The 56667-nt window shown below is 72.7% G+C and carries 53 protein-coding genes and 1 tRNA gene (2 of these 54 running past the window's edge); 34 read left to right on the top strand and 20 right to left on the bottom strand.

The genetic code is table 11. The annotated features are described in order from the left end of the window. From Ae717Ps2_RS07625 to Ae717Ps2_RS07635, 3 genes are all read right to left on the bottom strand, one after another. Positions 1-614, bottom strand: the 5' portion of a protein-coding gene (locus Ae717Ps2_RS07625; protein WP_075333165.1) for a glycoside hydrolase family 3 C-terminal domain-containing protein. The gene continues 1825 nt to the left of window position 1, outside the view; only the first 614 of its 2439 coding nucleotides appear in the window; the start codon lies at positions 612-614; its stop codon lies beyond the left edge, outside the window. 29 nt (positions 615-643) lie between these two features. Next, complete coding sequence (locus tag Ae717Ps2_RS07630) at positions 644-1426, bottom strand: helical backbone metal receptor (RefSeq protein WP_075311455.1); 783 nt, start codon at positions 1424-1426, stop codon at positions 644-646. A 90-nt stretch (positions 1427-1516) separates the two neighbouring features. Further along, positions 1517-2416: a LysR substrate-binding domain-containing protein gene (locus Ae717Ps2_RS07635; RefSeq protein WP_020624740.1), complete on the bottom strand. Its 900-nt coding sequence runs from the start codon at positions 2414-2416 to the stop codon at positions 1517-1519. Between the two features lie 67 nt (positions 2417-2483). Between Ae717Ps2_RS07635 and Ae717Ps2_RS07640 the strand changes: the two genes are divergently transcribed. Both Ae717Ps2_RS07640 and Ae717Ps2_RS07645 read left to right on the top strand, forming a co-directional pair. Then, complete coding sequence (locus Ae717Ps2_RS07640) at positions 2484-3731, top strand: MFS transporter (RefSeq protein ID WP_075311459.1); 1248 nt, start codon at positions 2484-2486, stop codon at positions 3729-3731. A 462-nt stretch (positions 3732-4193) separates the two neighbouring features. Continuing rightward, positions 4194-5609 carry an MFS transporter gene (locus Ae717Ps2_RS07645; protein WP_083695082.1) on the top strand — a complete coding sequence of 472 codons (1416 nt, stop codon included), beginning with the start codon at positions 4194-4196 and terminating at the stop codon, positions 5607-5609. Positions 5610-5683: 74 nt separating this feature from the next. Here the strand turns inward: Ae717Ps2_RS07645 and icmF are convergent, their stop codons facing one another. Then, the gene (gene icmF, locus Ae717Ps2_RS07650) at positions 5684-8950 is read right to left on the bottom strand and encodes a fused isobutyryl-CoA mutase/GTPase IcmF (RefSeq protein ID WP_075334197.1); all 3267 of its coding nucleotides are present in this window, start codon (positions 8948-8950) and stop codon (positions 5684-5686) included. Between the two features lie 127 nt (positions 8951-9077). Continuing rightward, complete coding sequence (locus Ae717Ps2_RS36000; RefSeq protein WP_139320181.1) at positions 9078-9461, bottom strand: hypothetical protein; 384 nt, start codon at positions 9459-9461, stop codon at positions 9078-9080. Between the two features lie 85 nt (positions 9462-9546). Between Ae717Ps2_RS36000 and Ae717Ps2_RS07660 the strand changes: the two genes are divergently transcribed. Beyond that, positions 9547-10329, top strand: coding sequence for a maleylpyruvate isomerase family mycothiol-dependent enzyme (locus tag Ae717Ps2_RS07660; RefSeq protein ID WP_075313068.1), 783 nt, complete (start codon positions 9547-9549; stop codon positions 10327-10329). Between the two features lie 58 nt (positions 10330-10387). Here Ae717Ps2_RS07660 and Ae717Ps2_RS07665 read toward each other — a convergent pair whose 3' ends face one another. Further along, positions 10388-12109 carry an alkaline phosphatase D family protein gene (locus tag Ae717Ps2_RS07665; RefSeq protein WP_075553776.1) on the bottom strand — a complete coding sequence of 574 codons (1722 nt, stop codon included), beginning with the start codon at positions 12107-12109 and terminating at the stop codon, positions 10388-10390. Between the two features lie 43 nt (positions 12110-12152). Beyond that, entirely contained in the window at positions 12153-13115 is a 963-nt protein-coding gene (locus tag Ae717Ps2_RS07670) for an ROK family protein (protein ID WP_083702292.1), read from the bottom strand. Positions 13116-13205: 90 nt separating this feature from the next. On the opposite strand from Ae717Ps2_RS07670, the gene Ae717Ps2_RS07675 reads away from it, so the two are divergent. Further along, positions 13206-14327 carry a DoxX family protein gene (locus Ae717Ps2_RS07675; RefSeq protein WP_158071469.1) on the top strand — a complete coding sequence of 374 codons (1122 nt, stop codon included), beginning with the start codon at positions 13206-13208 and terminating at the stop codon, positions 14325-14327. Between the two features lie 73 nt (positions 14328-14400). On the opposite strand, the gene Ae717Ps2_RS07680 is transcribed toward Ae717Ps2_RS07675, so the two are convergent. Beyond that, on the bottom strand, positions 14401-15597 hold the full coding sequence (locus Ae717Ps2_RS07680; RefSeq protein WP_075311463.1) for a hypothetical protein: 1197 nt from the start codon (positions 15595-15597) through the stop codon (positions 14401-14403). A 312-nt stretch (positions 15598-15909) separates the two neighbouring features. On the opposite strand from Ae717Ps2_RS07680, the gene Ae717Ps2_RS07685 reads away from it, so the two are divergent. Then, positions 15910-16347, top strand: coding sequence for an SRPBCC family protein (locus tag Ae717Ps2_RS07685; RefSeq protein ID WP_075311465.1), 438 nt, complete (start codon positions 15910-15912; stop codon positions 16345-16347). A 22-nt stretch (positions 16348-16369) separates the two neighbouring features. Here the strand turns inward: Ae717Ps2_RS07685 and Ae717Ps2_RS07690 are convergent, their stop codons facing one another. Beyond that, positions 16370-17071, bottom strand: a complete 702-nt coding sequence (locus Ae717Ps2_RS07690) for a TetR/AcrR family transcriptional regulator (RefSeq protein ID WP_075311467.1) — start codon at positions 17069-17071, stop codon at positions 16370-16372. An 89-nt stretch (positions 17072-17160) separates the two neighbouring features. On the opposite strand from Ae717Ps2_RS07690, the gene Ae717Ps2_RS07695 reads away from it, so the two are divergent. Both Ae717Ps2_RS07695 and Ae717Ps2_RS07700 read left to right on the top strand, forming a co-directional pair. Next, complete coding sequence (locus tag Ae717Ps2_RS07695) at positions 17161-18570, top strand: NAD(P)/FAD-dependent oxidoreductase (protein ID WP_075333168.1); 1410 nt, start codon at positions 17161-17163, stop codon at positions 18568-18570. Beyond that, positions 18567-20285: a long-chain fatty acid--CoA ligase gene (locus Ae717Ps2_RS07700; RefSeq protein WP_075333169.1), complete on the top strand. Its 1719-nt coding sequence runs from the start codon at positions 18567-18569 to the stop codon at positions 20283-20285. The genes Ae717Ps2_RS07695 and Ae717Ps2_RS07700 overlap by 4 nt, the downstream gene beginning before the upstream one ends. 2 nt (positions 20286-20287) lie before the next feature. On the opposite strand, the gene Ae717Ps2_RS07705 is transcribed toward Ae717Ps2_RS07700, so the two are convergent. Both Ae717Ps2_RS07705 and Ae717Ps2_RS07710 read right to left on the bottom strand, forming a co-directional pair. Further along, a complete protein-coding gene (locus Ae717Ps2_RS07705) occupies positions 20288-21298 on the bottom strand; it encodes an alanine racemase (protein WP_075333170.1) in 1011 nt (336 codons plus the stop codon). Further along, positions 21280-22590, bottom strand: a complete 1311-nt coding sequence (locus tag Ae717Ps2_RS07710) for a D-arabinono-1,4-lactone oxidase (protein ID WP_020627459.1) — start codon at positions 22588-22590, stop codon at positions 21280-21282. Before Ae717Ps2_RS07710 ends, Ae717Ps2_RS07705 begins: the two co-directional genes overlap by 19 nt. Positions 22591-22709: 119 nt before the next feature. Between Ae717Ps2_RS07710 and Ae717Ps2_RS07715 the strand changes: the two genes are divergently transcribed. From Ae717Ps2_RS07715 to Ae717Ps2_RS07725, 3 genes are all read left to right on the top strand, one after another. Beyond that, positions 22710-23249, top strand: a complete 540-nt coding sequence (locus Ae717Ps2_RS07715) for a metal-dependent hydrolase (RefSeq protein WP_139318978.1) — start codon at positions 22710-22712, stop codon at positions 23247-23249. A 76-nt stretch (positions 23250-23325) separates the two neighbouring features. Beyond that, positions 23326-24081, top strand: coding sequence for an SDR family oxidoreductase (locus Ae717Ps2_RS07720; RefSeq protein WP_020627460.1), 756 nt, complete (start codon positions 23326-23328; stop codon positions 24079-24081). An 88-nt stretch (positions 24082-24169) separates the two neighbouring features. Next, a complete protein-coding gene (locus Ae717Ps2_RS07725; protein ID WP_075333171.1) occupies positions 24170-24871 on the top strand; it encodes a TetR/AcrR family transcriptional regulator in 702 nt (233 codons plus the stop codon). A 246-nt stretch (positions 24872-25117) separates the two neighbouring features. Here Ae717Ps2_RS07725 and Ae717Ps2_RS07730 read toward each other — a convergent pair whose 3' ends face one another. Next, positions 25118-25960 carry an IS5 family transposase gene (locus Ae717Ps2_RS07730; RefSeq protein WP_075329730.1) on the bottom strand — a complete coding sequence of 281 codons (843 nt, stop codon included), beginning with the start codon at positions 25958-25960 and terminating at the stop codon, positions 25118-25120. Between the two features lie 112 nt (positions 25961-26072). Further along, complete coding sequence (locus Ae717Ps2_RS07735) at positions 26073-26828, bottom strand: IclR family transcriptional regulator (RefSeq protein ID WP_075311479.1); 756 nt, start codon at positions 26826-26828, stop codon at positions 26073-26075. A gap of 169 nt (positions 26829-26997) precedes the next feature. On the opposite strand from Ae717Ps2_RS07735, the gene Ae717Ps2_RS07740 reads away from it, so the two are divergent. The 7 genes from Ae717Ps2_RS07740 (at position 26998) to Ae717Ps2_RS40270 (ending at position 32543) form a co-directional block, all read left to right on the top strand. Beyond that, the gene (locus Ae717Ps2_RS07740; protein ID WP_158071470.1) at positions 26998-27555 is read left to right on the top strand and encodes a tripartite tricarboxylate transporter TctB family protein; all 558 of its coding nucleotides are present in this window, start codon (positions 26998-27000) and stop codon (positions 27553-27555) included. Between the two features lie 10 nt (positions 27556-27565). After that, the gene (locus Ae717Ps2_RS07745) at positions 27566-29071 is read left to right on the top strand and encodes a tripartite tricarboxylate transporter permease (protein ID WP_020625892.1); all 1506 of its coding nucleotides are present in this window, start codon (positions 27566-27568) and stop codon (positions 29069-29071) included. A gap of 56 nt (positions 29072-29127) precedes the next feature. Then, positions 29128-30117 (top strand): tripartite tricarboxylate transporter substrate binding protein, encoded by a 990-nt coding sequence (locus Ae717Ps2_RS07750; RefSeq protein ID WP_043280325.1) that lies wholly within the window; start codon positions 29128-29130, stop codon positions 30115-30117. Positions 30118-30120: 3 nt separating this feature from the next. Next, a complete protein-coding gene (locus Ae717Ps2_RS07755; RefSeq protein ID WP_075311483.1) occupies positions 30121-30546 on the top strand; it encodes a universal stress protein in 426 nt (141 codons plus the stop codon). A 47-nt stretch (positions 30547-30593) separates the two neighbouring features. Further along, positions 30594-31205: an RraA family protein gene (locus Ae717Ps2_RS07760; protein ID WP_075311485.1), complete on the top strand. Its 612-nt coding sequence runs from the start codon at positions 30594-30596 to the stop codon at positions 31203-31205. Further along, on the top strand, positions 31198-32217 hold the full coding sequence (locus Ae717Ps2_RS07765) for a hydroxyacid dehydrogenase (RefSeq protein ID WP_063718746.1): 1020 nt from the start codon (positions 31198-31200) through the stop codon (positions 32215-32217). Before Ae717Ps2_RS07760 ends, Ae717Ps2_RS07765 begins: the two co-directional genes overlap by 8 nt. Before the next feature lie 116 nt (positions 32218-32333). Further along, on the top strand, positions 32334-32543 hold the full coding sequence (locus tag Ae717Ps2_RS40270; RefSeq protein WP_369804870.1) for a transposase: 210 nt from the start codon (positions 32334-32336) through the stop codon (positions 32541-32543). 15 nt (positions 32544-32558) lie between these two features. Here the strand turns inward: Ae717Ps2_RS40270 and Ae717Ps2_RS07775 are convergent, their stop codons facing one another. Further along, on the bottom strand, positions 32559-33431 hold the full coding sequence (locus Ae717Ps2_RS07775) for an LLM class flavin-dependent oxidoreductase (protein ID WP_075333172.1): 873 nt from the start codon (positions 33429-33431) through the stop codon (positions 32559-32561). Between the two features lie 96 nt (positions 33432-33527). Between Ae717Ps2_RS07775 and Ae717Ps2_RS07780 the strand changes: the two genes are divergently transcribed. Then, positions 33528-33602, top strand: a tRNA-Ile gene (locus Ae717Ps2_RS07780). Positions 33603-34447: 845 nt separating this feature from the next. On the opposite strand, the gene Ae717Ps2_RS07785 is transcribed toward Ae717Ps2_RS07780, so the two are convergent. Continuing rightward, positions 34448-35149, bottom strand: a complete 702-nt coding sequence (locus tag Ae717Ps2_RS07785) for an IclR family transcriptional regulator (protein ID WP_139318980.1) — start codon at positions 35147-35149, stop codon at positions 34448-34450. Positions 35150-35339: 190 nt separating this feature from the next. On the opposite strand from Ae717Ps2_RS07785, the gene Ae717Ps2_RS07790 reads away from it, so the two are divergent. The 15 genes from Ae717Ps2_RS07790 (at position 35340) to Ae717Ps2_RS07860 (ending at position 50589) form a co-directional block, all read left to right on the top strand. Beyond that, complete coding sequence (locus Ae717Ps2_RS07790; protein WP_020625884.1) at positions 35340-36305, top strand: hydroxymethylglutaryl-CoA lyase; 966 nt, start codon at positions 35340-35342, stop codon at positions 36303-36305. Next, entirely contained in the window at positions 36302-37531 is a 1230-nt protein-coding gene (locus Ae717Ps2_RS07795) for a CaiB/BaiF CoA-transferase family protein (RefSeq protein ID WP_020625883.1), read from the top strand. The genes Ae717Ps2_RS07790 and Ae717Ps2_RS07795 overlap by 4 nt, the downstream gene beginning before the upstream one ends. 22 nt (positions 37532-37553) lie before the next feature. Further along, the gene (locus Ae717Ps2_RS07800) at positions 37554-38483 is read left to right on the top strand and encodes an SMP-30/gluconolactonase/LRE family protein (RefSeq protein WP_198932148.1); all 930 of its coding nucleotides are present in this window, start codon (positions 37554-37556) and stop codon (positions 38481-38483) included. A 109-nt stretch (positions 38484-38592) separates the two neighbouring features. Further along, positions 38593-39378, top strand: coding sequence for an amino acid ABC transporter ATP-binding protein (locus tag Ae717Ps2_RS07805; RefSeq protein ID WP_075311493.1), 786 nt, complete (start codon positions 38593-38595; stop codon positions 39376-39378). A 40-nt stretch (positions 39379-39418) separates the two neighbouring features. Next, the gene (locus Ae717Ps2_RS07810) at positions 39419-40306 is read left to right on the top strand and encodes a glutamate ABC transporter substrate-binding protein (protein ID WP_020625880.1); all 888 of its coding nucleotides are present in this window, start codon (positions 39419-39421) and stop codon (positions 40304-40306) included. A 52-nt stretch (positions 40307-40358) separates the two neighbouring features. Then, on the top strand, positions 40359-41006 hold the full coding sequence (locus tag Ae717Ps2_RS07815) for an amino acid ABC transporter permease (protein ID WP_020625879.1): 648 nt from the start codon (positions 40359-40361) through the stop codon (positions 41004-41006). After that, positions 41003-41851 carry an amino acid ABC transporter permease gene (locus Ae717Ps2_RS07820; protein ID WP_083695073.1) on the top strand — a complete coding sequence of 283 codons (849 nt, stop codon included), beginning with the start codon at positions 41003-41005 and terminating at the stop codon, positions 41849-41851. Before Ae717Ps2_RS07815 ends, Ae717Ps2_RS07820 begins: the two co-directional genes overlap by 4 nt. Positions 41852-41893: 42 nt before the next feature. Then, on the top strand, positions 41894-42877 hold the full coding sequence (locus Ae717Ps2_RS07825) for a tripartite tricarboxylate transporter substrate binding protein (protein WP_075311497.1): 984 nt from the start codon (positions 41894-41896) through the stop codon (positions 42875-42877). Next, entirely contained in the window at positions 42874-43467 is a 594-nt protein-coding gene (locus tag Ae717Ps2_RS07830) for a tripartite tricarboxylate transporter TctB family protein (protein WP_020627300.1), read from the top strand. Before Ae717Ps2_RS07825 ends, Ae717Ps2_RS07830 begins: the two co-directional genes overlap by 4 nt. After that, positions 43467-44984: a tripartite tricarboxylate transporter permease gene (locus Ae717Ps2_RS07835; RefSeq protein ID WP_075333173.1), complete on the top strand. Its 1518-nt coding sequence runs from the start codon at positions 43467-43469 to the stop codon at positions 44982-44984. The genes Ae717Ps2_RS07830 and Ae717Ps2_RS07835 overlap by 1 nt, the downstream gene beginning before the upstream one ends. An 828-nt stretch (positions 44985-45812) precedes the next feature. Further along, positions 45813-46796 (top strand): aldo/keto reductase, encoded by a 984-nt coding sequence (locus Ae717Ps2_RS07840; RefSeq protein WP_337819497.1) that lies wholly within the window; start codon positions 45813-45815, stop codon positions 46794-46796. Between the two features lie 89 nt (positions 46797-46885). Further along, a complete protein-coding gene (locus Ae717Ps2_RS07845; protein ID WP_158071471.1) occupies positions 46886-47467 on the top strand; it encodes a TetR/AcrR family transcriptional regulator in 582 nt (193 codons plus the stop codon). Between the two features lie 434 nt (positions 47468-47901). After that, positions 47902-48855, top strand: a complete 954-nt coding sequence (locus Ae717Ps2_RS07850; protein WP_139318981.1) for a hypothetical protein — start codon at positions 47902-47904, stop codon at positions 48853-48855. After that, the gene (locus Ae717Ps2_RS07855; RefSeq protein ID WP_020627295.1) at positions 48848-49978 is read left to right on the top strand and encodes a sensor histidine kinase; all 1131 of its coding nucleotides are present in this window, start codon (positions 48848-48850) and stop codon (positions 49976-49978) included. Before Ae717Ps2_RS07850 ends, Ae717Ps2_RS07855 begins: the two co-directional genes overlap by 8 nt. Then, positions 49975-50589 carry a response regulator transcription factor gene (locus Ae717Ps2_RS07860; RefSeq protein WP_075311503.1) on the top strand — a complete coding sequence of 205 codons (615 nt, stop codon included), beginning with the start codon at positions 49975-49977 and terminating at the stop codon, positions 50587-50589. The genes Ae717Ps2_RS07855 and Ae717Ps2_RS07860 overlap by 4 nt, the downstream gene beginning before the upstream one ends. Before the next feature lie 10 nt (positions 50590-50599). Here Ae717Ps2_RS07860 and Ae717Ps2_RS07865 read toward each other — a convergent pair whose 3' ends face one another. The 5 genes from Ae717Ps2_RS07865 to Ae717Ps2_RS07885 all read right to left on the bottom strand — a co-directional run bounded on the left by Ae717Ps2_RS07865 (position 50600) and on the right by Ae717Ps2_RS07885 (position 56240). Continuing rightward, complete coding sequence (locus Ae717Ps2_RS07865) at positions 50600-51793, bottom strand: epoxide hydrolase family protein (protein WP_075311505.1); 1194 nt, start codon at positions 51791-51793, stop codon at positions 50600-50602. Between the two features lie 142 nt (positions 51794-51935). After that, positions 51936-53150, bottom strand: a complete 1215-nt coding sequence (locus tag Ae717Ps2_RS07870; RefSeq protein WP_198932149.1) for an MFS transporter — start codon at positions 53148-53150, stop codon at positions 51936-51938. Positions 53151-53293: 143 nt separating this feature from the next. Further along, positions 53294-54085, bottom strand: coding sequence for an ABC transporter ATP-binding protein (locus Ae717Ps2_RS07875; RefSeq protein WP_075311507.1), 792 nt, complete (start codon positions 54083-54085; stop codon positions 53294-53296). Beyond that, the gene (locus Ae717Ps2_RS07880; protein ID WP_083695071.1) at positions 54082-55209 is read right to left on the bottom strand and encodes an iron ABC transporter permease; all 1128 of its coding nucleotides are present in this window, start codon (positions 55207-55209) and stop codon (positions 54082-54084) included. Before Ae717Ps2_RS07880 ends, Ae717Ps2_RS07875 begins: the two co-directional genes overlap by 4 nt. Further along, positions 55206-56240 (bottom strand): ABC transporter substrate-binding protein, encoded by a 1035-nt coding sequence (locus tag Ae717Ps2_RS07885; protein ID WP_075334200.1) that lies wholly within the window; start codon positions 56238-56240, stop codon positions 55206-55208. Before Ae717Ps2_RS07885 ends, Ae717Ps2_RS07880 begins: the two co-directional genes overlap by 4 nt. Before the next feature lie 184 nt (positions 56241-56424). Between Ae717Ps2_RS07885 and Ae717Ps2_RS07890 the strand changes: the two genes are divergently transcribed. Then, positions 56425-56667 carry the 5' end (the start) of an MFS transporter gene (locus tag Ae717Ps2_RS07890; RefSeq protein WP_083702293.1) on the top strand. The gene runs 1131 nt beyond the window's last position, so only the first 243 of its 1374 coding nucleotides appear in the window; the start codon lies at positions 56425-56427; the stop codon falls past the right edge of the window.

Below are 56667 nucleotides of genomic sequence, written 5' to 3' on the forward strand. Positions count from 1 at the left end.
CTCATCGTCGCCCCGTTGACCGCGTTGTAGGCCGACATGACCGCCCAGGCCCCGCCCCGGGTGACGGCCGGTTCGAACGCGGCCAGGTACAGCTCGTGCAGCGCCCGCTCGCCGACGACGTTGTCCACGGTGAAGCGCTCGGACTCGGCATCGTTGGCGACGTAGTGCTTCGGCGTCGCGGCGACCCCGTGCGCCTGCAGCCCCTCCACGTACGCGGCGGCGAGCTCGCCGGTCAGCAGCGGGTCCTCCGACAGCGCCTCGAAGTGGCGGCCACCGAACGGGGTGCGGTGCAGGTTGATCGTCGGCCCGAGGACGACGTCGGCGTGCTGCCGGCGGGCCTCGGCGCCCAGGGTCGAGCCGTAGCGGCGGGCGAGCTCCGGGTCCCAGGTCGCCCCCAGCGCCGTCGACGACGGCAGCGACAGCGACGGGGACCGCTCGTCGAAACTCTCCCCACGCACGCCCGACGGACCGTCGGACAGCACCATCCGGCGCAGCCCGATCGCGGGCTCGGCCGGGGTGGACCAGAAGTCGGCCCCGGTCAGCAGCCGGACCTTCGCGTCCAGGTCGAGTCGCGCGATGAGCGTGGTCAGCAGATCCTCGTCGACGGTCGCCATGGGATCGACCGTACCGACGCCGGGCCGGGTCAGCGGGCCGGTCGGCCTGCGCCCGCCAGCGCGCCGGGCAGCTCCCGTGCCGCCTCCAGCAGACTCGGGCCGTACCAGGTCAGCAGCCGCCCGCTGACCAGCACCGACGGCGCGTCGAACGCCTCGGGGCCGTCCTCGGCGGTGAACAGGTACGGCTCGTCGGGCAGCACGACGAGATCGTGCTCGGGCAGGTCGGCGGGGTCGAAGCGCGGATAGCGCTCCGGGGAGTCGGCCAGGACGTTGTCGACGCCGAGCCGGTCCAGCACGGCACCGGTGAAGGTGTCCGAGCCGACCGCCATCCATGGCCTGCGCCAGATCGGGACCACGGCCCGGCGACGGTCGCGGGCGGGCTCGACCGCCGCCCACAGCGCACGGGCCTCGCGCAGCCAGCCCGGCTCGTCCAGCCCGCACGCGGCCAGCATCCGCCCCAGCGAGTCGAGCCCGCCGTCGACGTCGCGGATGTCGGTCACGTACACCGGGAGACCCGCGGCGCGCAGCGCGTCCAGGTCGGGGAGCCGGTTCTCCTCCTGGTTGGCGACGACGAGGTCCGGCGCCAGCGCGACGATCCGCTCGACGTCGGGGTTCTTCGTCCCGCGGACCCGTTCCGCACGGAGGTCGGCGGGGTGGGTGCACCAGTCCGTCGCGCCGACCACGATGCCGGGCGCGGTCGCCTCCAGCGCCTCGGTCAGCGACGGCACGATCGACACGACCCGCCGTACGGTGCCGGGGACACCGACCTCGCGGCCCTCGTCGTCGACCGGTGCCTCCACTCCCGCAGTCATGGTGCCGACCGTAACCCGACGGGCGCCGACCGGCCGGGGACGGCGGTCGGCCCGCGTCCCGGGCGTCCCGGTCGGGCCGGCGGCGCCGGCTCAGCCGGTCGGCACCAGCCAGCGCGGCCCGTGCCGGACGACGAAGGCCCGCAGGTCCCGCACCGGTGCGGTCGGCCGCGGGTCGGCCGCGTGCACCATCCCCAGCGTCCGGACCGTGTGCGGGCTGCGCACCGGCACCTGCACCACGCCCGGCACGTCCGGTCCGGCCGGGAGCAGCGCGACGCCCAGCCCGGCCCCGACCAGGCCGCGTAGTGTCGCCGTCTCCCCGCCCTCGAACGCCCGCCGCGGGCGGAACCCGGCCTGCGCGCACCACGACTCCACCACGCCCTGGAGCCCGTAGCCGCGGGCGAACAGCAGGAACGGGTCGTCGGCGACCTCGGTGAGATCCGCGGAGTCCGCGCCCGCCAGCCGATGCCCGGACGGCACCGCCAGCAGCAGCTCCTCCTCGGCCAGCGGGGTCGCGACGAGCCCCGGCTCGTCGGGCATCGGGGAGGTCAGCGCCAGGTCGACCCGGCCGTCGCGGACCCGTTCCAGCAGCGCGGCGTGCGGCACCTGCACCAGCTCGATCCGCACCCGCGGGTGGTGCTCCCGGAACTCCCGCAGGATGCCCGGCACCGCGGTGGTGCCCATCGTCCCGAGGAAGCCGAGTGCGACCCGGCCGGTCACCGGGTCGGCGTCGCCCGCGACCTCGGCCACGCCCGCGGCGAGCTCGGCCAGCGCGGCCTCGGCCCGCGGCAGCAGGGTGCGCCCGGCCACGGTCAGGGCCAGCCCGCGCCCGGCCCGCCGGAACAGCGCGACGCCCAGCTCGTCCTCCAGCCGGGCGATCGCCCGGGACAGCGTGGGCTGCGGGACCCCGATCCGCTCCGCGGCGCGGGTGAGGTGACCGTCGCGCGCGACCGCGACGAACCGGTGCAGCGCCGGCGCCAACGACTCATGCATGGGTGAATGATAGGGCGTCGATGCATGCATTGGACGCATGCATCGACAGTGCCTACGGTCGTATGCGATGACAACGACCGCGCACCTGCCAGCCCCGACCGCCACCCGGACCGCCCCGCCGCACGAGCGCGGCACGCCCGGCTACCGGCGGCTCGGCGTCGCCCTGTGGCTGTCCGGTCTGGCGACGTTCGTGCTGGTCTACAGCGTGCAGGGGCTGCTGCCGACGCTCTCGGCGGAGTTCGGCGTCTCCTCGTCCACGGCCAGCTTCGTGCTGTCGGCGACCACCGGCACGCTCGCCCTCGCCGTGCTGCCGCTGTCCGCGCTCACCGAGTCCTGGGGGCGGGCGCGGGTCATGACCTGGGCACTCGCGGCGTCGGCGGTGCTCGCGCTGCTCGCCCCGCTGGCGCCCACGTTCGAGACCCTCGTCGTGGTGCGCGGGCTGCAGGGGATCGCCCTCGCGGCACTGCCCGCGCTGTCGATGGCCCACGTCACCCACGAGGTGGCCCCGCGGCACCTCGGCGGTGCGGTCGGGCTGCTCATCGCCGGCAACACCCTCGGCGGGCTGTCCGGGCGGCTCGTCGCGTCGTGGGTCGCCGAGCTCGGCGGCTGGCGGGCGGGCCTCGCCGCGGTCGGTGTGGTCTCGGTGCTCGCGACCGTCGTCTTCCGGCTGCTCCTGCCGCCCGCGACGGCGCCCACCCCGGCCCGCACCCGGCTGCGCGATCTCGGCGGGCCGCTGCGTCGCCACCTCACCGACCGGGGTCTGCTGTGCCTGTTCGGGATGGCGTTCCTGCTGATGGGCGCGTTCGTGACCGTCTACAACTATCTCGGCTTCCGGCTGCTGGCCCCGCCGTTCTCGCTGCCCGGCACCCTCGTCGGGCTGGTGTTCCTCGGCTACCTCGCCGGCAGCTGGGCCTCCACCGCTGCCGGGCGCCTGGGGGACCGGTTCGGGCGCCGCCCCGTGCTGTGGGTGGCGACGCTGCTCGCCCTCGCCGGGATCTGGGTGACCCTGCCCGATCTGCTGCCCACCACCCTCGCGGGGCTGCTGATGGTCACCGTCGGCTTCTTCGGGGCGCACTCGGTCGCCAGCTCGTGGGTGGGGCGCCGCTCGGCGATGCTGCCGGGGGCGGTGCCGGCCCAGGCCTCGTCGCTGTACCTGGTCGGCTACTACGCCGGGTCCAGCATCGGCGGCGCCCTCGGTGGGGTCGCCTACGACCACGCAGGCTGGGCCGGGGTGACCGGCTACGTCAGCGTGCTGCTGCTGGGCGCGCTGGCGCTGGCGCTCGTGCTGCGCCGGACCCCGGCACCCGCGGTGTGACACGCGCTTCTGCCCACCTGGACCAGTGAGGCGTCGCAGCGGCCGCGGCGCTGCTCCATCGGTGCCGTCGCCACCCGACACGCCGAGTCGTGGTCGTCCGAGCGGGTGGTGGGAACCCGGAGCGTGGGAGTGGTGCCGTCCGGTCCGCCACCCCTGCGGAGCAGTGCCCCCGTGCTCGCGGCCCGTCGCGGTCTGTCACGGTGGGGTCTCGCCCCCAGCACCACGGAACTTTCGGAGGAACCCGATGCGGAAGGCCGGACGCAAGCTCTCCAAGGCCGCCGAGTCGTTCGTCGAGGCGATCGGCATCCTCGGCGGCTGGAACCGCGGCCGTCGCCGCAACCGCTCCCGCCGCTGACGCCGGCCAGGCCAGGTGATCGCGAGCTGGCCGCCCCGCCCGAGGTGATTAGCTTGTGGTAAGCACATCATGTCCGTTTCCTCCGGGAAGACAGGTGTGCCCACCACGTGACCGACGCCGCCCACGACACCCACCGCCCGCCCGGGGACGGCTCCGCCGGCCTGCCCGGCGACGACCCGCTGCCCCGCCGGGTGCCGGTGTTCGCCGTCGTCGGCCTGGCGCTGCTGATGTTCTCCCTCGACGGCACGTCGGTCGCCACCGCGCTGACCACGATCAGCGGCGACCTCGGCGCCGACCTGGCCTGGACCGCCTGGGTGGTGACCGTCGCCGCCGTCGGACAGATCCTCGCGCTGCCGCTGGGCGGGTGGCTCTCCGACCGCTTCGGCGGCCGCCGGATGTTCCTGGCCGGGGTCACCGCGTTCACGGTGATGTCCGCGCTGAGCGCGCTCAGCCCCTCGATCGGCGTGCTCATCGCCTGCCGGCTGGTGCAGGGCCTCGCGGGCGGCGTGATGCTGCCGGCCGCCAACGGGATCGTCGCCCACCAGTTCGGCCGTGACCGGGACCGGGCGCTCGCCCTGTTCACCAGCGTCTTCCCGATCGGCGCGATCCTCGGACCACTGGTCGGCGGGCTGGTGCTCACCACCTGGACCTGGCACGGCATCTTCTTGGTGAACGTGCCGATCGGGATCCTGCTCGTCGCGGTCGGGCTGGCGCTGGTCGACGACCCGCCGCACCGGCGCACCGCCCGGATCGACGCCGCCGGCATCGCACTGCTCGTCCTGACCCTGCTCGCCACGATGCTGACCATCACCCGGCTCGGCTCGCCCGCGTCCGGGCCGGGCTGGACCGTCCTGGCCGGCGTGGTCGCACTGGTGGCGGGTGCGGTGTTCGTCCGGCACGCCCGGCGGCGGCCCGACGCGGTCGTCCCCGTGCACCTGCTCGCCGGACGCGGTCTGGGGATCATGAACGTCACCAACGTCGTCTTCGGCGCCGTGGTGATCGGGTTCTCGGCGACCCTGCCGCTCTACGCCCAGGTCCGCTACGACCTTCCCGCGTTCGTCGCCGGGGCACTGCTCACCGGCCGCGCGATCGGCACCATCGTCACCTCGGCGGTCGCGGTGGCGCTGCTGCGCCGGCTCGGGTTCCGGCCGCTGCTGCTCGGCGGGCTGGTCGCCGTCGTCGCCGGGCTGGTGGTCACCGCGGTGACGCCCCTGTTCGGTGGGCCCACGGTGTGGCTGCTGGCCGGGTCCACGCTGCTCGGGCTGGGCACGGGCCTGTCCGGCCCTGCCGCCAACAACGCCGGCATGCACCTGGTGCCCGACGAGGTGGCCGCGGTGTCCGGGCTGCGCATCATGTTCCGGCAGATGGGCGGGATCGCGGCGGTGTCGGTGCTGACCGCCGCCGTCACCGCCGCCGACGACCCGGGCCTCGCCGCCGGGATCGCCTACGGGGTGCTGGCGGTGGCACTCGCCGCGGTCGGCCTGGCCGCCGCGCGGATCCCGAACCGGCGCGGCCGCTGGTGAGAGGCCCGCCCCCGCGGCAGGGGGGGGCGCGACCCCGGTAGGGCGGGCCGGGCTCACCCGGGCCCGCCCCGACCTCACATGTTCCGCCGGTACTGCCCGCCGACCTCGAAGAACGCCGTCGTCAGCTGACCCAGCGAGCACACCCGTGCGGCCTTCATCAGCTCGTCGAACACGTTGCCGTCGCCGGTCGCGACGTCCTGGAGCCGCCGCAGCGCCTGCTCGGCCTCCGTGCGGTGCCGGGACTGGAAGTCCGCGAGCCGGTCGAGCTGGGACTGCTTCTCGGCCTCGGTGGCGCGGGCCAGCTCGATCTCCTGGGGCTGCTCGTCCGGGTCGGCCGGCTTCAGGAAGGTGTTGACGCCGACGATCGGCAGCTCACCGGTGTGCTTGCGGTGCTCGTAGAGCATCGACTCGTCCTGGATCCGGCCACGCTGGTAGCCGGTCTCCATCGCACCCAGCACACCGCCGCGCTCGGCGATCGACTCGAACTCGCGCAGCACCGCCTCCTCCACAAGATCGGTGAGCTCGTCGACGACGAACGAGCCCTGCAGCGGGTTCTCGTTCAGCGACAGGCCCCACTCCTTGTTGATGATCATCTGGATGGCCATCGCGCGGCGCACCGACTCCTGCGACGGCGTGGTGACCGCCTCGTCGTAGGCGTTGGTGTGCAGGGAGTTCGCGTTGTCGTAGAGCGCGCAGAGCGCCTGCAGCGTGGTGCGGATGTCGTTGAAGTTCATCTCCTGCGCGTGCAGGGACCGACCCGAGGTCTGGACGTGGTACTTCAGCTTCTGCGAGCGCTCGTTCGCCCCGTAGCGCTCCTTCATCGCGATCGCCCAGATGCGGCGGGCGACCCGGCCGATCACCGTGTACTCGGCGTCCATCCCGTTGGAGAAGAAGAACGACAGGTTGGGCGCGAAGTCGTCGACGTCCATGCCGCGCGCCAGGTAGCTCTCGACGAAGGTGAACCCGTTCGCGAGGGTGAAGGCGAGCTGGCTGATGGGGTTCGCCCCGGCCTCGGCGATGTGGTAGCCGGAGATCGAGACGGAGTAGAAGTTGCGCACCTTGTGCGCGATGAACCACTCCTGGATGTCGGCCATCATCCGCAGCGAGAACTCGGTGGAGAAGATGCAGGTGTTCTGGCCCTGGTCCTCCTTGAGGATGTCGGCCTGCACCGTGCCCCGGACGTTCGCCAGCGCGTAGGCGACGAGCTCCTCGCGTTCCCCCGCGTCGGGCTCGCGGCCCTGCTCGTCGCGGAACCGCTCGACCTGCTGGTCGATCGCGGTGTTGAGGAAGTAGGCGAGGATCGTCGGCGCCGGGCCGTTGATCGTCATCGACACCGACGTGGTCGGTGAGCAGAGGTCGAAGCCGTCGTAGAGGGCCTTGAGGTCGTCCAGCGTCGCGATCGAGACGCCCGAGGTGCCGACCTTGCCGTAGATGTCGGGGCGGGTGTCGGGGTCGTGGCCGTAGAGGGTGACCGAGTCGAAGGCCGTCGACAGGCGCTTGGCGTCGGAGTCCTGGGAGAGGTACTTGAACCGGCGGTTGGTGCGGAACGGGTCGCCCTCGCCGGCGAACATGCGCGCCGGGTCCTCGCCCTCGCGCTTGAACGGGAACACCCCGGCGGTGAACGGGTAGAAGCCCGGCAGGTTCTCCTTGCGCAGGAAGCGCAGGAGCGCCGCGTCGTCGTCGAAGCGGGGCAGCGCGACCCGGCGGACCTTGCTGCCGGACAGCGTCTCCCTGGTCAGCTTCGTGCGGAACTCCTTGTCGCGCACGGTGTAGACGTACTCGTCGCCGGAGTAGTCCGCGACCCGCGACGGCCAGGCCGCCAGCAGCTCGGCGGACTCGGCCGGGACCTTCTTCTCGGCGGTGCGGAGCGCCTGCGCCAGGTCGTCGCCGCCGACCAGCTCGGCGGCGGTGCGCAGGTGCTGGGCGGTGCGGGCCGCCTGCGCGTGGGACTCGGTGTCGGCGTGGTAGCCGCGCACGGCCTGGGAGATCTCGGCGAGGTAGCGGACCCGGTCCGGCGGGATGACCGCGGCGTGGTGGCTGGAGGTCTTGGTCGTGACGCGGGGGAGCCTGCCCTCGCCGATGGCCAGCCCGTCCTCGGCGAGGAGGCCGAGCAGGTGCTGGTAGAGCGCGGTGACGCCGTCGTCGTTGAAGGTGGCGGCCGAGGTGCCGAAGACCGGCATGTCCTCCCAGGTCGCGCCGAACTCCTCGCGGTTGCGCACCAGCTGGCGGCCGACGTCGCGCCGGGCGTCCTCGGCGCCGCGGCGCTCGAACTTGTTGATCGCGACGACGTCGGCGAAGTCCAGCATGTCGATCTTCTCGAGCTGCGACGCGGCGCCGAACTCCGGCGTCATCACGTACAGCGAGTGGTCGACGAACGGGACGATGCCCGCGTCGCCCTGGCCGATGCCCGGGGTCTCGACGACGACCAGGTCGAACCCGGCCGCGCGCAGCACCGCGATGGTGTCGCCGAGGCGCTCGGGCAGCGAGCCACCGTCGCCGCCGCGGGTGGCGAGGCTGCGGAAGAACACCGGGCTGTGACCGCCTCCGGCGCCGGCGGACCCGGACGACAGCGCGTTCATCCGGATGCGGTCGCCGAGCAGCGCACCGCCGCCCTTGCGCCGGGTCGGGTCGACGGCGAGCACCGCGATGCGGAGCTTGTCCTCCTGGTCGAGCCGGAAGCGGCGCACCAGCTCGTCGGTCAACGAGGACTTGCCGGAACCACCGGTGCCGGTGATGCCGAGGACCGGGACGGGCCGCTCGGACGCGGCGACGCGCTCGCGGACCTCCGCGGGCAGCGTCCCGGACTCGGCGAGGGTCAGCGCCCGCGCCAGCGTGGCGGTCTCCCCGGAGAACAGCCCGTCGAACGACGACGGCGGCTGGGCCGCGAGGTCGGTGTCGCACTCGCGGATCATGATGTTGATCATCCCGGGGAGGCCCAGGTGCTGGCCGTCCTCGGGGGAGAAGAGCCGGGAGACGCCGCGGGAGTGCAGCAGCTCGATCTCCTCGGGGACGATCACGCCGCCGCCCCCGCCGTAGATCCTGATGTGGCCGGCGCCGCGCTCGCGCAGCAGCTCGACCAGGTAGGAGAAGTACTCGACGTGCCCGCCCTGGTAGGACGAGATCGCGACGCCCTGCACGTCCTCCTGGATCGCGGCGGTCACGACCTCGTCGACCGAGCGGTTGTGGCCGAGGTGGATCACCTCGGCCCCCTGGCGCTGCAGGATCCGGCGCATGATGTTGATGGCGGCGTCGTGCCCGTCGAACAGGCTGGCCGCGGTCACGAAACGGACCGGATGCGTGGGGACGTGCAGCTCGGCCTGGGCGTTCGTGCCCGTGCTCATCTCCGTGCTCATCGGCGACGTTCCTCCCGCCGGGCGGACGGCGGTGTCCCGGCCGGTTTAGTTTGACATCCTAGTATTGGACGTACAAGGAAGTCGGCGAGCGTCACAACGGGTCGTGCGGTGCGGGTCAGGCCGCGTCGCGTGCCGCGGGCTCCTCGGCGGCCGGAGCTGCCTGCTCACGGGCCCGCCGTGCGTGCCGGCCGGTCGGCCAGGCGGCCCCCGGACCGGTCCCGCCGGACCCGTCCTCGTGGGCGACGGAGCCGTCCTCGGCGCTCGGGGTGGTGTCCACGACGTCGGACAGCGCACGACGCGCCCGGGCGAGCTTGCGCGCCCGCCAGCGCTTCCCGGCCAGGCCGGCGACGAGACCGAGGGTGGGCAGCAGGATCCCGGAGGCGATGACCAGCACCACGGAGTACGCGGGGAACGCGGCCACCAACAGGAATGCCGTCAACGGCCAGTACAGCAGCGCCCGCCCCGCGCCCCGTCGCGTCCAGTCGCGATGAGGCGGCATGATCCATGCCTACCCGAATCGGGCGACCGTCATGCACGACTCGCCGCAACCCACCCACATGTTCCGCGACCGGGGGTACGAATTCATGACCACGACACCGGAGCGCACCGCTGTCGACCCGTATGCCGCCGTCCTGCTCGCCGAGAACGACCGGCTCGCCGCGCTGCTGGCGACGGCCGACCCGGCCACCCCCGTCCCGACCTGCCCCGGCTGGTCGCTGCTGCAGCTGCTCCGCCACGTCGGGCGCGGGCACCGGTGGGCGGCCCGGATGGTCGCCACCGGTGCGACCGAGGCCCTCGACCCGCGCGAGGTGCCCGGGGGCAAGCCGCCCGAGGGCGGCCCGGAGGTCGCGGCGCAGTGGCTGCGCGACGGCGCGACCGAGCTGCTCGACGCCGTCGTCGCGGCGGGGCCGACCGCGCCGGTGTGGACCTTCACCGGGCCGCGGCCCTCGGCGTGGTGGGTGCGGCGGCGGCTGCACGAGGCGACGGTGCACCGCGCCGACGCCGCCGTCGCGCTCGGGGCGCCGTTCCCGATCGACCCGCAGGTGGCCGCCGACGGGGTCTCGGAGTGGCTGGGTCTGCTCGCGGCCCGCCCCGCCGCCGACGAGCCGCCGCTGGCCGACGGCGCCACGCTGCACCTGCACGCCACCGACGACGTCCCGGACGGGGCGGGGGAGTGGATGGTCCGCGGCGCGGGCGGACGGGTCGTCTGGGAGCACGGGCACGGCAAGGGCGACGCCGCGGTCCGCGGCACCGCCGCCGACCTGCTCCAGGGCGTCACCCGCCGGATCCCCGCCGACGACGACCGCCTCCAGGTCCTCGGCGACGCCGGCGTCTGGACGGGGTGGCTGGCCCGCACCGGATTCTGAGCGGGACCGGTCACGCGCGTGCGCGGTCGGGCGGGGGACAGCGGTGCCGGCGCCGCGCTCAGCCCGCCGGGACCGTCCCCGCGCGCTGCTGCGCCGCGGCGGGCGGCGACTGCGGGGTCAGCACGACCTCGGCCGCGGTGTCGAGCACCGCGGCCGAGCGGGGCCGCTCGAACCGGCACGACGCCCGTCGCCCGTCGGTCTCCAGGGTCGCGACGAGGTTGCCGAACAGCGGGCCGGCCGTCCGCTCCCAGGCCACACCCGCGCTGCCGGCCCCGGTGCGGCGGGTCCAGCGGGTCGTCAGCCTGCCCAGCAGCCGCGACCAGGTGATCCGGAACATCACCCGCATCACCGCGGGGACCACGTTGTGCACCGGGGAGCAGGTCAGCTGATGGACCCGGGTGCCCTCCGGGCCACGGCCCGGCCGGTCCCCGGGTGAGTGGGTGTGCACGTCGGCGACGGCGGCATAGGAGTGGTGGACGTCGCCCGACAGCACCGACACCGTGGCGGGCGGTGCGTCCCCGCCACGCGGGCGGCACGCCTCGCGGATCAGCTCGGCGAGCCGGGCGAAGGAGTGCCCGAACGCGGGCCAGTGCTCCAGGTCGGCCTCCTGGCGGGCCCACTCGGCGACCGCCGCGACCCGGCCGGCCCCGTCCGCGCCCTTCTCGGTCGCGGCCTCCAGATCGGAGATGACCTGCGGCATCAGCCAGGGCACCGAGGTGCCCAGCACGAGGTGGTCCACGTCGCCGGGGGCGAGCGCCTTCGTCCGGATCCAGTCGAACTCGGCGTCGGAGACCATCCGCCGCGGCGTGGACTCGACGATCCGCCCGTTGCGGGAGTCCAGGACGATCAGCCGGGTACGGCCCAGCTCCCAGCAGAAGGAGAAGCGTTCGTCCTTGCCGCGGGCGTCGCCGGTGCCGGTCTCGACGTCCCAGCGGGCGGCCCGCTGCGACAGCAGCGGCCAGACGTCGCCGTCGGCGGCCTGCACCTCCTGCCAGGTCCGGTCGGCGGCCAGCTCGGCGGGGGAGAGGTTGCCCAGGTGCTGGTGGACCCAGTACGAGGCCAGGCCGGAGCGGATGCGCTCGGACCACCAGGGCTTGCGGGCGATCTGCTCGCGCCACGCGCCGGAGGTGTTCCAGTCGTCGCGGACGTCGTGGTCGTCGAAGATCATCGCGGTGGGGACGGTCGAGAGCATCCACCGCACCTCGGGGTCCGACCAGGTGTCGCGGTAGAGGCCCGAGTACTCGTCGAAGCCGACGATCTCGTCGTCGGGCCAGTCCGGGTGCTGCTCCCGGCGCCCGGCGATCCGCCGCCGGGTCTGCGGGGTGAGCTCGTCGGCGTAGACCTGGTCGCCGAGCAGCAGCAGCGTGGTCGGCCAGGTCTCCGGGGGCAGCCCGGCCATCCGGCCGGCGTAGACGTCGAGTGCGTCGAGGCCGTACCGGCGGGCCTGCTTCGGGTCGGCGAGCTTCACGTAGCGGCAGGAGCCGAACACGATCCGCTGGTGGGCCTCGGAATCCGCGCCGCGCGTCGTGATCAGGCTCGGCGGGAACGGCGAGTGCGGCAGCGGCCAGACCCGCTCGCCGTCGAGATGGACCTCGTAGGCGGTGCGGGTGTCCGGCGTCAGCCCGGTCACCTGCACCAGGGCGAAGTGGTGGCCGGCCACCTCGAAGGTCTCGGCGTCGCAGCCGAGCACCGAGACGCGGCACGGGCCGGAGGTCTGCACCCAGACCAGGGCGCTGGTCTCGTCGACGTGCCGCAGCACCGGTCCGAGCAGGAGTGTCACCCGTCCGAGGGTAGTCGCGCCCCGGTCCGGTCGCGGAGCGAGATCAGGTCTCATCGAGTGCCAGCAGTCCCGCACCGATCTTCCCGGCGTCACCCTTGTAGGTGGCGGGCAGCACCGGCGGGATCGGGCGGACCTCGGGCGGTCCGTAGTGGAACTCGCGGGCCGCCCGGCGGGCCGGTTCGAGCAGGAGCTCGCCCGCGTCGACGAGTCCGCCGCCGATCAGCACGACCTCGAACTCGAAGATCGCGTTGATGCTGGCGATGCCGATCCCCAGCGACCGTCCGAGCCGCTGGAACAGCGACGCCGCCGTGCTGTCGCCCGCCATCGCGGCCATGGTCACGTGCTGGCCGGTGACCTCGCCGCCGGCCTCCTCGGCCAGGGTCGCGATCATGCCCCGCGGGTCGTGCAGGGCGGCGCTGCGCCCCATCCGGGTCAACGCGGTCCCGGACGCGACGGCCTCCAGGCAGCCGTGGTTGCCGCAGCCGCACTTCGGGCCGTCCGGGTTGACGTTCATGTGCCCGACCTCGGCGCCGAGCCCGTGCGGGCCGCGGTAGATCTTCCCGTCGAGCACGATCCCCGCGCCGATGCCGGTGCCCACGGTCAGCAGCACCATGTCGTCGTTGCGGGTCCCGCCGAGCCGGGCCTCGGCCAGCCCGGCGACGTTGCCGTCGTTGTCGACGACCACCGGCAGCCCGCACGAGGCCTCCAGCAGGCCGCGCACGTCCCAGTTCTCGTAGTTGTTGTTGGGTGCCCAGCGGATCCGGCCGACCGGCCACTCCACGGTCCCCGCGGCACCGACGCCGATCGCGCAGACGTCCGCGCCCTCGGTGCCGCCGCGCAGCTCCTCGACCATCTCCCGCAGGAGGGTGGTCATCGTGTCCGCATCGGACGTGTCCGGGGTGTTGCGCCGCAGCTCGGCGTGGACCGTGCCATCCTCGCCCACGATCGCTCCGGCGACCTTCGTTCCTCCGATGTCGAGCCCGATGGCCCGCCGTCCGTTCGTCACCCGGGCATGATTGCCACCCCGTGGCGGTGACGCCACACCCACCCCGGGTTTGCGGACGGGCGGGCCGGGGAAAGGTGCCCCATGCCAGTCTTGCGACGTGTAGCCCGACCCGCCCTCGCCGCCGTGTTCATCTTCGGCGGAATCAACGAGCTGCGGAATGCCGACGCGTTGTCGTCCGCCGTCAAGCCCGTCCTCGACCAGGCCGCCCCGGCCATCGACAAGGTCGTGGAGAACGCCCCGCTGGAGCGGCGCCCGGACAACGAGACCCTGGTCAAGGTCGACGCCGGTGTGAAGATCGTGGCGGGCTCCCTGCTCGCCCTGGGCAAGTTCCCCCGCCTGTCGGCCACCGCGCTGGCCGCCTCGCTCGTCCCGACCACGCTGGCCGGGCACCGCTTCTGGGAGGAGACCGACCAGCAGAAGCGTGCCAACGAGCAGATCCACTTCCTGAAGAACGTCGGCCTCCTCGGCGGGCTGCTCATCGCGGCCGCCGACACGCACGGCAAGCCGTCGCACGCCTACCGGACGCGCAAGGCCGCCGAGCGGGCCCAGGCCCGGCTCTCCGGCTCCGGCTCGGACACCGGTGCCCAGCTCGCCGCAGGACTGGCCGGTGCGGGCACCTCGATCGCCGCGGCCGCCGCGGGCAGCCGGGAGAAGCTGGCCGGGGCCGTCGAGGAGTACGGCCCGGTCGTGCGCGAGCGCGCCACCGAGTGGGGAGGCAAGGCCTCCGAGCAGGCCGCGCACCTGTCCGAGGTCGCCTCGGACAAGGCCTCCACCTGGTCCGAGCAGCTCTCGGCCGCCGCCGAGCGCACCTCCAAGGCGGCACAGAAGAAGGCGAAGGTCGCCGAGAAGCGGGGCGCCAAGCTGGCGAAGGCGGCCGAGAAGCGGGGCGCCCAGCTCGAGAAGCTCGTGGACAAGAAGGGTGCCCAGTACCGCAAGGCCGCCGGGCGCACCGGTGGCAAGTGGGTGCGCGAGGCCGAGAAGCGCCGCGCCCGCTGGGAGAAGCAGGCCCGCAAGGCCGCCGCCCGCGCGGAGAAGCGTGCCCCCGAGTACGTCGACCGGTTCTCCACCCTGGTCACCCAGGCCCAGTCCCAGGCCGCGAAGCTCGGCTCGGACCTGGCCGACCGCGCGTCGGTGGCCGGTGCCGAGGCCGCCAAGCAGGCCAAGGCGTCGGCGAAGGACGCGCGCAAGCGCGCCAAGGCCGTCGCCCGCTGACCCACCGCGACACCCGTCCACGGCCCTCCCGTCCGGCACCGCGCCGGACGGGAGGGCCGTGGCGTGTCCCGGGTCAGATCGGGCGCAGCACCTGCAGCTCGCCCGAGTCGAGCGACCGCACCTCGACGACGACGCGGCCGTCCCACACCGGGGAGCGCAGCGCGTTCGCCATCCGCGTGAACAGCGCCTGGCTGCGGGCGTTGGCCGCCGCCTGGTCGGCGATCAGGTTCGGCATCATCCCGCCGGAGCGCTTGCGCACGGTCTGCGGCAGCGTCGACAGCGTGGTCAGCAGCCGGTGCAGCCGCGCGACGTCGGCGGCCCGGCCCGCGAGGTCGCTCTCGACCAGGGGGCGCAGCGCGGTCAACGGCCGGTTCGGGGCACGCAGCAGGTGGTCCGCCGCGGTGAGCAGGATGCGCCGGGCGTCCAGGACGAGCGCCTGGTAGGCGCCGTGCACCGCGGCCGGGAACCCGGTCCAGCCGAGCTTGCCGACCTCGCCGAGCGCGTCGCGCAGCGCCAGGCCGGGCGTGCCCGACGGGTCGGCCCCGGCGACGGCCCGCTCCCAGCCCGCGATCCAGGCGTGCGTCTGGTGGCGCAGCACCGACAGGTTCGCGACCGCCGTCTCGAGCCCGCGCGAAGGGGAGCCGCTGTCGGTCCCGGCGCCGTCGACGACGAGCGAGCCGCGCTCGAGCAGCTCGGTCTGGGCCTCGCGCAGCGACTCCTCGGCCGCCCGCAGCCGCGAGTCCAGCCGCATCACGCACGACGGCGCCAGCTGGTCGACCGCGGCGGTCAGCTCGTCGAGCACCCGGGTCTGGGTACCGGTCGCGGCGATCTCGGCCGCGGTGGTCAGGGTGAGCAGGCCCAGCCCGGCGCCGTGCCGGTCACCGGGCGCGGTGGGCGCGACCGGCACCAGCGCCGACGACCCGGGGGCCGCCGCCGCCGTCTCACCGCCGGCCAGGCGCAGCAGCGGCTCGGCGCCGAACGCTTCGGGCAGCGCGAGCCGGAAGGTGAGCCCCGCGGCGGGACCGCGGCCCGCGTCGGGCGCGAGCCGCCGCGCCAGCTCGCTCGATGCCGACAACGTCGCCCAGGTGCGGTCGTCGTCGACGGCCGGGGTGGGGGCCCAGCTCAGCAGCAGGGCCGGGCCGGGAGGCGGACTCCCGTTGCGGAGGGGACGCGGGCCACCGTTGCGTTCGGGGGCGCCGGTCTCCGTTCCGCCGGGCCGCCCGTCGAGCGGGAGCACGATGCCACGCGGGTCGTCCGGTTGACCGAGCATGTCTCTCCAACGACGTCACGGGCCCCGAGGTCACGAGCCCGGCGGAAGGGGGGCGTGTCCATGGTGCCCTGCGCCGTCCGGGCTCCGACCCTCGCCCCGGGTACCCGGGGCCCGGTAGAACTCCGGTGTGCGGACCGCGTACGTGATCGGCACCCTCGACGCCGAACTCGCCGAGGTCCTGCGCGCCGCGCGGACGGGCGAGAGCCCGGAGCCTGCCGGACAGGGCAGCGAGGTCGCCCGCGCGCCGCCGAGTACGTGGCACAGGACCTCACCTGCGCCGGCAGTCCTGACACTCCCGAGGAGGAGTTCCCGATGCCCCGTCCCTACTCCAGCGCCGTGATCACGGCACCGCTGGCCGAGGTGTGGCCGCACGTCCGTGACTTCGGTGGCCTCCACCGCTGGCACCCGGCGATCGCGACCTGCGAGCTGATCCGTGGCGCGTCCGGCAGCGAGATCGGTGCGCAGCGGCGCCTGACACTGGCCGACGGCGGCGGCACCGTCGTCGAGGAGCTGACCGCACTCGACGAGCGCGGGCACGCCCTCACCTACGAGATCCTCGAGTCGCCGTTCCCGGTGCGCCGCTACGTCTCCACCATCCGGCTGGCCCCGGTCACCGCGGTCGGGCACACCTTCGGCGAGTGGTGGACCGAGTTCGACGCGGACGGGGCCGACGAGGGCGAGCTCGCCGGGCTGTTCGCGAACGGCGTGTTCGCGGCCGGGCTGGCCGCGCTGGCGCAACGCTGGGTGTGAGCGGACGGACCCTGCTCCGAGGTCAGACGCGGGGCAGGGGCACCCGGTCGCCGACGGTGCCGTCCGGTCCGCGCAGCGACGCCGTGGCCAGCCCCTCGCGCAGCAGCCAACGGCCCAGCTCGAGGGTCTCGGCGACCTCGTCGGGCGAGAGCCGCAGCCCGTCGGGCTGCAGGCTCAGCCCGATCACGCCGTTCCACGCGCCCCACAGGTAGCGGGTGAGCCTGCCGGCGTCGACCGGTCGAGCCTCCCCGGCGGCGACGGCCGCGTCGATCCGGGCGGCGAAGTCGTCGAGCAGGCCGCCGACCCGTTCCCGGATCCGCGTCTCGATGTCGCCCCCGCCCGAGTGCACCGCGCCGGCGGGTCGGGGGTGGGCCAGGAACTGGAAGGCGCCCGGGTGCTCCAGGTGGAAGCGCAGGTAGGCGTCGCCCCCCGCGAGGACCCGGCCGAGCGGGGTCAGCTCGGGTGCGTCGGTCCGCGCCATGTACGCGGCGAACAGGTCCAGCGACCGCTCGACCAGGGTCAGGTAGAGGCCGAGCTTGCCGTCGAAGTGGGTGTAGATCGAGCCCACCGACACGTCGGCGAGGTCGGCGATCTCCTCGATCCGCGCGGTCTCGTGCCCCTCGCGGCGGAAGACCTCCTCGGCGGCGTCGAGGATCGCGGCCCGGGTCCTGGCGCGCCGGCGTTCGCCCCGCGCCGCTGCCGTCGTGCCTGCGCTCGTCGTCACCGGGACAGGATAACCACAGTGTTTTAGAAGTGCGTTCACTGAATGAACGCTCTTGTAAAACACTCACCGAACTGCCATCGTCGCTGCTCATGGAGACCCACACCGACGTGCTCGTCGTCGGGGCCCGCTGTGCGGGTTCCGCCGCCGCCATCGCCCTGGCCCGCCGCGGCCGTGCGGTCGTCGCCCTCGACGGCGCGACCTTCCCCTCGGACACGCTGTCCACCCACCTGTTCTTCCCGCACCACTGGGCGGAGCTGGAACGGCTCGGGGCCAGGGACCGGGTGCTGGCGCTGGACCCGCCGCTGCATCCGCGGGCCGCGCTCGGCACGCCGGAGGTCGAGATCACCGGTCGCTCCGGTGCCTACGAGGGCATCGCCACCGGGTCCTGCGTGCGCCGCCCCGGGCTCGACCTCGCGCTGGTGGAGACCGCTCGCGCGGCCGGGGCCGAGGTCCGCGAGGCAACCCGGGTGACCGACCTGCTCCACGACGACGACGGACGCGTCGTCGGGGTCCGCTGGAAGGACCGCGAGGACCGCACCGGGGAGATCCGGGCGAAGCTGGTGGTCGGCGCCGACGGGCGTCGCTCCACCGTCGCCCGCCTGGTCGGCACCCGCGAGCACCACCGCTGGGAGAACCAGCGGATGATGGCCTTCGCCTACTACGACGACCCCCGCGAGGAGCTGCGCGGCGTCGCCGCCCAGTGGCGCGAGGGGCGCGAGCTCGCCACCGTCTTCCCGTGCGACGGCGGGAAGTCCGTCGTGCTGCTCATGCCGCCGGTGGAACGCGCGGAGGAGTTCCGGCGCGACGCGACCGGCGCGTTCTCCTCGACCGTGGCCGCGATCGCGCCGTTGGCCGAGCGGCTGCGCGGCTGCACGATGGCGTCGAAGGTCCGCACCTCGCGCAGCCACCCGTCGTACTTCCGGCACTCGCAGGGGCCGGGTTGGGCGCTCGCCGGCGACGCCGGTCACTTCAAGGACCCGGTCACCGCCCAGGGCATCCGCGACGCGCTGCGCTTCGGCCGCCTGCTCGGCGAGGCCGTCGCTCCGTACCTGGACGACCCGGCCGACCTCGACGCCGCGCTCGCGCGCTGGGAGTCCGACCGCGACGAGCAGTGCCTGCCGATGTACCAGTGGGCCAACGGCCTGGGGCGTGACGACGACGTCTCACCGCTGGAGCGCGCGTCCTACCGCTGGTTCGCCGCGAGCGAGGACCGCGCCACCGAGCTGTGGGACGTGTTCTCCCGCCGGCGGCCACCGACCCAGGTCTTCCGCCCGACCCGGCTCCTGGGCTGGGTCCGCGACTGCGTGCGCGACCCGGCGGTGGACCGCGCCGAGCTGTGGCGGGTGCTGCGGCGCGACGTCGGCCGGGAGATCGCCAGGGTCCGTGAGGCACGCGGGTTCGTGCAGAATCGCGAGGAGTCCGCACGGCGCGGCCTCACCCCGGCGACCGCGTCCCCGGAACGGGCGCCGGCCCTGATCGCCCCGGAGGCCGGAGCATGACCGCAACGTTGCTGGACGCCCTGCACGACACCGTCGCCGCACGCCCCGACGAGGTCGCGCTGCGCACCCGGGACGGGGCGGTCCGGTGGACCTGGTCGGAGTACGACGCGCTGGCCCGCCGCGCCGCGTCCGGCCTGGCCGGGCTCGGTGTCGGCCACGGCTCGGTCGTCGCGCTGATGCTGGAGAACCGGCCCGAGTTCCACGTCGCCGACCTGGGCGCCGTGCTGCTCGGGGCGGCCACGGTGTCGATCTACAACACCTCCTCGCCCGAGCAGATCGCGTACGTGCTGCGCGACTCCGGCGCCACGGTCCTGCTCGTGCAGGAGAGCTTCGCCGCCGTCGCGGCGGCACCGGCTGCGGCGGCCGGCTGCCGGGTCGTCGTCCTCGACGGGCCCGGCCCGGAGGGCGCCACCGGGTGGGACGCGCTGCTGACGGCCGAGCCGCTCGCCACGCCGGCCGCGGTGACCCCGGACGACCTGCTGACGATCATCTACACCTCGGGGACGACCGGCCCGCCCAAGGGCGTCGAGCTGACCCATCGCAACCTGATGAGCGCGAACCGCACCGTCGGCACGGTGTTCGGGCTGCGGCCCGGGGACCGCGTGGTGTGCTGGCTGCCGCTGGCCCACATCGCCGAGCGGGACGCGTCGTACTACATGGCCATCCTGTTCGGCCTCGACGTCACGACGTGCGCGAACCCGCGGGAGATCGGCGCGGCGCTGCGCGAGGTGCGCCCGCACTCGTTCTTCGCGGTGCCCCGGATCTGGGAGAAGCTCAAGGCGGGGGTGGAGGCCGCGGTCGCGGCCAGGGAGCCGCGGGAGCGCGCGCTCGTGGAGGCGGCGATCGCCGACGGGACCGAGGCCGCCCGGCTCACCCAGGCCGGGGAGCCGGTGCCCGCCGAGCTCGCGGCCCGGGTGGAGGCCGCCGCGCCGGCCCTGGCGTCGCTGCGGGCCGCACTGGGCCTGGACGAGGCGCGGTCGGCCAACATCGGTGCCGCCCCGAGCGCGCCGGAGCTGACGCTGTTCTTCCACGCGATCGGCGTCCCGCTCGGCGAGATCTACGGCATGTCGGAGAACTGCGCCGCGTGCACCTGCAACCCGTCCGACGCGATCCGGGTCGGCACCGCGGGCCCCGCGCTGCCCGGGACCGAGCTGCGCCTGGACTCCGACGGCGAGGTCCTGATGCGGTCCGAGGCCGTGATGCGGGGCTACCGCGGCAAGCCGGAGGAGACCGCGGCGGTGTTCACCGAGGACGGCTTCCTGCGCACCGGCGACATCGGCGTCATCGAGGACGGCTACCTGCGGATCGTCGACCGGAAGAAGGAGCTGATCATCAACGCGGCGGGGAAGAACATCTCCCCGTCGGCGGTGGAGTCGGCGATCAAGTCCCGGTCCCCGCTGATCGGCCAGCTGTGCGTGATCGGCGACGCCCGGCCCTACAACGTCGCGCTGGTCGCGCTGGACCCGGACGTCGCGGCCGGCCGGGCCCACGACGACCCGACGGTGCGCGAGGAGGTCGCCCGCGCGGTGAAGGAGGGCAACGCGCGCCTGGCCCGGGTCGAGACCGTCCGCCGGTACGCGATCGTGCCCGACCCGTGGATCCCCGGCGGCGACGAGCTCACCCCGACCATGAAGCTCAAGCGCCGCCCGATCACCGAGAAGTTCGCCGACACGGTCGAGTCGCTGTACGACGGCGGCGGCATCGACGCCGGCTGACCTCACCAGCCGCGCAGGTCGACCGCCCAGGTGTCGACGACCCGGTCGCCCTCCACGACGTGCATCCGCTCGTGGAAGGCGACGGTGGGGTCGACGTGGGCGGGCACGATCCGCACCCGGTCGCCGGTGGCCGGTGGGGCGTCGGCGGCGAACACGAGGTGCTCGTCGGCGCAGAACCACACGTTTCCCTCAGGGACGGTGGGGTTGCCGTGGTCCATGCCGAACGCCTTGAGTCCGGCGTCGGCGACCGCCCAGCCGGGCATGTCGCCGTCCGGCGCGGTCGTCGAGACCACCGTGGACAGCACGGTGAGCGCCTGGCGGAACGGCAGCCCGGCGGCGGTGTAGGCGGTGTCCATCAGCGCGTAGGACCCGGCCTGGATCTCGGTGCACGCGGTGTTCACCGCGTGAGTCCCGGTGCCGCCGCCGGAGACGATCTCGCCGCCGACGTCGGCGTGCGCCGCGCGGAGCCGGTCGGTGCACTCGGTGGTGAGCCGGTCCCGTTCGGCCTCGTCGGGGAGCATCTGCAGGTGGCCCTCGTAGCCCATCACCCCGCGCACGGTCAGCCCGGCGGCGCGGGCGGCGTCGGCGAGCGCCCCGGCGCGGGCCGGCGCGATCCCGCAGCGCGGCAGTCCGATGTTGACGTCGATCAGCACCTCGCGCACACCGCCGTCGACGGCCGCGCGCAGCGTCTGCTCGGAGTCGATCGCGAGTGTCACCCGGGCCCCGGACCGCACGACGGCACCGAGGCGGCGCGCGTCGAGCACCTCGTTGGCCAGCAGCAGGTCCGTGCCCAGACCGGCCGCGGCCATGCCCTCCACCTCACGCACCGTGGCACAGGTGAACCCGGTGTGGCCGTGCGCGGCCTGTCGTCGGGCCAGCTCGGTCGTCTTGTGCGCCTTCACGTGCGGACGCAGCCGCGGGCCGGGCAGCAGCGCCGCCATGTCCGCGAGGTTGGCCTCCAGCGCGGCCGCGTCGACCAGCAGCGCGGGCGTGGTCAGGTCGTCGACGTGCACGGAACCCCCAGGACCCGGTCGAGGTAGGGGTTGCGGAACCGGCCCTCCGGGTCGAGCCGGTCCCGCGCGGTGACGAACGCGTCGAACCGCGGGTAGCGGGGCCGCAGCTGCTCCGCGGTGCGGGTGTGCAGCTTGCCCCAGTGCGGACGTCCGTCCAGTGCGGACAGCACCGACTCGACGGCGCCGAAGTACGCCTCGTGCGGGCGTCGCGCGTGGACGTGCACCGCGAGGTAGGCGGTGTCGCGTCCGTACGCGGTGGACAGTGCGATGTCGTCGCCGCCGAGCACCCGGACCTCGACGGGGAACGCGACGTCCACGGCGTGCCGGGCGGCGGCGGCCCGCAGCCCGGCGAACGCCTCACCGAGCGCGGTCCGCGGCACGGCGTACTCCATCTCCAGGAACCGCACGCGGCGCGGGCTGCAGAACACGGCGTAGGACGGGGCCACGTACTCCCCGGCGGCCATCTGCCCGGCCATGACCCGGTTGAGCCGCGGCACCAGCGGCGGTGCCGCCGCGGCGACCCGCTGGACCAGCCCGAACGCGCCGTTGCCGAGCAGCTCGTCGCCGACGAGGGCGGCGGCCCGGCTGCGGCGGGGGCCGGTCGCGCCGGTCCGGTCGTCGGTCTTCAGCACCGCGGTGGTGGTGTGCGGGAACCAATAGAACTCGACGTGGTCGTGTGCCGCGGCGAGCGCGTCGAGGCCGTCGAGGACCTCGGCGAGCGGGCGGGCGCTCTCGCGGGCGTGCAGGTGGAACGCGGGGACGGTCTCCAGGGTCACCTCCACGATCACCCCGAGCGCCCCGAGCCCCACCCTGGCCAGGTCGAACAGGTCGGGCTCGCGGGTCGTGTCGAGTGTGTGCACCGTGCCGGTGCCGTCGACGAGGAGCAGCCCGCGCACCGCGTCGGCGATGCCGCGGTACCCGGCGCCGGTTCCGTGGGTGCCGGTGGAGATCGCGCCGGCGACGGTCTGGGCATCGATGTCGCCGAGGTTCGGCAGCGCCCGTCCGCGCGCCCACAGCCACCGGTTGAGCGTGTGCAGGGTGACCCCGGCCGGGACGGTCACGAGCGCGCCGTCGCAGCGCAGCCCGGCCGGGTCGGCGGGCACCGCCAGCGCGACGCCGTCGGGCACGCCGATCCCGGTGAAGGAGTGGCCGCTGCCGAGCGGACGCACCCGCAGTCCCTGTTCGGCGGCCCGGCGGACGGCGTCGACGACGTCGCCGGTGTCGCGCGCCCGGACCGTCCTGATCGGACGGGTGCGCTGGTTGCCCGCCCAGTTGCGCCACCACTGCGTCACGGTGCGAGCCTGCGCGGCCCACCGGGTGTGGTCAAGACCGTCCCACGCGTGTCGGGGACCGGCCGGGACGGTGGCGCGTGGTTACGTTCCGTGTTCTTCTGGGGAAGGTGGGGGTCACGATGATGGGGCGTACGCACGCGTTGTCGGGTGCGGTGCTGGGGCTCGCGGTGTGCTCGGCGGTGCCGCCGCCACCGGTGCTGGTGCCGGTGGTCGTGGTGGTGTGCGCGCTGGCCGCGTTCGCGCCGGACCTGGACCATCCGTCGAGCGTCGCGGCGCGGGCGCTGCCGCCGGTGACCTGGCTGCTGTGCCGGGTGATCCGGTGGCTGTCCCGGGTGGCGACCGGGGTGTCGCACCGCGGGCTGTCGCACTCGCCGGTCTTCGCGGCCGCGGTCGGGCTGCTGGCGTGGTGGGGGACCGGGTACCTGCTGCCCGGTCAGACGGCGGTCTGGACCGGCGTCGCGGCCGGTGCGGGCTGCTGGATCGGTGCGATCGGCGACGAGCTGACCTCGAACGGGAACCGGTTCGCGTTCTGGCCGTTGGCGGGGATCCGCTGGCCGCGGATGCTGCGGTTCCGGACCGGCGGGACCGGGGAACACGTCGTCGTTGGACTGCTGGCGGTCACGGGGGTCGCGCTGATGACCGGCACCTGGGCGTTCTGAGCGGTCCCGGTCGACATCGCTCTGTATAGCTGATACACAGGTATATACAAGCGATACATTCGATCTGGGAGAGCGCATGACCACACAGTCGTTGCAGGGCCGGAACGTGCTCGTCGCCGCGGGCGGCAAGAACCTCGGGGGCCTGATCAGCCGTCAGGCCGCCGAGGCGGGGGCGAACGTCGCGATCCACTACAACTCCGAGTCCTCGCGCGCCGAGGCCGAGGAGACCCTGAAGGCGGTCGAGGCCGCGGGCCGCGAGGGTGTGCTGCTGCAGGGGGACCTGACCGTCCCGGCGGAGGTCGAGAAGCTCTTCGCGGACGCGACGGGCTCGCTGGGCTCGATCGACGTCGCCGTCAACGCCGTCGGCAAGGTGCTCCGCAAGCCGATCGTGGAGACCACCGAGGCCGAGTACGACTCGATGTTCGACATCAACTCCAAGGCCGCGTACTTCTTCATCAAGGAGGCGGGCCGCAGCGTCTCCGACAACGGCTCGATCATCACGATCGTCACGGCGCTGCTGGCCGCCTTCACCGACGGCTACTCCACCTACGCCGGTGGGAAGTCCCCGGTCGAGCACTTCACCCGCGCCGCGTCCAAGGAGTTCGCCGACCGCGGCATCTCGGTGAACAGCATCGCGCCCGGTCCGATGGACACCCCGTTCTTCTACCCGCAGGAGACCCCGGAGCGGGTCGAGTTCCACAAGTCGCAGGCGATGGGCGGGCGGCTCACCAGGATCGAGGACATCGCCCCGATCGTGCGGTTCCTCGCCACCGAGGGGCACTGGATCACCGGCCAGACGATCTTCGCCAACGGCGGCTACACCACGCGGTGAGGACGTCGTCGTGAGCGCCGGGGCGCGACGGCGGCCGGGGCGCCGCCGTCGCCGTCCCGGCGCCGCGCGGCCGCCCTACAGTGGGCCGGTGGAAGATCGACCGGCGGAGACCGGGACCCGGGACCGGCTCCTGCGGGCGGCCGCCGACCTCATCGCGGCCTCGCCCGGGGAGAGCGTGCCGCTGCGGGCGATCTGCGACGCCGCCGGTGTGCGCCTCCCGACGCTGTACCACTTCTTCGGCAGCAAGGAAGGCCTGCTCGACGCCGTCGTCGAGCACGGGTTCGAGCAGTACCTGTCCGCGAAGCGGGCCCAGGAGTCCAGCGGGGACCCGATCCAGGACATCCGCGACGGATGGGACGCCCACGTCGCGTTCGGCATCGCGAACCCCGGCTTCTACGCCCTCATGTACGGCCAGGTCACGCCCGGACGACGGCCCGCGGCCCAGGACGGACCGTCCGCGGCCCTGCTCGGCCTGACCCGCGAGGCCGACCGCCGGGGACGGCTGACCGTGACCCCGGAACGCGCCGCGGCGCACATCCTGGCCGCCAACGTCGGCGTCACCCTGCGCCAGATCATCACCGCGCGCCCGGACCCCGGGCTGTCGGCCGACGTGCGGGAGGCCACCCTCGCCGCGATCACCGGCGGACAGGGCGAGCGAGCGCCCGGGGAACCGGGCGTCGGCGCGGCAGCGGCGGCCCTGCTCACGCTGCCGGACGACAACGACGTCCTGGGGGTGCCGGAGACGCTGCTGCTCAAGAAGTGGCTGGCCGAGCTCGCGCGTCGGGGGTGAGCGTTCCGCGGAACGCGGCGCGCGGGTGTCGAGATGGCGTCGGGAGGTCCTGGTGCCGGCAGTCCGCCTCGACGCCCGTCACCCGGCGCTGGTTCGTCGCGCTCGCGGCATGACGCGGCTGCCTTCGGGCCGGGCGAGGGGGAGCCACCGGCCGCTCTCTGTCGTTCTCGAAGGAGAGCCTCCAGGTCGACCCTGAAGTGGACCTCGAACCGGCAGGCCTAAGAGGTCGCGCGGATTGATGGATGATCATGGGCGGCGGTGTGGTCGGCTGTCCCAGCGGTGCGTGGTCCAGGCCTGCCGGATCAGGCTACGGAGTGTGATGATGGTGTCGGCGAGGTCGAAGAACGCGTCGACGACGGTTTCGCGGCGTTCGTAGCAGCGCTGCAGCCGGTTGAAGCTGTTGTGCCAGGCGTTGGTGCGCTCGATGTGCCAGCGTTGGGTGGCCTGGATCGGTGCTTTCTCGCCCTTGCGCGCGATCTCGCTGTGCAGGCCCCGTTCGGTGAGTGTGTCGCGGGTCTTACCGGAGTCATAGCCGGCGTCGAGGTGCACGGTGATGTCGTCGGGCAGCGGGCCGAGAGCGTCGAGGTGGTCGAGAGTGGGGCCCAGTAGCGGGGAGTCGTGGCGGTGTGCCCCGGCCAGGACCCGGCCCAGTGGGATGCCATGGCCCTCGACGAGCACCGATCGCTTCATGCCCTGTTTACGCCGGTCAACCGGTGACGGTCCGGCGACCTCACCGCCGCCGGGGGCCTTGGTGATGGCGCCGTCGACGGCAACGTCGTCAAGCAACAGGCCGACGATGCGGTCGTAGGCGTCCAGGGCGATCCGGCGTAGCTGGGCGAAGACCCCGAGCCGGATCCACTCGTCACGGCGATCGCGGATGGTGGTCGCCGAGCAGGTGCTGTCGGAGACGCCCTGATACGGGCAGCCGAACCGCAGCACCTGCAGGAGCTTGTCGAACACGACCCGATCCGCGATCCGGCGGCGGTGACAGCCCCACGGATGAGTGGGATCGAACTCGACCCGGGGCGGCAGCAGCGCGGCGAACTGGTCCCACAACGGCTCGGTCAACCATGATGGCAGGGCGGGCACGCGGCCTCCAGACGATCACGAAGAGTCAACAACTTCATGATCGACAGGCCCGTGCCCGCCCCTCACCATCGACACCCGGCCGCGACCCAGCTGTGATCAATCCGCGCGACCTCTAAGGGACGCGGATTGCGGCTGCCGCCCGTTGTACCTCGATCGACAGGTTCTCGACGTCGCTCTGGCTGACGTCTTCCACGGCCGCCCCGATGGTCACTGCGCCCACGGTCTCCCGGTCTTTCAGACGGCGGACGGGGGCGGAGATCGACATGGACCCGATCTGTCGCTCGTTGCGTGCGACTTGGAAGCCCTGCTGACGGATGACCTCGAGGTCCGCGCGCAGCGCCTCGGGCTGGACGGGGTTGCCTGTGGCGTCGGACGACAGGTCGGCGGATGCGACGAAGGCGGCGAACTCCTCCGCGGACATGGAGGCGGCGAGCGTCTTACCCGCGCCGAGGTGTAGGGGGAGTCGCGCTCCGATCGGCAGCTGGTAGTGGATCGGGCGGGTGCCGTCGACGCGGGCGACGACGGCGCGGTGCCAACCGGTGCGCACGAAGAGCGAGGCCGTCAGGCCGGTGCGTTCGGCCAGCTCCTGCAGAACCGGTCGGGCGGCCGCCACCAGCGGACTGGTGGTCAAGTAGGCGTTGGCTCCGAAGATCAGGTTCACCCCGGCTCGGTAGCCGAACTCGTCCCGCTCGACGCGGTTGCGGGACTCCAGGACGCTCAGGATCCGCTGGGCCGTGGCGATGTGCAGGTCGGTGAGGGAAGCGACCTCCGCGAGGCGGAGTGGTCGCCCCGCGCTCTCCAGGACTTCCAGTACGTCGATCGACCGCTCCAGGGAGCGCATGGTCGACGGTGCCTTCTCTCCGGTCATCGTGTCCTCCCTCGTCGGTCGCTCCGCTGCGTTGTCGGCCGACGTTCTGCGACGGCGTTGACAAGCAGGCAGGGGCCGCCTAGCGTTCGACGCCATCACAAGCTGATAGTAGCTCTCATAGTATGAGAGCATCGACGAGGAGTCAAGGGTGACACCAGAACGATCAGGCGTGGTTGATCCCGCGCCTCCGGCGCCAGGGGCCGGGCCGGGCCCGAGGTGGGGGCGACTGCTGTTCCCGGGGGCTCTGATCGCCCTGTCGGTCGTCGTCGTGGTCGCCTCGCTGGGTCTCGGGCTGTGGGCGCCGTTGGGCCCCGGCCCGGGGTTCTTCCCGCTGCTCCTCGGGGGTCTGCTGGGGGTGCTGTCGGTGCTGTGGGCTCTCGAGGAGGTGCGGGCCGGGCGCACCCGGCCCGTGGCCACCTCGATGCCGGACGACGAGGTCGACGGACTCGATCCCGAACTCGACGAGCAGCCCCTGCGGATGCGTCAGGTGGCGACGATCGTCGGGAGCCTCGTCGTCCTGGCGATCCTGATGCCGCTGATCGGCTACCAGCTGAGCATGCTGCTGTTCCTCGTCTTCCACCTGCGCTTCGTCGGGCACCGTCGCTGGCTGCTGACCGCCGCCATCGCGGCGATCGGCAGCTTCGGGGTCTTCAGCCTCTTCACCCGCGTGCTGTCGGTGAACCTTCCGGCCGCGTCGCTGGACTTCCTCCGTGTGCTGGGCTTCTAGGGACTGAGGGATGACCACACTCGAGTTCCTGGGGCAGGGCTTGGCCGCCGCTGCCACCCCGGCCAACCTGCTGTACGCGCTGATCGGGTGCCTCATCGGCACCGCGCTGGGCATCCTGCCGGGCATCGGCGCGACCGCCGGCATCGCCATCCTGCTGCCGTTGACCTTCGGGATGGAGCCGGCTTCGGCGATCATCATGCTCGCCGCGATCTTCTACGGCACCGCGTACGGCGGCACCATCACGAGCGTCCTGCTGAACATTCCCGGCGAGGGTGAATCGGCCATCACCTGCATCGACGGGTATCAGATGACGAAGCAGGGACGAGCAGGCATCGCGCTGAGCATCGCGGGGATCGGATCGTTCATCGGTGGCACCGTCGCCACCATCTGCCTGGTCGTCGCGGCGCAGCCACTCGCGCAGCTCGGGCTGGCGATCGGGCCGCCGGAGTTCTTCTGTCTCATTCTCGTCGGCATCGCGCTGCTGGCGGGCCTGGTCGGACGGTCGTTGGTCAAGGGGCTGATCTCGGCGACTCTCGGCCTGCTGATCGCCATGATCGGCATCGACCCCGTCGCAGGCGCGCCGCGGTTCACGATGGGCAGCGAGCACCTGCTCGACGGGATCAGCATCGTCCCGGTGCTGGTGGGGATCTTCGGCCTCGGTGAGCTGCTCTACGTCGCCGGGGGCAACTCGGCGCGGCCGACCGCGCCTCGTCTGCGGAACCTGGTGCCCACGCGTACCGACGTGCGCCGCGCCGCGCCCGCCATCGGGCGAGGCACCGTGATCGGCGCGGTCGTCGGGCTGGTGCCCGGCGTGACGTCGGCGATCTCGTCGCTGTTGGCCTACAGCACCGAGCGGAAGGTCTCCAAGCACCGCGGCGAGCTGGGTACCGGCGCGATCGAGGGCGTCGCCGCACCGGAGACCGCCAACAACTCGCACTCGAACGCGGCCCTGGTCCCGCTGTTCACCCTCGGCATCCCGGCCTCACCGGCCATCGCCGTCCTGGCCGGCGCGTTCCTCCAGAACGGCATCACCCCTGGGCCGCGGCTGTTCGTCGACGATCCCGTCCTGGTGTGGACCGTCATCGCCAGCCTGTTCATCGGCAACGCCCTGCTGCTGTTGTTGAACGTCCCTCTCGTCGGGCTGTGGACGCGGCTGCTCGCCATCCCGTACTCGGTACTCAGCGCCTTGATCTTCTCGTTCATCGTGATCGGCTCGTACGCGGTGAACAACAGCATCATCGACGTCTTCGTCATGATCTTCTTCGGTCTCGTCGGCCTGGCCTTCCGCCATCTCCACGTGCCGCTGGCTCCGCTGGTGTTGACGCTGGTGCTCGGGCCGCTGCTGGAGAGCGCGCTGCGGGAGTCGCTGCAGCTCTCCGGGGGCAGCCTGTCGATCTTCCTGACGCGCCCGCTCGCCCTGACCTTCCTGATCGTCGCCGTCGTCATCCTGGTCGGCTCCGTCGTCGGGGCCAACCTCAAGCGCAAGGCACACCTGCCGGTCGACTCCGCCGCATGACCCACACCAGGCCCACCGATCCATCGCCACCCGACTCATCTCGAGCGAGGAACACCATGAAGAAGATCTTTGCCACGACAGCAACGGTGCTCGTGGCAGCACTGGCCGCCGGGTGCGCGACCCCGCAGACCGGGAGCTCCGACGCCACCACCTACCCGAGCAAGCCGGTCAACCTGATCGTCAGCTTCAGCGCGGGGGGTTCCACCGACGTCGGCGCCCGGCTCATCGCCGACGGGATCGAGGACAAGCTGGGGCGCCCGGTGGTCGTGGAGAACAAGCCCGGTGCCAGTGGCCAGGTCGGCAACTCCGCCCTGGTGTCCTCCTCGCCGGACGGCTACACGATGAGCACGGTCAGTCTCGCCGGGACGATCCTGTCCTACCTGGACCCGGCGCGGGGTGCGTCCTACGACCACGACAGCTTCGACCCGGTCGCCATGTACGTGCAGGACCCCCAGGTCTTCGTCGTCGCCCCCGACAGCCCGTACCAGTCCCTGCAGGACCTCGTCGCCGCGGGCAAGGCCGAGCCGGGCAAGATCCGGATGGCCACCTCGGGTGTCGCCACCCAGGACCACGTCGCCATGGTGCTCTTCGAGCAGCTGAGCGGAGCGCAGTTCAGCCCGGTGCACTTCAGCGACGGCGCCGCCCCCGCGGCGACCGCCTTCCTGGGCGGCAACGTCGAGGTCCTCGTGACCAACGTCGGTGACGTCCAGGAGGTCGTGGCCAACAACCAGGGCAAGGTCCTCGGGGTAGCGGCAGCCTCGCGCAACGAGTTCCTTCCAGAGGTCCCGACCTTCGCCGAGCAGGGCTTCGACTTCGAGCTCGCGTCGAGCCGCGGGTTCGTCGTGCCCGCAGGCACTCCCGACGAGGTCGTCGAGAAGCTCTCGAGCACCATCGCCGACGTCATGGACGACCCGGCGACGCTGGCCCGGCTCAAGGACCTGAACCTCACCCCCTCGTTCCTCGACCACACGGCCTCCCAGCAGCTGTGGGACCAGACCGAGAGCTCGTTCGCGTCGGTCCTCGACCAGGTCAAGGCGGATGTCTGAGCCATGTCCGACACCACCGAGCCACTCACCGAGTCGCAGCCGATCGTCGTGGGGTTCGTCCCCACCGCGCAGGGCCACGCGGCCGTCGACGCCGCCGTCGTCCACGCGCAGCGCTGGGAGACCGGCGTCGTCGTCGTGAACTCCGCGCACGGCGCTTACATGGACTCCCAGCTGGCCACCCGGTCCGACCTCGAGCAGGTACGCCGGCAGGTGGAGGCCGCCGGGGTGAGCGTGGAGATCCACCAGCTCGCGGAGAGCCAGGACCCGGTGAGCGCAGTCATCGACCTCGTCGAGCAGGTCGACGCCCGAATGCTGGTGATCGGCCTGCGGCGCCGATCCCCGGTCGGGAAGTTCCTCATGGGGAGCACTGCCCAGTCCCTGCTCCAGCACAGTCCAGTGCCCGTTCTGGCCGTGAAGTCGACCAGTTGAGCCCGCCCCCTGCCACGCGCAGGTCCGACCCAGTTGAGGAACGCACAATGACACGGACAACCGACGCACCCGGAACCGCGGACATCATCGCCGCCCTGCGCGGTTACCCTACCACGATCATCGGTGACTCCCAGGATCGCTTCGGCCTGCCGGTCGGCCTCAAGTCCATGTGGGACAGCGAGCCCTTCGCCGGTGAGGCTTACACGGTCCTGACCGCCCACGGGGACAACCTCGGCATCCACCAGGCTCTCGGACAGATCCGCCCCGGCCAGGTCCTCGTCGTCGACGGCGGCGGATACGACGGCAGGGCCCTCATCGGCGACCTCGTGACCGAGAAGGCCAGGGCCCTGCAGGTCGCCGCACTCGTCATCGACGGCGCGATCCGCGACGTCGTCGAACTCGCCGACCTCGGTGTGCCCGTCTACGCCCGCTCGGTCATTCCCGCCGGCCCGTGGAAGAACGGCCCGTTCCGGCTGCAGAGACCGGTCGTCGTCGGCAATGTCGTCGTCAACCCCGGGGACATCATCGTCGGCGACAGCGATGGACTCGCCGTCGTCAACCCCGACCGCGCCGCGGAGGTCCTCGCCACCTGCGAAGAACGCGTCGCGCGGGAGGAAGAGTCCCGCCGGCGCAGCCGGGAGCTCACGCCCAATGCCTGACGCACGGCCCGACCCGAGACCCCTCGTCTGGATCCCTTCCCCGATCCATCCGCTCGCGATCGAGAAACTCCGACAGCTCGCCGATGTGCGCTGCGGCTACGGTGATGCGGCCACGAGCTTCGCCGACGTCGCCGACGAGGTCGAGGCCATCCTGGTGCGCAGCGGACGCATCACCGCCGATCAGATCGCTGCGGCCCCTCGCCTGAAGATCATCGGTCGGCACGGCGTGGGAGTGGACACCGTCGACGTCTCGGCCGCGACAGCAGCCGGTGTCATCGTCACCAACACGCCGACCTCCAACCTCGTCTCGGTGGCCGAACACACCTTCGCGCTGTTGCTCGCACTCCGACGGAAACTGACCCTCGCGGACCGCTGCAACCAGGACGGGAGCGGGCACACCTCCCGCGCCCTGCTGGTCGGCAGAGAACTGGCGGGAAGCACCCTCGGACTCATCGGCTTCGGCCGGATCGCCGCCCAGGTCGCCGGCATCGCGCAGAACGGTTTCGGCATGAGAACACTCGCCTACGACCCGGGGTTGGGCGACGACGAGGTCCGACGCCGCGGCAGCACCCCCGCGACCCTCCCACACCTACTGGCCGACTCCGACGTGGTCAGCCTCCACATCCCCCTGCTCCCCGACACCCGGCACCTCATCGGCGCGACCGAACTCGCCACCATGCGGCCCGACGCGGTCATCATCAACACCTCTCGCGGCGGCACCATCGACGAACAGGCACTGCTCCAGGCACTCGCCACCGGTCGACTCGGCGGGGCGGCCCTCGACGTCACCGAGGTCGAACCCCTCCCACCGGGCCACTCCCTGCTGAACCGACCCGACGTCATCATCACCCCGCACATCGCAGGCCAGACCGAAGAATCATTGCGTCGGGTCGCCCTCGACGCCGCGGACGACGTCCTCGCAGCACTGACCGGACGCCCACCGGCAAACCCGGTCAACGAGCCGCCGGACCCACGAATCCTGGACCGAGACCGAACACGGAGTGCGTCGTGATCGCACCCCGTCGACTCGTACGGTCAGGTCGTCGGATCTCAGACCCCGGGGTCGCGCGAGGTTCTCGGCCAGGGGCCAAGTCGGGGCGTACTCACGTCTGATCGCCGGCGCCGGGCCTGACCACGGGCGGCTGGTCTGCCGCCCGGCAGACGACGGCTCAGCGCACCACCGGGACGATCGGCAGCTGCCAGCTCGGGATGTCCCTGGCCTACGCCTCGAACCGGGGACCGTCGTCGATCGACCGGGAGCTCTGCCTGCCGACCTCGTGGACCGAGGACCGCGAACGCCACTACCGCCGCCGCGGCGAACGACCACCCAACCCCTGAACTGCCGTGGCCGTACTAGCGGTGGGGCCGCAGCACCGGCCGCGGCCGCATCGCCGGCGGGTGGTCGTCGTCGGTGTCGACCGCCTCGACGACCGCGGCCCCGTGCGCCGGCCCGGCCACCCCGAGGAACGGCCGCACGAAGCGCGCGGTCCGCTCCATCACCTCGTCGTGGACGTCGGTCCGCACCGTCGACGGCTGGGCCTGGACGATGATCTCGCCCGCCCACGGCAGCGCGGGGTCGGCCAGCAGCTCGTCGATGACCCGGCCGGTCGAGTGGCCCGCCGGGAGCGGCCGGGACAGCGCGACCCGGGGGACCCCGCGGGCGTAGGTCCAGTACCGGGCCAGGTCGGAGACGACGCCGCCGTGCGACGACGGCGGCCTGCCCGACAGCACTCCCACCCCGCGGACCGCGGCGGCGTCCACCGACGACGCCGACCCCGTCGCCCACCACACCCGCTGCGTGGCGAGCGCCGTCGGCAGCGTCTCCAGCAGGACGTCGAGCGCGGCGACGGTGTCGCGGTGCCGGTCGTCGTGGTGACGCCCGAAGCGTCGCGCCGCGTCGGGATCGGCCCCCGCTCCGACGCCCAGCTCCAGCCGCCCACCGGACAGGGCGTCGAGCACTGCGGCGTCCTCCGCGAGCCGGCGCGGGTCCTCCAGCGGCAGCGCGACGACCGCCGTCCCGAGCCGGATCAGCCGGGTCCGCTCCGCCACCGCGGCCAGCAGGACCAGCGGCGACGGCAGCCGACCGCCGAGGTGACCGTCGTGGTGCTGGGCCACCCAGAACGAGTCGTACCCGAGTTCCTCGGCCCGCTCCGCCAGCCGGATCGTCTCGCGGTAGGCGCGTGACGGATCGTCACCGGTGACGTGCGTGAGGTAACCGAGCCGCATGCCGAGGCACCCTATGCCGAGGGTGCTCCGGCCCTGCCGGAGGACCGGGGTGACGGCGGTTCGGAGTGTGCCGGTTCCGGTATCCTCCGGCTCGCCGCGGCGGTAGCTCAATTGGTCAGAGCAGCGGACTCATAACCCGTCAGGTTGCCGGTTCGAGCCCGGCCCGCCGCACAACGATCATGCGTCTGAGCTGCGTAGACGCCGGAAGTTCTGATCTTACTCTGATGACCACACGGTGGCCCCTCGCACCAACCCGGACGGTCCGCCACGAGGTCTGGCTGGCGCAACGGGGGCAGCTCGACTGCCATGCACTCGGCCTCGATCAGCTCCTCATGGGCCGTCGCGCACGACCGGTTTGCCGGGGCCGCCGGCTGCTGGATCTGGCCCCACGACGTGCGGTGCGCAGCACCGGCCAGCCACCGGCACGTCGCCACGACACCGGCCGCGTACCAGTTCTGGACTCCGCGCTCGCCCTGTTGCGCGGTCCGATCCTGCGCGGCGGCCCAGACCACGGCGAACTCTCCGCGGGGCACCCGCAGGTTCCCCGCCGGGATCCGCGCTACCTGCTCAGCAGCCGCCGCCATACGCCCCAGAGTGACAGCAACCACACACAGCAACGCAGACGAAGGCGGCACTACTCGCCTATGCAGCAGGAATCCGCGCGGTGAACTACGGCTGCCCCGCCTGCAGGCCGGGACGGATTCAGCGGGCCGTGGTCACCAGCCATGTCCCCGTCGCGCCGGTGCGAGCACGACGAGCGGAGCCGCCGTCTTCCCCGCTGCCACAGTCGGCGTGCCTTCGGCCAGATTCAGTCGCAGCTCGGTCCGACGGCGGCGGTGGCGGTCAGCGGGGTGGGGAGTCGCACGACCCACCTGTCGGGTGCGTCCCCTGATGACGGATCCCCTGTGTGATGAAGGGCGCAGGTCTCAGTCGGATCCTCGCGGCGTTCGCTGCCGCTCTCCCCGACTCACCGACGCTTCGCGCAGATTCCTGCGGGCCTCTCGGGGGTGGAGGTGTTATCGGCGGCCAAGCTGCACGGACAGATCCTCGGCGTGGCGCACCAGCAGGTCCCTGATCTCCAGCGGGCGGGTCCCGCCCATCCGCTGCCGCGGCCCCACCACGCCCAGTGCACCGACGAACGTGCCACCCATACCGAACACAGGAACGGCGACCGCACTGGTCCCGGGGTTCCGTTCTCCGTCGGACAGGTAGTAGCCCTGGTTCCGGATCTGCTCGGCGTGGTCGTCGTCGCCGCCCGTGTGGACGGTCAGTATGCGGCCACCGGCGCCTCGATCGAGCGGGAGTACGGCACCCTCCTCCAGATGGTGTCGCATCGGCTGCTCGCTGTTGACGCGGTAGAGGACGACGCGGCGGTCGCCTTCGCGCACGTAGAAGGCGGCGCTTTCCCCGGTCTCCTTGCTGATTGTCGCGAGGGCGGGGCGCACGTAGTCGGCGAGGTGGAAGGCTCGTTGGTACTGCGAGCCGAGTCGCCAGAGCGTGGGCCCGAGGCGGTAGTGACCGTCGGCTTCACGGTGCAGGTATCCCATCCGCTGCAGCGACGCGGCCAGTCGCAGGATGGTGCTGCGGTAGAAGCCGGTGCGTCTGGCCAGCTCGGCCAGGGACAGCCGGTCCGCTCCCTCGGCGAACGCCTCGAGCAGCGTCAGCGCCCGCTCTACGGCCTCGACCCGCTGTTCCTTCGGCTGTTCTCCGGCTGACACCGGCACCGTCCTCTCGGCGCGGCGACGTTGCGCCGCATGGTCATCGTTGCGCTCTGGCGCACTGCATTCTGTCAGACAGAACGACCCAATGCGATCAGCTGCGGAGAGGTGTCTTGACGAGTTCTATCGGCCGGCCGTACCGTGCTGTCTAGCGCAAGCGTATTCTGTCAGACAGAACGGTGGTGGGGCCATGAGTGCGACGGCGGAGCGGGCGTCGCGGACGTCCGAGGTGGACGTCCTCGTGAGCGAGGTCGGGCCGCGGGACGGGCTGCAGAGCGTGGACCGGACCATGCCGACCGCGGTGAAGCACCGCTGGGTCGCGGCGCTGGCCGCTGCGGGCCTGCGGGAGATCGAGGTCGCCTCGTTCGTCTCGCCGAAGCGGCTCCCGCAGATGGCCGACGCGGCCGCGGTGGTCGGTGAGGCTCTGCGCATCCCGGACCTGACTGTGCTCGCGCTGGTGCCCAACCTGGTCGGCGCCCGCAACGCCGTCGCGGCGGGCGCCCGGTCGCTGACGATGCCGGTCTCGGTCTCGGAGTCCCACAGCCGCGCGAACATCGGCATGGGCTCGGAGCAGGCGATCGAGCAGGTCGGCCGGGTCGTCGCCCTGAAGGACAAGGTCCCTGGCCTGCAGGTTGATGTCGGGCTCTCCACCGCGTTCGGCTGCACCATCGAGGGACCGGTTGCGGAAGACCGCGTGATCGCCCTCGCGGTTGCGGCCGCCGAAATGGGCGCGGACTCGGTCGGCCTCTCCGACACCACCGGCTACGCCGACCCGGCGCAGGTGCGGAGGCTGTTCACCCGGCTGTCCGCCGAGCTCGGTGGGCACGCCGGCGCGGCGCACCTGCACAACACGCGGGGCCAGGGTCTGGCGAACGTCGTCGCCGCCCTCGATGCGGGTGTGCGCACCTTCGACTCCTCCCAGGGCGGGCTCGGCGGCTGCCCGTACGCCCCCGGCGCCAGCGGGAACGTCGTCACCGAGGACCTGGTCTTCCTGCTGGAGTCGATGGGTCTGCGCACGGGGGTCGACATCGAGGCGCTGGTGGCGGCCCGCGCGGTCGTCGTCGAGGGGCTGCCGGGCGAACCGCTCTACGGCCACGTCCCCGACGCCGGCCTCACCAAGGGCTTCCGCTACGCCGGTGCGGGGGCGGCCGCGTGAACGCCTCGCAGCGGACACCGCGGCTGCCCCTGCACGGGGTGCGCGTCGTCGAGTTCTCGCACATGGTCATGGGCCCGTCCTGCGGGCTGGTCCTGGCCGACCTGGGCGCCGACGTCATCAAGGTCGAGCCGGTCGGCGACGGGGACAAGACCCGTGCTCTGCCCGGATCGGGCGCCGGGTTCTTCCCGATGTTCAACCGCAACAAGCGCTCGGTCTCGGTCGACTTGAGCTCGCCCGAGGGCGTGGACTACGTCAAGCGGCTCATCGCGACCGCAGACGTCGTCACCGAGAACTTCCGCTCGGGTGGCCTCGCGGCGAAGGGACTGGGCTACGAGGAGCTGTCCGCGGACAATCCTGGCCTCATCTACTGCAGCCTCAAGGGGTTCCTGTCCGGTCCCTACGAGGAGCGCGCCGCGCTCGACGAGGTCGTCCAGATGATGGGCGGGCTCGCCTACATGACCGGTCCGCCCGGGCGTCCGCTGCGCGCCGGTGCCTCGGTCAACGACGTCATGGGCGGCATGTTCGCCGCGATGGGCGTCATGGCCGCCCTCTACGAGCGCCGGGCCACCGGCCGCGGCCAGCTGGTGCGCAGCTCCCTGTTCGAGAACAACGTCTTCCTCGTCGGGCAGCACATGGCCCAGTACGCCGTGACCGGGCGGGCCGCCGCGCCGATGCCCGCGCGGCTGTCGGCCTGGGCGGTCTACGACGTGTTCGACACCGGCGACGACGAGAAGGTCTTCATCGGAGTCGTCTCCGACACCCAGTGGCGCTCGTTCTGCGCCGCGTTCGGCCTCGACACGCTCGCCGCCGACCCCGGGCTCGCGACCAACGCCCAGCGCGTCGCCGAGCGCGACCGCGTCCTGCCGGTGCTGCGCGAGACCCTCGGCGCGCTGACCCGCGACGAGGCCGTGCGGCTCTGCGAGGCCGCCCGGCTGCCGTTCGCCCCGATCCAGCGTCCCGAGGACCTGTTCGACGACCCGCACCTCAACGAGCCGGGCGCGCTGACCGAGGTGACGCTGACCGACGGCCGCACCGCCCGGCTGCCGTCGCTGCCGCTGGAGATGAGCGGTCGCCGGCTGCCGCTGCGCCTCGACCTTCCCCGGGCCGGGGAGCACACCGCCGACCTGGCTCGCGAGCTCGGCTACACCGCCGCGCAGATCGCCACGGCTGCCGAGGCGGGCACGTTCGGCGGCGACCCCGCCGATCGCGCCGCGCCCGTCCACTGATCGCACCGCCGCGAGAGTCCGGATGAACCCCATGTACCTCGACACGCCACCGCAGGTGATCGACGCGACGCCGTTCGCCACGATGCCGGCGCACCTGCGCCGCACCGGGGAGCCCAGCGCCTGGGCCGACACCCACAAGGGCGGCCGCCGCATCGACTCCTTCATCGAGGGACCGGTGTTCGATGGTGCCGGGAACCTCCTGGTCGTGGACATCCCGTTCGGGCGGGTGTTCCGCATCGACCCGGCGGGGGAGTGGACCCAGCTCGCCGAGTACGACGGCCAGCCCAACGGATGCCGGATCGACGGCGCCGGACGGATTCTGATCGCCGACCAGCTCCGCGGTCTGCTGCATCTCGACGCCTCTGGGCAGGTGCACACCGTGCTGGGGCCCGACGACGTCGAGGGCTTCAAGGGGTTCAACGACCTGGCGGTCGCGGCGGACGGCGACGTCTACGTCACCGACCAGGGGCTCACCGGTCTGCACGACCCGACCGGGCGGGTGCTCCGGCTGCGCGGCGGTGTGCGTGGGGGCACGACCGACGTGCTGCTCGACACCGTGCCAAGTCCCAACGGGCTGGTCCTGGACCACGACGAGCGCGTGCTGTTCGTCGCCGCCACCCGCGACAACGCGGTGTGGCGGGCCCCGCTCGACGCCGACCGGACGTCGGTGTCGAAGGTGGGCCGGTTCGTGTCGCTGTTCGGCACCAGCGGCCCCGACGGGCTCGCCCTCGACGACGCCGGCCGCCTACTGGTCGCCCACGCGTCGCTCGGGTCGGTGTTCGTGTTCGCCCCGAACGGCGAGCTCGTCGCCCGGCTGCGGTCCACCGCCGGCACCACCTGCACCAACCTGGCCCTGCGCGCCGACCCGCGGACCGGTGGCACCCGCGTCCACATCACCGAGTCCGGCACCGGGACCGTCCTGGTGGCGGACCTGCCACCGACCGCCCCCTGAACCCGGCGCGGCGATCGCCCAGCGACCCGGTCGCCGCGCCGGAACCAACACCGTGCGCGACACACCCAGATCCTTCCGCCACAGCGACGTGACCGTCGAGGAGACACCCATGACCGCTTCCACCGCCCCCGCCTCCGCCGCGGCCGCCGCGCCGGCTGCCGACACGCTCGTGTCGCTGCGCGGGGTGAACAAGCACTTCGGCGATCTGCACGTGCTGCGCGACATCGACCTCGACATCGCCCGCGGCGAGGTCGTCGTCGTGGTCGGCCCGTCCGGCTCCGGCAAGTCGACCCTGTGCCGGACCATCAACCGGCTCGAGCCGATCGACGACGGCGACATCACCCTCGACGGCGTCGCCCTGCCCGAGGAGGGCAAGGAACTCGCCGCGCTGCGCTCGGACGTCGGCATGGTGTTCCAGCAGTTCAACCTGTTCGCCCACATGTCGATCATGGACAACGTCACGCTCGGCCCGATCCGGGTACGCGGCCGCTCCAGGGCCGAGGCCCGCGCCGAGGCCGAGCGCCTGCTGGACCGGGTCGGCGTCGGGAACCAGGCGCAGAAGCTGCCGGCCCAGCTCTCCGGGGGTCAGCAGCAGCGCGCCGCGATCGCCCGCGCGCTGGCGATGGAGCCCAAGGTCCTGCTGTTCGACGAGCCGACCTCCGCGCTGGACCCGGAGATGGTCAACGAGGTCCTCGAGGTCATGAAGGAGCTCGCCGGAACCGGTATGACGATGGTCGTGGTCACCCACGAGATGGGCTTCGCCCGCTCCGCCGCCGACCGCGTCATCTTCATGGACGGCGGCCGCATCATCGAGCAGGCCCCGCCTGCGGACTTCTTCGCCTCCCCCCGTTCCGAGCGGGCCCGGGACTTCCTGTCCAAGGTCCTCAGCCACTGACGCCGCACCGGAACCATTGAAGGAAAGGAGGCACGACGCCGTGCGCATCCCGAAGACTCTCGTCCCCGCCGCCGCACTGATCACCGCCATCGCGCTCGTGGCGACCCTCGGTGCGAGCAGCACCACCAACCCGGGCATCACCCCCGATGTCGTGGACAGCCCGACCCTGGCCGCCGGATCGACCATGAAGAAGATCCACGACCGCGGCTACCTGCGGATCGGGACGCGCTACGACCACCCCGGCCTGTCGGCAGGGAACCTGCAGGGCCACCAGGAGGGCTTCGAGATCGATCTCGGCGAGTACATCGCCGGTCGGCTCGGTCTGCGCGCGGACCAGATCCAGTACGTCGAGGCCAGCTCCGCCAATCGCGAGCAGTTCCTCGCCCAGGACAAGGTCGACCTGGTGATGGCCACCTATTCCATCACCGACAAGCGCAGGAAGGTCGTCAGCTTCGCGGGCCCGTATGCCGACATCGGACTCGATCTCGTTGTCCTCAAGGGCAACCCGGTCGGCATCATCGACCCGCAGACCCCGCGCGGCGTGCGGATCTGCTCGACCGCCGGCGGCCAGGTCTCCGCGACCATCCGCAAGGAGTTCCCCCAGGCGAACCTCATCGAGTTCGACGTCTCGTCCAAGTGCATCGACGCGCTCAAGAACGGCACCGTCGACGCGCTGTCCACCCACGGCCCGATCGGTGCCGGGTACGTCAGCAAGGACGACGAGGACCTGGAGATGCTGGGGCGCCCGTTCTACCAGGACAACTGGGCGGTCGGGATCGCCAAGGGCGACACGCAGTTCTGCGAGTGGATCGACTTGACGCTGCAGGAGGCCTCCAAGGACGGGTCCTACGCCCGCGCGTGGGACGCCAGCCTCGGCCGCTACTCCAAGCAGCCCATGACCCTGCCGGAGCCGGAGCCGTGCTCATGACCCGGCCCGCCACCCGGCCGTCCCCAGCCGCCCGAACCCCCTGGACCCCACGATGACCGCCGTCCTCGACAACCTGCCCCTGCTGCTGTCGGGGTTCGGCACCTCGCTGGCACTGATCCTGGTCTCCTCGGTGATCGCGCTCGCGCTCGGCGTCGTCCTCGCCGGGATGCGCGTCTCACCGGTCCCGCTGCTGCAGCGCGTCGCCACCGGCTACGTCGAGTGCCTGCGGACCGTGCCCACCGCCGTCGTGTTCTTCTTCGCGCTGTTCGCCCTGCCGCAGATGGGCGTGCGGATCGGGTTCTTCCCGGCCGCCGTCGTCGCACTCGCGGTCTACTACGCGGCGTTCTTCTGCGAGGCCGTCCGCTCCGGCATCAACGCCGTACCACCGGGCCAGGCCGAGGCCGCCCGCTCGATCGGGCTCGAGTTCGGTGGATCACTGCGGTTCGTCGTCCTCCCGCAGGCCCTGCGCTCGGTGATCCCACCGCTGCTCAACGTCTTCGTCGCCCTCACCAAGAGCTCGGCCATCGCCAGCGCGTTCGGCGTCGCGGAGCTGCTGGCCTCGACCACGGCCCTGGCCACCGTCGAGAGCGACGCGGTGATCCCGATCCTGCTCGCCTGCAGCGTCTTCTACCTGATCATCACCATTCCCGCGGGCCTGGCGGCCGAGCGGCTCGAGAAGAAGGTCGCGGTGGCCCGATGACCACGACGACCCGGCCCACCACGCCGGCACCCGCCCGTCCGACGACATCCTCGGGACCCTCGGTGCTGTTCGACTGCCCGGGACCGCGCGGCCGCGCCCGCATCCGCCGCGGCGCGCTGCTCGGCGGCGGGGTCCTCGCCGTCGTCGTCGCGGCGGCGCTGGTCCAGCTCGGCCGCAACGGCATCCTCGACCCCGACCGCTGGGCGGTCCTTCTCAACCGCGACCTGGCCCGCCTGCTGTTGCGCGGGCTCTGGTCCACCCTCCAGGTCGCGCTGGTCGCGATCGTGCTGTCCGTTGCCGGGGCACTGGTCCTGGCCGCCGCCCGGCTCTCCGACCGCGGCTGGCTGCGCGGCGCGGCGCGGGTGTGGATCGAGCTGTTCCGTGGCCTGCCGCTGCTCGTCCTGATCTTCATGATCTTCCTCGGAGCCCCCGCGCTGGGTGTCGACGTCCCCACCTTCTGGGCGCTGGTCATCGGCATCACCCTCTACAACAGCGCGGTGCTCTGCGAGATCTTTCGGGCCGGTGTCCAATCGCTCCCGCGGGGGCAGCGCGAGGCCGCCTACGCGATCGGCCTACGCAAGATCGAGACCCTGCGCGTGGTACTGCTGCCCCAGGCGGTCAAGGCGATGCTCCCGGCTCTGGTCTCCCAGGTCGTGATCATCCTGAAGGAGACCTCGCTCGGCTTCGTCATCGGCTACACCGAGCTGCTGCGTGAGGGGCGGGTGGCGGTCGAGTACCTCGGCAGCACCTACGCGATCCCGGTCTACACCGCCGTCGCCGCGCTGTACCTGCTGGTCAACCTCGCGCTCTCGCGGATGGCCCGTCGGCTCGACACCGCCCGCTGACCCGACCCACCGAGCGGCCCGGCCGGGCCGACAGGAGAGATCGTGTCGAAGAAGACCGTCCTCGCCGCACTCGGCGTCGTCGTGACGCTCACGCTGACCGGGTTCGCCGCGGTCGACGCGAGCGGCTCGGTCGCCGGGCAGGGCCCCCGGACGAACCTGACCCTCACCGCACCCGCCGCACCCGGTGGTGGCTGGGACCTCGCCTCCCGCGAGTCCCAGCAGGCCCTGCGCGCCGAGTCCATCGTCAACAACGTCCAGGTGGTCAACGTGCCGGGCGCCGGCGGCACCATCGGGCTGACCCGGTTCGTCGGCATCAGGCCCGAACCGACCCAGCTGATGATGACCGGCACGGTGATGGAGGGCGCCATCACCGTCAACTCCTCCGACACCACCCTGGCCGACACCACCCCGATCGCCCGGCTCGCCGAGGACTACGAGGTGCTGATCGTCCCGGCCGAGTCGCCGTTCCGAACCCTGGAGGAATTCCTGACGGCGTGGCGGGTGGATCCGCACGGCCAGGCCGTCGGCGGCGGCGGGCTCGGCGGCACCGACCACCTCCTCGCGGGCCTGGTCGCGCAGGGGGCCGGGATCGATCCGGCCGAGGTCAACTACATCTCCTACGCCGGTGGCGGCGAGGTCCTCACCGCGCTGCTGTCGGGGACCGTGGCGATCGGGATCAGCGGATACAACGAGTTCTCCGACCAGATCGACGCCGGCAACCTGCGGGCCCTCGCCGTCTCCGCCGAGCGGCCCGTCCCCGGCATCGCAGTCCCGACGCTGGTCGATCAGGGCGTTGACGTGGCCCTGCCCAACTGGCGCGGACTCGTCGCACCGCCCGGCATCACCGCGCAGCAGCGCGACGAGCTGATCGCCGTGGTCGGCGAGATGGTCCGTAGCCCCAGCTGGCAGGACACCCTGGCCCGCAACAACTGGGAGGACGCGTTCCTCGCCGGTGACGAGTTCGGCGCCTTCCTCGCCGAGGACCAGGCCCGCGTGAACCGCATCATCGAGGAGCTCGGACTGTGAGCACACCGACCACGTCGACCGACGCCACCGCCCCCGAGTCCTCGATCTCCGACGGCTACCTGCGCCGCCGGACCGGGCTGCTGATCCCGGTCGTGCTGCTCGGTGCCGCCACGTTGCTCGCCGTCGGCACCGTCACCATGCGGGTGCCCTCGACGGCGTCGTTCCCCGGGCCGCAGGTGTTCCCAGCGGTCGTGGCGGGCGTGTGTCTGGTCCTCGCCGCGCTGCTGGCGCTCGACGTCCTGCGCCGTCCCGAGCCCGCCGCCGTCGCACGCCCGACACCGGCCGACGACCTCGACGCGTCCACCCCCGCCATCGCGCCGCATCCCGAGCACGACACCCGCCCGCGGGCCAACCGCCGCGCGCTGGCCGAGGCGATCGGCGCGGTCGTCGTGTTCATCGCCGCGCTGCAGCCGGTCGGCTGGCTCCTGTCCGGCGCCCTGCTGTTCTGGGGGGTCGCCCGTGCCCTGGGCAGCCGTCGCCCGGTCTTCGACGTGTTCCTCGCGCTGTCGTTCTCCTCCGCCGTGCAGCTCGGGTTCTCCGCGGGCCTCGGCCTCAACCTGCCTCCGGGCCTGCTCGCGGGAGCGTTCTGATGCTCGAGACGCTCGGCAACCTCGGCGAGGGCTTCGCCACCGTCCTGACCCCGATGAACCTGTTGTGGGTCGTCGTCGGTGCCCTGCTCGGTACCGCGGTCGGTGTGCTCCCCGGCCTCGGCTCGGCGATGGCTGTGGCCCTGCTCCTCCCGGTCACGTTCTCCCTGGACCCCATCGGCGCGTTCATCATGTTCGCCGGTGTCCTGTTCGGCGGGCTGTTCGGTGACTCCATCTCCGGCATCCTCATGAACACCCCCGGCAACTCGACCGCGATCGCCGGGTCCATCGAGGGTCACACCATGGCCCGCAACGGCCGCGCTCCCCAGGCGCTGGCGACCTCGGCGATCGCGTCCTTCATCGGCGGCATCGTCGCCGCGGTGCTGGTCGTATTCTTCGCGCCCTCGCTCGCGGCGCTCGCCACCGTGTTCGGGCCGGCGGAGTACCTCGCGCTCGCGGTGTTCGCGTTCGTCGCCATCTCCGCGGTCGTCACCGACTCTGTCGTGCGCGGCCTCGCCGCACTTGGCATCGGCCTGGCGATCTCGGTTGTCGGGATCGACGGCATCTCCGGCGCCGCCCGGTTCACCGGAGGCCTGCCCGAACTGTTCGACGGCATCGACATCATCGTCATCACGGTCGGCCTGCTCGCCCTGGCGGAGGTGTTCTCCCAGGCCGCCCGGCGCGGGACCAGCGAGGACCGTAGCGTCATGCCCCACCCCGGCCGGCCTTGGCTCTCGTTCGCAGAGTTCCGCCAGGCACTGCCCGCGTGGCTGCGCGGCACCGCGACCGGGCTGCCATTCGGCATCATCCCCGTCGGCGGGTCGGAGGTCCCGACCTTCCTCGCCTACGGCACCGAGCGTCGTCTCGACGCCCGACGCGCGAACCCGATGTTCGGGCGTGGCGCTATCCAGGGCGTGGCCGGCCCCGAGGCCGCGGGTAACGCCACTGCCGGCACCGCGATGGGCGCGCTGCTCGCGCTCGGGCTGCCGACCTCGGCGACCGCGGCGATCCTGCTCGCGGCGTTTCGCCAGTACGGCCTGCAGCCCGGGCCGCTGCTGTTCGACCGGGCCCCGGACCTCGTCTGGGCGCTGCTGGCCAGCTTCTTCATCGGCCTAGTCGTGCTGCTGATCCTGAACCTGCCCTTCGCCCCGCTGTGGGCCAAGCTCCTTCTCGTCCCGAAGCACTACCTCTACGCGGGCATCACCGTGTTCGCGATGCTGGGCGTCTACGCGACCAGCGCCAAGCTCCTCGACCTCGTGCTCGTCACACTGATCGGGCTGCTCGGGCTCGCGATGCGCCGCTACGGGGTGCCGGTCGCCCCGATGCTGATCGCCATCATCCTCGGACCGCTGGCCGAGACCGAGCTGCGCCGCGCGCTGGCGGTCAGTGAGGGCGATCCGGTCGCGCTCGTCGACAGCCCGATCGCAGCGGGCCTCTACGGGCTGCTGCTGATCGTCGTCGGCGCGGTGATCGTGCGGACGGTGCGAGCCCGTCGTTCACGGCTCGGTGCCACGGCGTGACACCGCCGGTGCCGTCCGCTCCCGGCTGGTCGGAGCCCCATGTCCCCGGGGATGCCGCGGGCCTCAGCGACGACGTGGCGCACGGCCGGCGAATGGTCGTGTAGCCGCTATGCCCCTGCGAGGACACGGACGCTCAGCGTTCCAGGCGCTGTACGTGGATCCTGATCAAGTCCAACGTCTGTCCCAACGGAGTTGATCTACTCACACGGTCACCCCACGGAAGGTCTCGGAGACCGGCCGACGAGCGGAGCGAGGACGGCACGACCACCGCTGCGTATGGGGACACACGGCGAGATCTGGACCAAGCGGCGGGCCGGCTCCGGCAGCGGCAGTTCCGTGGCCCGGTGTCGCTTCCGCGACTTCGACACCCGCCGGTGAACTGCTACATCGTTACGGCGGCCTCCGGGCGGTCGGCCGCCGCGTGAGCTGCGTTGTTTGCGGTGTCGCGGCTGGCCAGAGGGCTTCGGAATGGCGGCGACGATCCGGCGCTCGCGCAGATGCCGGCGGATCGCGCGCGAGGAGTAGGCCATGTCCGCGCGCACGCGTTCGGGTCGGGCCCGGGGTCGTCCCTGGCCGCAGCGGGCGGTTGCTCGTACCTCCGCGGGGGCTCGCTCCCGCTGGAGCTCAACGGGCTCCTGGGTCGGCGTCACCGCAGTCCTCGCGGCAGTGCTCGGCCGGCAATCGCCGGAGCGGTCGGCCCACGCGGCATCCAGGCGGAGGGCGTCGTGTTCCTCGACGCGCCCTGGTCTCGGCGCCGAGCAGGGGGTAGATTCGTTTACGTTCCGCTACGTAAATTAGTTGAGGAGTGCGATCGTGCGATCACACCGCTTGGGAGACATCGAGGTCCCGGTGATGGGACTGGGCTGCATGGGGATGAGCGAGCACTACGGCGGGGCGGACTGGGACCGCTCGATCGCGACGATCCACGAGGCGATCGAGCAGGGCGTCTCACTGATCGACACCGCCGACATCTACGGCTCCGGGCACAACGAGGTCCTGGTCGGTCGGGCGATCCATGACCGGCGGGATCGGGTCCGGCTGGCGACCAAGTTCGGCATCGACCGCAGTGGCGGCGACGCCAACCGTCGCTTCCGCGGCGAAGCCGCCTACGTCCAGCGGTGCTGCGAGGCCTCACTGCTGCGTCTGGGGGTCGATGTGATCGACCTGTACTACCTGCATCGCCCGCCGCAGGACGTCGGCATCGAGGAGACCGTCGCCGCGATGGCCGAGCTGGTCAGCCAGGGCAAGGTCCGTGCGCTCGGTCTCTCCGAGGTCAGTGCGGCGGAGCTTCGCCGAGCCCACGCGGTGCACCCCATCGCTGCGGTGCAGTCGGAGTACTCGTTGTGGACCCGCGATGTCGAGCAGGTCACCCCGGTGATGGCCGAGCTCGGTGTCGGTCTGGTCGCCTACGCCCCGCTGGGACGCGGGTTCCTGACCGGCACGATCGATCGCACGAAGCTGGCCCCGACCGACTTCCGCAGCCGCAACCCCCGGTTCCAGGGCGAGGCGGGCGACGCGAACGAGGGCATCGCCGAGGTCGTGCGGGCCGTGGCGCAGCGACTGGGCGCCAAGCCTGCACAGGTCGCGCTCGCCTGGACCTACGCGCAGGCCGAGCGGTTGGGCACCTCGGTGACCACCATCCCTGGTACCACCCGTCCCGAGCGGATCGGGGAGAACCTCGCCGCACTCGACCTCGTCCTCGACGAGCAGGCGCTCTCGGAGCTGGCGCCGCTCGGAGAGAGGGTCAGCGGCGAACGCTACGGCCCCGGCAGCGTGGGCGGCCCCCGCCCCGCAGCGCCCTCGGTCCGTTGAGCCCGCAGGCGCACGACGGCGGGGCGGCGGCGCACTCCGCCCCGCCGCGCCGGCCCGGGCGCCCCCGCGACCCCCGCATCCAGGCCACCGTGCTCGCGACGACTGCTGACATCCTCCGCGACAAGGGCGTGCCTGCCGTGACCATCGAGGCGGTCAGCGCCGCGTCGGGAGTCAGCAAGCCCACCATCTACCGCTACTGGCCGCATCGTCTCGCCCTCGCGATCGACGCGTTCGCCGACACCATGAGCCACGACGTCCCGGTGGCCGATACCGGCGACAGCCGGCGGGATCTGCTCGAGCAGGTCGGTCATGTCGCCGCCTACTACCGCAGCCCCGCCGGGGTTGTCCTGCGCCAGCTCATCGGAGCGTGCGCGAGCGATCCTCAGGCCGCCGAGCAGCTCCGCGACCGGTTCTTCGAGCATCGCCGGGCCCAGACGCGGGTGCTCTGGGAACGCGTCCAGGCTCGCGGCGAGGCACATCCCGACATCGACGCCGACACCGCGATCGACCTGCTCTTCTCTCCCCTCATCTTCCGGCTGCTCGTCGGTCACGGGAAGATCGATGCCGAGGCGGTGGGACGACTGGTCGAGGCGGCACTCGACGGCCTCCTGCGCACCGACCGCGGTTCGACACCCGTCCGCAGTCCTTCGTCGACGCAGGATGCAGGCTGACCGAGACCCTCGAAGCACCGCGGGGCGACAGCGGCGAGCCGGGTCGAACGGCGGCCGGCTGAGCCGGCTCGGAAGCACGAGCGGACCGGTCCCCGGTCCGTGGCGCGCGACGGTGCGACCTCGCGGGTGTCTCCGCTCGTGACACGTGCGGCGACGGCGTTCAGGTGGAGGAGGTGCGCAGGACCGGGGACCGGGGGAGCAGCCGGATCGGTGCGCGAGCAGCGCCGGCAACCAGGAGCGAGTCCGGCAGTGCCGAGGCGAGGTCTCTCTGTTCGGTCTCGAGTGCGCCGCCGGGTCGTCTCCGACCTGATGGAGCATCGCGGGATCGACGCCGGCCAGGCTTCCCGGGAGGACCACACATCAGTGCACTTCATCGGACCGGCCGGTGCTTCGATCCGGGTCAGGTCCGGCGGGGTGTGCTCTACGATCCGACGGTGGACCGACGGCCGAGCCACCCAGCGGACGTCGACCGCGGACCCGTCGGGTTCCTGGGACACCTCGTCGTCGGGTTCTGCGCGCTGATCCCGCTGGTCGAGCTCGGTCGCTCCGCGGTGGTGGAGCCCTATCGGGCGGGGCTGGTTCCGGTCGCGATCGGCGTCCTCCTCACGACACCCCTGCATCTGTACCTAGTGTGGTTCGCCGTGCGCGGGACCGTCGCACCGCGCGGCGGAGCGGTGTTCGCCGCGCTGCTGGTCACGTCCGGGGTGGCCGCCGTCGTCATCGGCGGCGCCTGGGCGATGATGCTGGTCTTCGTGGCGCTCGGCGCGTTCCTGGTCGGACCGCTGCGGACTGCGCTCGCGGTACTCGGGGGCTGCTGCGCCGTCGTCCTCCTCGTGGGTGTGGTCCGAGCCGACGGGTTGACCGCGAGCTACTACGTGTTCTCGCTGGTGTTCCGGGTCAGCGCGCTGTACGGGGTCATCTGGCTGGTGGCGGCGCGCCGGCGGCTGCGTGCCGCGCAGCACGAGCTGCGCGACCTCGCCGTGGTCACCGAGCGCTTCCGGATCGTCGGCTCGCTGCGGGAGGTCGTCGCCCCGGTGCTGGAGCGAGCGGCCACCGTGACGCCGAGCGCTCTGCCGGCCGTCGTCGACGACGCCCGCGACGCCCTGCTGCGGGCCCGCAGGGTCCTCGGCGGCCACCGGGCCCGGAGCCGGGCCCATGAGATCGACACCGCCCTTGCGCTGCTGACGGCCTCCGGCTCGCCCGTGGTGCTGCACGCCGCGGACGTCGACCTGAGCCGGCCCGCAACACCCGAGTTCCGGGCGGCGCTGCGCCGCGCCGTCGTCGATCTGCTGGCCCGCGACGTGCGGCACCGGGTCGCCCTGGTCGTCGAGCCCACCACCGGCGATCCGCGCGTCACCGTCGAGAACCGGGCGGCGGACCGTGGCTGAGCGCACGCCCCAGCAGCGCCAGGTACTGCTGGTCGGCATCGGTATGCACGCCGGCCTGCTGGGGTTCGTCGTCGTCCAGTCGCTCACCGACTTCGGCGGGGATCTCGGAGGATCACCGTGGGGTCTGCTCTCCCTGGTGGCGGCGGCGTGCCAGATCCACCACAGCCGGGCCGCCGTACGCGGTGAGCGGGCCGCGGCCTGGCCGGCGACCCTGACGTCGCTGGTGGGGACGGTCGTCGCGATGGGACTGCTCGGGGTTCCCGGCACCGTCGGATGGTTCCTGGTCGGTGCGTCCTCGGTCATGTTGCTCCCCGGCCGGTACCCGTTCGCGTGGCTCCTGCCCGCACTGGTGGTGCAGCTCGTGCTGGGTCTGGCGGAGACCGCGGACATGGGTGCCGCGTTCCTCGCGTGGTTCGCCGTCTACACGCCGACGGTGTTCCTGTTGGGTGCGGGTGGGCTGGTCGTGCACGCGCAGCTGGCCGTCGAGCTGGACAGGCTCGCGCGGGTCCGCGCCGAGCTGGCCGAGGTGGCGGTGCAGCGTGAGCGGCTGCGCGTGTCCCGTGACCTGCACGATCTGCTCGGACAGAGCCTGTCGGCGGTCGTGCTCAAAGGGGAGCTCGCCGGGCGGCTGCGGGACGTCGACCCGGAGCGGGCGACGCGCGAGACCGAGGATCTCGCGACCATCGCCCGCTCCGCGCTGGCCGACCTGCGCGCCACCACGGTCGACCTGCGGGCCGTGCGGCTGGACGCCGAGGTGGCCGGGGCCGTCCGGCTGCTCGACGCCGCCGGAGTCGTCGTGCACGTCACCGGCGACCCGGACGGGCTGCCCACCGACCAGGACGCACTGCTGGGCTGGGCAGTGCGGGAGGGAGTGACCAACGTGCTGCGGCACAGCGACGCGACGGCGTGCGCGATCGTGTTCGACCGATCACCGGGCAGGCTCACGATGACGATCGAGAACGACGCCCCGGCCGGCCCCGGTGGCGACGGCTCCGGACTGGACGGTCTCGCGAGCCGGGTCCGCGAGCTCGGTGGCACCCTGCGGGTCGAGCACGAGGCACGACGGTTCCGGCTGCACGTCGACGTGCCGGTGCCCTCGGCCCGGGTCGGGCACCCGTCGTGATCCGGGTGCTCGTCGCCGAGGACCAGGACATGATCCGCGGCGCGCTGGTGGCGTTGCTCGGGCTGGAGCCCGACGTCGACGTCGTCGCCGAGCTGCGCCGCGGCGACGACGTCCTCCCGGTGGCCAGGGAGCTCGGTCCGGACGTCGCCCTCCTGGACATCGACATGCCCGGTGCCGACGGCCTGATGGTGGCCCGCTCCCTGCACGACGAGCTGCCGCACGTCCGCACACTGATTCTGACCGGGCTCGACCAGCCCGGCCACATGCTCGAGGCGCTGCAGTCGCACGTGCGGGGATTCGTGCTGAAGGCAGCGCCGGCGACGACGCTGGCGCACGCCGTGCGCCGGGTCGCCGCGGGCGAGCGGGTGCTCGATCCGGACCTGGTGGCCGCCGCGCTGGAGACCGGCGCGAACCCGCTGACCCCCCGCGAGACCGACGTCCTCGGCCTGGCCGCCACCGGCCTCACCACCGACGAGATCGGCAGGCAACTCTACCTCTCGCCGACCACCGTGCGCAACTACCTGTCCAACGCCATCGCCAAGGTCGGCGGGCGGAACCGCATCGACGCCATCGAAACGGCCCGCCGCGCCGGGTGGCTACGGTCGCGCTGACCGCAGCCGATCAGCGCAGACCCGCGTAGAACGCGCGGACGTCGTCGACCAGCAGCTCCGGCGTCTCCATGGCGGGGAAGTGCCCGCCGACGTCGAACTCGGTCCAGCGTGCGATGTTCCCGGTGTCGATCTCGGAACGGATGGAGTTGTCCGCGGCGAACACCGCCACCGCGGTGGGGGCGACCGGTCCCTCCCAGGACGCCGTGTCGTCCCCGGCCGGTGGCGTCCAGGGCATCGCGCCGTGCATCGACTCGTACAGGAACTGGGCCGATCCCGCCCCGGACCCCCACAGCCACGTCGCGGTGACGGTCGTCAGCAGCTGGTCACGGTCGACGGCCTCGTCGGGTAGCCGCCGGGCCGGGTCGGTCCACGCCTGGAACTTCTCCGTGATCCAGGCGAGTTGGGCGACCGGCGAGTCGTGCAGAGCGACACCGATGGTGGAGGGCTGGTGTGACTGCAGCTGCAGGTAGCCGGTACCCGTGGCGGCGAACTCGGCGGCCCGCCGTGCCCGCACCTTCCCGGCGTCGTCCAGGGTGGCCTCGTCTGCGGGCGGCCCGAAGCTCGACGGGCCGTTCAGGTGGATCCCGGCCACCTGGCCGCCGGCCATCGGCGCGAGGCCGGCGAGCATCGCGACGATCCCGGCGCCCGCATCCCCGCCCTGTGTGCCGTACCGGGAGTAGCCGAGCCGACGCATGAGCTCTGCGAAGGCCGCGGTGGTCCGCACCATGCCCCAGCCCGGTTCCGTGACCGGTGGGGAGAAGCCGAACCCGGGCAGCGACGGCAGCACGAGATGGAAGGCGTGCGCCGGGTCCCCGCCGTGCGCCCGGGGGTCGGTGAGCGGGCCGATGACGCGCTGGAACTCCACGACCGAGCTCGGCCAGCCGTGGCACATCAGCAGCGGCATGGCGTCGGGTTCGGGCGAGCGCACGTGCAGGAAGTGGATCTCCTGGCCGTCGATGACGGTGGTGAACTGCGGGAACGCGTTGAGGGCCGCCTCGTGCGCTCGCCAGTCGTAGGTCGTGCGCCAGTACTCGGCCAGCTCGCGCACGTGGCCGATCGCCACGCCGCGTTCCCAACCGACGCCCGGAAGCTCCGGGGCCCAGCGAGTGCGGGCGAGGCGGTCGGACAGGTCGTCGAGCGCGGCCTGCGGGACGTCGATGTGGAAGGGGCGCAGCTCGACGTCCTGGTCGGTGGCGGTGGTCATGGTCGGTCCTTCCCGGAGGGGTGGCTGCCGTCGGGGCAGTGAGACCAGCCTGGCCGCACGCCGAATCGACCGGCAGATGCCGTAGTCCCGGACCGGACGGTGACATCGGCATCTACCGGTGAGCGCGTGCGATGGTCTCCGATCAGCCGAGCTGCGGCGGAGTTCGGTCGGATCGCCCGGTGATCGCCGAGAGCACGATTCCCGCGGCGGCCATCACGGCGCCGACCGCCAACCACCCGATCTCGCCGGTGGCGAGGACGAGCGGTAGCACCAGCGCCGGTCCGATGATCCGCGCGAACGAGGCCGCCATCCCGAACACGGCCTGGTACTGGCCCTGGGCGCCCTCCGGGACGGAGCGAAACGCGACGAACCACGTCGCCGCGCCCGCCCCGATCTCACCCGCGGTCAGAACCGTCACCCCGATCAACACGAGCACGGTGGGCAGCACCGCCCCGCCTACGCTGCCCGCGAGTCCGATCAGGACACACGAGACGAGCAGTGCGGTCCCTGCCGTCACGGCCGAGCGCCGGGCGGCCGTGACGGAGCCGATCCTCGCTGCCCAGGCGGTCTGGAGAAGGAGGACCAGGATCGTGTTCAGCCCGAGCGCGACGGCAGCGACCCACTCCGGGGCACCGGTCCTGGTGGCCACCCAGAGCGGCAGGATCACGCTGAGCACCGGCATGGTGAGCTGCAGCAGCGCCGACAGGCCGGTCACCGTGACGAACCGGCCGTCACGCAGGGCGGCGAGCCCCGGGCGCCGCCCCGCCGCCATCCCGCCCCTCGTCGGGGCCGTCGCGGGCAGCCCGGCGAATAGGACGGTGCAGACCAGTGTCGCAGCGGCGCCCCCGACGAACGTCGCCCGGTAGAGCGCCGCCGAGTCGGCGGCCAGGACGACCGCGCCCCACACCGTGCCCAGTCCCATCCCGGCGTTGAGCAGTGTGTGCAGCGTCGCCCGGGCTCGTACCCGGTCCTCCGGTGCCACCGCCGCAGCGACGACGGCCTGGCGGACCGCGCCGATCCCCGCCTGCGCGACGACGAAGCAGATCGCCCCGGCCGCGTAGGAGACGAGCCCGCCGGCCAGGGCGTAGACGACGAGCGAGACCACGACCAGCCCGCTCAGCGCCACGCCCGCCCGGCGCAGACCGACAGCGTCGGCCAGCACTCCGATGGGCACGGACAAACCCAGTGCGCACGCGGCCGCGACGGCGAGCACGAGCCCGACAGTCTCGGCCGCCAACCCGACCCGGGTGCTGAAGTACAGCACCGCCGTCGCGAGAACGGCGCCGTCGACGGTGGACCCGACGAGCTGGGTGATGCGGACCCGGCGGACCGTCCGGTCTCCGCTCTCGTCGATCACCGGTGCAGCGGCATCGCCGCGCCACGGCGGTCGGCGGCCCGGCGGCCGTCACAGGGGTTCGTCTCCACGAGCCGTGATACTGCCGTGACCCCGGTGCCGAGCGCGAGCGAATCCGGAGATGAGCAGGCCGGGTGCCGGTGCGGTCACTCAGCGGCCCGACCGGCGCCCAGCTCGCGCAGCAGTACCCGGGGCGCCCCGGTCACGGGGTCCGCGACGATCGAGCCGTCGACCCGGAAGTGCGCCGCGAGCAGCCCGGGGGTCAACACCTCGGTCGGTGCGCCCAGTGCCGCGACGCGGCCCGCGGACAGCACGGCGACCAGGTCGGCGTACTGGGCGGCGAGGTCGAGGGAGTGCAGCGCGGCGACGACGGTGATCCCGAGGTCCCTGGCCAGCCGCAGGACTCCGAGCTGGTGACGGGGGTCGAGGTGGTTGGTGGGCTCGTCGAGCACCAGGACCCGGGGCTGCTGGGCCAGCGCACGGGCGAGGAGCACCCGTTGGCGTTCCCCGCCGGACAGCTCCGACAGCGGGCGGGCGGAGAACGCGGTACAGCCGGTGCGCTCCAGCGCGTCGGCGACGACGGCGGTGTCACCGGGGCCGGGACGCCCGAACGTGCCCAGGTGCGGGGAGCGACCGAGCATCACGGCCTCCCACGCGGTGAAGTCGAACCCGCCGGGGTCGTCCTGGGCGAGCACCCCGACCGCGCGGGCGTTGTCGCGGTGCGGCATCGCGGCCAGGTCGTCGTCGCCGAGCAGCAGATGCCCGCGCACTGGCTTGAGCACCCGGTAGAGGCTCTTGAGAAGGGTGGACTTGCCCGATCCGTTGGGCCCGACGAGGGCGAGCACCGCGCCGTCGGGGACGGTCAGGGTGGCGTCGTGCACGACCGGGTCCCCGCCGTGGCCGACGCTGACGCCGTCGATCACGAGCCGGGAGCTCACACCCCCACCGCCCCGGTCGCGCTGCGGCGCAGCACGTACAGGAAGAAGGGCACGCCGATCGCGGCGGTGAGGATGCCGATCGGGAGCTCGGTCGGGGCGAGCACGAGACGGGCGGCGGTGTCGGACCAGACGACGACCAGCGCGCCGAGCAGCACGCACACCGGCAGGGTGCGGCGGTGGTCGGCGCCGAACAGCAGCCGGGCCAGGTTCGGCACGACCAGCCCGACGAACCCGATGCTGCCCGACACCGCGACGACCGCCCCGGTGAGCAGCCCGGTGAGAACGAACAGCGCCGCTCGCAGCCGGGTCGGGTCGGTACCGAGCGCCGAGGCCGCGTCCTCGCCGAGTACGAGCAGGTTGACCCGGTTCGCCTGCCACCACAGCGGGACCAGCAGCACCCCGACCACCGCTGCGGACAGCCCGAGCAGGTCCCAGCGGGCCCCGGCGAGGCTTCCGAGCATCCAGAACAGGACCTGCTGCTGGGCATCGGTGTTGCGGGTGCGCAGCAGCAGGAACGAGGTGACGCCACCGAGCAGCTGCCCGACCGCGACGCCGGCGAGCACCATCCGGGTCGCGTGCAGCCGTCCACGGACCCGGGACAGGACGAAGACGCCCACCCCGGTGAGCACCGCTCCGGCGAACGCGGCGGCGGGCAGGGTGAACAGCCCGGCCGTCGCGGTCCCGATCGTGGTGATGACCAGGACGGCGCCGACCGAGGCACCCGATGACAGCCCCAGGATGTAGGGGTCGCCGATCGGGTTGCGGACCATCGCCTGCACCAGCAGACCGGCGACGGCCAGCCCCGCCCCGACGACGACGCCGAGCAGCACCCGCGGGGTACGCAGCTCCCAGACGATGAAGTCCTCGGCCCGGTCGATCCCGGAGGAACCCCCGGTCAGGTGGGCGGTCACGGCGTCGAGCACCCGTCCGGGCGGGATCGACACGGGGCCGAGCCCGATCGCCACGACGACCGAGGCCAACAGGGCGAGCAGCAGCCCGGTGAGCACCGCCGCCGGCGGCACCCGGCCGAGCAGGCCGCCGGTCGCGGGAGCCGGGTACGGCACGGAAGAGCCCGGGCCACCGGAGGGCCTACCGGCCCGCGCGGTCTCGTCGTGGGTGGTCATCCGGTGCCGTGGATTCCCTTCGCGATCGTGGCGACGGCCTGCCCGTTGAGCACGCTGGGGGACAGGGTGATCGACTGCGGGACGGTGACCAGCCGGTTCTCGCGCACTGCGGTCGTCGAGGCGAGGACGGGACTGGACCGGATGGCCGCGGTCAGCTCGGCGTCGCTCTGCGGGGAGAACCCGGTGATCACGACGATCGCCTGCGGGTCGAGCGCGGCGACCTGCTCGGCGGACAGGCTCGCGAAGTCGCCGTCCTGGTCGGCGGCGATGTTCTGTCCGCCGGCGAGGGTGATGATGCCGTTGGCGAGGCCGGAGCCGCCCTGGGTCATCAGCGGCTGGGCGGTCTGCGGGGCAGAGGACAGCGCCAGCACCCGGACCGGCGCGGTGCCGGGGGCGGGTGCCGCCGCGGCGACCTGGGCCCTGATCCGGTCGACCAGCTGCGTACCCCGTTCCTGCGCGCCGAAGACGGTCGCGACCTGCTGGATGAACGCGTAGGTCTCGTCGATGTCCTGCACCGGCGAGGGTGCGTCCTCGCAGGCCACCAGGCTGGCGGCGCCGGCCTGCCGCAGCCGCTCCACCGAGGGGGTGCCGTCGAAACCGCCGAAGCTGTAGCTGGAGATCCCGACGACGAGGTCGGGCTTCGCCGCGACGACCGACTCGGTGGTGCCCTGTCCGGGGTCCAGCACCGGGATCGAGTCGAGCTCGGTCCGCTCGGTGCCGGTGAAGGCCGCGAAGAAGTCCGGGGCGGCGGTACCGACGATCCGTTCACGTTGGCCGAGCTCGTTCAGGACTGCGGCGGCCCCGCCGTCCATCGTGACCACGCGCCGGGGCGGGGCCGCGAGCTGCGGTGTCGGGGGGCAGGCGGGTGCGGCCGGGTGTCCGGCACCGCCCGCCGACGATCCGCCCCCGTCCCCACCCTCGTGACCTGCGTGGCCGGCGGCCGGTGCGCCGCTGCCGCACCCGGCCAGCAGGAGGACCGTGGCGGCGAGGGCCGCCACTGCCGTCGTGATCGTCCGTCGGTGTCGTCGCACCCGCACACGTCCTTCATGCCGTACTCGTCCTGGACACCTCACCAGTCGGCGTCCGCGGTCGATCAGTTCCTCCGGTCGTCGTCATGACGTGTGACGTGGATCGCGCCGTTCGGCCGTATCGCCCGGGAACTCGACCACGTGTGGTGACGACTCGTCACTCGACGGTGTGGCGATCGGAGGTGGAGTGGTCGAGGACGGAACGGCGTCGGAGCCGGCCGGGCAGGTGCGTGACGACCGGGCCGCGGTCGCGGTGGCGGGCCTGCTGTCGTTCACGGCGATGTTCGACATGAACGTCGTCACCGTGGCCCTGCCGCGGATCGCGGAGGGATTCGGCGCCGATCCCCGGTCGGTCCAGTGGGTTGTGCTGGCGTATGCGATCCCGGCCGTGGCGCTGCTGCTGCCGGCGGGGCGGTGGCTGGACCGGGTC

This window comes from Pseudonocardia sp. Ae717_Ps2 (genome assembly GCF_001932475.1).
GTDB lineage: Bacteria > Actinomycetota > Actinomycetes > Mycobacteriales > Pseudonocardiaceae > Pseudonocardia.

Bases quoted from the DNA above. Each gene is read 5' to 3' on its own strand.
- Ae717Ps2_RS07630 (WP_075311455.1), bottom strand. From the start codon at position 1,426: ATGACTGCGGGAGTGGAGGCACCGGTCGACGACGAGGGCCGCGAGGTC.
- Ae717Ps2_RS07635 (WP_020624740.1), bottom strand. From the start codon at position 2,416: ATGCATGAGTCGTTGGCGCCGGCGCTGCACCGGTTCGTCGCGGTCGCG.
- Ae717Ps2_RS07640 (WP_075311459.1), top strand. From the start codon at position 2,484: ATGACAACGACCGCGCACCTGCCAGCCCCGACCGCCACCCGGACCGCC.
- icmF (WP_075334197.1), bottom strand. From the start codon at position 8,950: ATGAGCACGGGCACGAACGCCCAGGCCGAGCTGCACGTCCCCACGCAT.
- Ae717Ps2_RS36000 (WP_139320181.1), bottom strand. From the start codon at position 9,461: ATGCCGCCTCATCGCGACTGGACGCGACGGGGCGCGGGGCGGGCGCTG.
- Ae717Ps2_RS07660 (WP_075313068.1), top strand. From the start codon at position 9,547: ATGACCACGACACCGGAGCGCACCGCTGTCGACCCGTATGCCGCCGTC.
- Ae717Ps2_RS07680 (WP_075311463.1), bottom strand. From the start codon at position 15,597: ATGCTCGGTCAACCGGACGACCCGCGTGGCATCGTGCTCCCGCTCGAC.
- Ae717Ps2_RS07685 (WP_075311465.1), top strand. From the start codon at position 15,910: ATGCCCCGTCCCTACTCCAGCGCCGTGATCACGGCACCGCTGGCCGAG.
- Ae717Ps2_RS07695 (WP_075333168.1), top strand. From the start codon at position 17,161: ATGGAGACCCACACCGACGTGCTCGTCGTCGGGGCCCGCTGTGCGGGT.
- Ae717Ps2_RS07700 (WP_075333169.1), top strand. From the start codon at position 18,567: ATGACCGCAACGTTGCTGGACGCCCTGCACGACACCGTCGCCGCACGC.
- Ae717Ps2_RS07715 (WP_139318978.1), top strand. From the start codon at position 22,710: ATGATGGGGCGTACGCACGCGTTGTCGGGTGCGGTGCTGGGGCTCGCG.
- Ae717Ps2_RS07720 (WP_020627460.1), top strand. From the start codon at position 23,326: ATGACCACACAGTCGTTGCAGGGCCGGAACGTGCTCGTCGCCGCGGGC.
- Ae717Ps2_RS07735 (WP_075311479.1), bottom strand. From the start codon at position 26,828: ATGACCGGAGAGAAGGCACCGTCGACCATGCGCTCCCTGGAGCGGTCG.
- Ae717Ps2_RS07745 (WP_020625892.1), top strand. From the start codon at position 27,566: ATGACCACACTCGAGTTCCTGGGGCAGGGCTTGGCCGCCGCTGCCACC.
- Ae717Ps2_RS07750 (WP_043280325.1), top strand. From the start codon at position 29,128: ATGAAGAAGATCTTTGCCACGACAGCAACGGTGCTCGTGGCAGCACTG.
- Ae717Ps2_RS07755 (WP_075311483.1), top strand. From the start codon at position 30,121: ATGTCCGACACCACCGAGCCACTCACCGAGTCGCAGCCGATCGTCGTG.
- Ae717Ps2_RS07760 (WP_075311485.1), top strand. From the start codon at position 30,594: ATGACACGGACAACCGACGCACCCGGAACCGCGGACATCATCGCCGCC.
- Ae717Ps2_RS07765 (WP_063718746.1), top strand. From the start codon at position 31,198: ATGCCTGACGCACGGCCCGACCCGAGACCCCTCGTCTGGATCCCTTCC.
- Ae717Ps2_RS07775 (WP_075333172.1), bottom strand. From the start codon at position 33,431: ATGCGGCTCGGTTACCTCACGCACGTCACCGGTGACGATCCGTCACGC.
- Ae717Ps2_RS07790 (WP_020625884.1), top strand. From the start codon at position 35,340: ATGAGTGCGACGGCGGAGCGGGCGTCGCGGACGTCCGAGGTGGACGTC.
- Ae717Ps2_RS07800 (WP_198932148.1), top strand. From the start codon at position 37,554: ATGAACCCCATGTACCTCGACACGCCACCGCAGGTGATCGACGCGACG.
- Ae717Ps2_RS07805 (WP_075311493.1), top strand. From the start codon at position 38,593: ATGACCGCTTCCACCGCCCCCGCCTCCGCCGCGGCCGCCGCGCCGGCT.
- Ae717Ps2_RS07815 (WP_020625879.1), top strand. From the start codon at position 40,359: ATGACCGCCGTCCTCGACAACCTGCCCCTGCTGCTGTCGGGGTTCGGC.
- Ae717Ps2_RS07820 (WP_083695073.1), top strand. From the start codon at position 41,003: ATGACCACGACGACCCGGCCCACCACGCCGGCACCCGCCCGTCCGACG.
- Ae717Ps2_RS07835 (WP_075333173.1), top strand. From the start codon at position 43,467: ATGCTCGAGACGCTCGGCAACCTCGGCGAGGGCTTCGCCACCGTCCTG.
- Ae717Ps2_RS07865 (WP_075311505.1), bottom strand. From the start codon at position 51,793: ATGACCACCGCCACCGACCAGGACGTCGAGCTGCGCCCCTTCCACATC.
- Ae717Ps2_RS07880 (WP_083695071.1), bottom strand. From the start codon at position 55,209: ATGACCACCCACGACGAGACCGCGCGGGCCGGTAGGCCCTCCGGTGGC.